Here is a 57,671-nt window from a genome sequence, read left to right as displayed (position 1 = left end):
ACACTGTAGCGCAAGTCGCCACTGATCTGCGACTGCGTTTATTGCGCGCCTTGCTTGATACGCGCTGGGCCTATTTCACGAGTCAGCCTGTCGGAGTGCTCGCCAACGCATTCGCAGCAGAAGCCACCCGTGCCTCGCAAGCTTATTTAGCGGGCGTCACGATGATCTCTCAGTTAATTATCGTGATTGCCTATGCCATCATCGCCGCAATGACTTCTTCGCCGGCAACGGGCGTGGCGATTCTACTTGGCATCGTCACTGTTTCAATTCTCAGCCATCTCGTTCACATTACACGGGCTGCAGGTGCACTGCAAACGACGCTGCAAAAAGATGCCATTACCCGCCTCATCGACATCTTTCGCGGCATCAAGCTCGTCAAGGTTATGGGACGCGAGCCGATTGTCACGCCGATACTTGTGAATGAGACCGAGCAGCTTAACACCGCCTTACGCCGCCAGGTCATCACTAAAGAAGCAGTCGCCGCGCTCCAGGACATGGCGCTCATGTCCTACGTCGCCATTAGTGTATATGTATGCATCGTTGTGCTTGGCCTCGACCTTTCCTTAGTATTCATGCTCGCGCTGGTCTTTATTCGCATGCTAACCAGCCTCAACAAAGCGCAGCGACAGTACCAGGATATGGCCGAGAAGGAAAGCGCATACTGGTCGCTGCTCTCGACCGTCGAGAAGGCCGAGGCCGAGCGTGAAATGATCACTGGCGATACCATACCACACCTCACACGCGGCATAACGCTACGCGATGTAGTGTTCGCTCACGACACGCACAGGGTGCTTGATGGGGTATCTGTCGACATTCCAGCCAGCAAATTCACTGTCCTTGTTGGGCCATCCGGCGCCGGCAAGACCACTATTATCGATTTGCTGGCTCGTCTGGTGAGCCCACAGTCAGGTGATATCTATGTGGATGACGTGCCGCTTGGTGAGCTAGATGCGACCACATGGCGGCGCATGATCGGTTATGTTCCGCAGGAGACGATACTGTTTAATGAGAGTATCGCGCTAAACGTCTCGCTCGGTGATCCAGCAATCGGTCGCGCAGACATCGAGGACGCGCTGCGACGCTGTGGTGCGTGGCCATTCATCGCAAACTTGCCACAAGGCATGGACAGCAATGCCGGCGAGCTTGGTGCCAAACTCTCGGGAGGGGAACGCCAGCGCATTGCGATTGCGCGCGCCCTTGTGCGTCGTCCGCTGCTCCTCATCCTGGACGAACCCACTTCAATGCTGGATACTGCCAGCGAGGAAGCGGTATGGCAGATGGTAGCAGGACTGCGCGGTCAGGTTACCATCCTTGCCGTCTCACATCAGCAAACGCCACTTTTTCTGGCAGACCAAACTTACCGGCTTGAGTCGGGTCATGCGGTGCTGCTTGGCCCAGAGGAAACGCCCCGTGCGGCGACTTGAGCCGCGAGTACACGCAAATAGGCATCAACCCCGGCATCAATACGAAAATCCTCAGCCCGACGAAGGAGCTTGGCACGTGCGGGCGGTGCCGCGAGCAGCTTAAGGATGGCTGCGGCGAGTGCCCGGTCGTCGTGCACCGGTACCAGGGGACCGATGATGCCGCCCTCCAGTATCTCATGCGGACCACTCGGACAGTCGGTCGACACGACTGGACAGCCACACGCTAGCGCCTCGATTAACACACCCGGTAATCCCTCCCACGCAGAAGACAACACGAGCACAGCTGCCTTCGACATCCAGGCAAACGGATTGTCCACATGGCCCAAAAGCGCGGCATCAGTATCGAGTCGGAGCTCATGCATGAGCTTCTCGAGCTTGTGGCGTTGGCGCCCTTCACCCAGAATCACCAAGTGCGCCGCACGCACGGCGCGCACGCGTGCAAAAGCACGAATCAGGGTTGGATAGTCTTTCTGAACGGTCAGGCGACCCACAGCAATGATCAACGGAACAGAGCGGTCGGTGACCCAAACATGGTTGACAGGTTGCGCGGCACGGTGTGCAATGTAAGGACCAACCACGGGATTATAGATCGTGCTGACGCGATGGTCTGGCAAACCGGCGAGGCGCTGTACCTCGCGCGCCACCCCTTGGGAGACGGCAATAATGTGATCTGCCCACGGATAAATAACGCCGAGTGTCCAGCGCAGTAAGCGGTGGATCGCTTGCTCAAACGGTGGCCACCAGCGGATATTACCAGAAGGGTAATTACTCGCACGCAGAACGAGGGGAATATTCATCTTGGAGCAACGGCGCGCAAATGTAGCCACCAAATTGACGTGACTCGCACCTGAAAGCAACACCTCAGGGTGCTCGTCTCGGAGATAGCGCGCCAACGCCGGTATGGCGCAGGCAGTAAACAGCCCACGCAGATTGATGCGCCGGTTGAGTCTCTCGAAGAAATGGCGCCAGCCCTGCTTGAGCACAACGACTCGCACGCGGGGATGTAGCGCGATGCCAGCGTTATCGTCAGCAATGACCACGAGATCGACAGCATGCCCTCTCGCAGCGAAACCATTGGCGAGCGTAAGGGCGCGCTGCTGGGCACCGCCACCGCGCAGGCTGTAGATAAATAGCGCGATGCGCATATCAATTCTCCTCTCTGAGCGCACACACGCCGCGGAGCACCGCAAGGTAGCGTTCTATGGCGATGTCGAAGCTGAACTCTGTCGCGCGTGCGATTGAATGCTCACGCGGTGATGGTGCTGATAAGGTGGCCAGGATCGCATCGGCTAGTGCTGCATCATTTCCGACCGGGACCAGATAGCCGAATTTGCCGTCGGCGAGAATTTCGCGCGGACCGCTTGGGCAGTCCGTGCTCACTACCGTGCAACCGCAGGCAAGTGCCTCAAGCAATACATTGCTGAAACCCTCCCAGGCAGACGCCAGCACAAAAACCGAAGCACGCGCCATCCACGCGAAAGGGTTCTCAACAAAGCCGGGCAGGTACACGTCATTTTCGATACCAAGCTCCCTGATGAGATGTTCAATGCGCGCACGCTCTTCGCCTTCGCCCAAGATGACCAGATGCATCTTGCGCTTGGTATGCACGCGTGCAAAGGCCCGCATGAGCGTGGGATAATCCTTCTGCAATTTGAGTTTTCCGACCGCGAGCACGACAGGGGGCGCACCGGTGCTCAGCCAAGGATGCTGGATCGTTTCGCACGACAGGCGGGCCACAAGATCGAGGTCGATGGGATTGTAAATCTGGAATACGCGCTCCCGGGGAATGCCGGTGACTGTCATAAGGTCTTCAGCCACGCCACGTGAAATAGCGATGACTGCTTGTGCGCGGTTATAGGCACGCGCAATCAGCCAGCGCAGTAGCTTCGCAATCAATCCCCCCCATTTTGCCGTCGCCTTTGTGAGATTAAGATTGGCGGTGATCACGATCGGGATGCGCATCTGCGACCACGCTCTTCCCCATAAAGCAGCCAGGTTGGCAGGAATCGAAGTGGACAGCACAACGTGAGGGCGTTCCACGGTAAGATAACGCGCCAAGGCAAATAGGCTGCTCATCACCCACAGCCCTTTGAAGCTGCGGATGATCGGCAAATCAATCGCATAAGACTCGAGTACGAATAATCTCGCACCGGCTGGTACTGCGGCACGAAAGGGGCCTTCATCACGCACCACGACCACGTCGACCGCGCAGCCGCGTTCCACGAAACCTCGTGCAAGTAGCAGACTACGCCGTTGGGCACCGCCGCCGCTTAAACCGGACAAGAACACCGCGATGCGCAGTCGATGCTGCTCGATTGGGTAATTATGTCTCATATCAGCAAAGCGTTGTATCGTATAGCAATACTTACTCGGCGCTTGCTTAGCGAGCGATATGACCAAAAAGCGCAGAGGCCGAAGTGACGGCCAGGCAATGCTTGCTGATCAAACCTGATAGTGTTCACGGTACCAGGCCACAAAACGCGGCAAACCCTGCTCAATTGTTGTGGTAGAACGCCAGTCGAAATCACGCTGTAGCGGCGTGGTGTCAGCGTAAGTAGTCAGCACGTCACCCGGTTGCATCGGCAGCAGATTCAACCTCGGAGTACGGTCCAGCGCTTGAGCCAACACCTCAATAAAGCGCAAGAGTAACTCAGGCTGATGGTTACCAATATTGTAGAGGGCATGAGGCACGCCCTCCACCGCAGGCGGGGGATGATCCAGCACGGCCAGCATACCGCTAATGATGTCATCAATGTAGGTGAAATCGCGCTGCAGCTGGCCGTGATTGTAAACATCAATCGGCTCCCCCGCTAAAATTGCACGGGTAAACTTAAAGGCTGCCATGTCAGGTCGACCCCAAGGACCATATCCTGTGAAAATGCGCAAACCCGTCGCGGCAACACCAAACTGGCGCGCGTAAACCTGCGCCATCAATTCGTTGGCGCGCTTGGAAACCGCATACAGACTCACGGGCGTGTCTACTCGATCTTCCACCGAGAAAGGTACCTTGCTGTTGGCACCATACACACTGGAGCTGGAGGCATAGACCAGATGGGTGAATCTCCCTTCGTGCTGCAGATGACGTGCTGCTTCCAGTACGTTGAGAAAACCACTCAGGTTGGCATCGATAAAAGCCTGCGGCTGCGTAATGGAATAGCGTACGCCCACTTGTGCTGCCAGATGCACGATACGGGTGGGGTGCAACCGCGCGACTAAGGCAGCAAACTTTGTTTGATGCGTAATATCCATGCGCTCAAACGTAAAAGCGGAATGAGTCTGTAACTGCGCCAGCCGCGCCTCTTTAAGTACAGGATCGTAGTAGTCATTGAGGTTATCCACGCCCACGACCTGCTCCCCACGCGCGAGCAGCGCCTGAGTCAGATGCATGCCAATAAATCCGGCCACCCCGGTAACGATGGTGAGAACATTCCTGGCGTTGCAGCTAGTTGCTGTGTCCACGTCCCACACCGAAATATTGCAGCCCATTAGCGCGTACGAAAGTAGGATCATAAAGATTACGACCGTCAAACAGGGCTTTATGGATGAGCGTAGCGGCCAGCCATTCAAAGTCAGGACTACGAAATTCCAGCCATTCGGTGACGACAGCGAGCACGTCAGCACCCTCACACGCTTCACGCGCTGAAGCGGTAAACGTTATTCCTTGGGTTGTTTTAAATATCTGACGCGCGTTGTTGATCGCCGCGGGATCGTAGGCATACACGTGCGCGCCGAAGTGAGTGAGCAAATCGACCAGCATAATACTGGGCGCTTCACGCATGTCGTCGGTATTAGCTTTGAAGGCCAGGCCCCACAGCGCAATGGTCTTACCCTGTACGTTTCCTCCAAAAAAAGCTTTGATCTTTTCAAATAAAATGCCACGTTGCCGTTCGTTGACTTGGATAGAGGAACGCAGCAACAGAGCCGGCTCCCCGATGCTATCAGCAAGACGCACAAGTGCGCGCAAATCTTTGGGAAAGCACGAGCCGCCAAAGCCCATACCAGCATACAAAAAGTGCGGCCCAATACGGGGATCCGCACCGATGCCGTGGCGCACTTCTTCGATATCCACGCCCAGCCGGTCTGCCATGTCGGCCATCTCGTTCATGAAGGAAATACGTAGCGCCAACATCGCATTGGCTGCATATTTAGTAAATTCAGCCGAGCGCACATCCATTATAAACAGCCGATCACGATTGCGGTTAAAAGGAAGATAAAGCGCACGCAATATATCGGCTGCAGCCGCATCGTTTACGCCGACAATGATACGATCTGGCCGCATGAAATCGTCGACGGCGGCGCCTTCTTTAAGAAACTCAGGGTTGGAGGCGGTACGCACCTGGACGTTAGCATCACGCTGCTGAAGTTCCTTTTGCAAGGCAGCCAGCACCTGATCATTAGTGCCGACGGGCACGGTGGATTTGATGACCACCAGCGTATCGCGCACAATTTGTTGACCCAAGGCATGCGCACAGGACAGGACCCGCGACAAATCGGCCGAGCCATCTTCGCTCGAAGGTGTCCCCACGGCAATAAAGATAAGTGAGGCATGAGCGACTGCATCCTGATAGCTCGTTGAAAATTTCAGACGACCCGCTGTGCTGTTACGAGAGACGATGACATCAAGACCTGGCTCGCTAAGCGGAATTTCGCCGTGATTAAGACGCTCGATTTTTTTCGGATCAGTATCAATACACACGACATCGTTTCCCACATCGGCGAAACACGCGCTCGTGACCAGTCCAACATAACCAGCACCAATGACGGTAACTCTCATGCGTTTTCCTTTTTAAGAGTTTACTTCCGAAGTGGCCGCTCGGTATGAAACCCGACTCATTCCATTGCGAAATCAAAAATGACATGAAGGCGAGCCGCAGACACTATCAATCATACGGCAAGAGGAGGCCGACAAACTCAGTTTTGATTGGGCAATGGAAGCAACCATGTGTCCAGCTCAGTATAAGGAAAATATACGCAAAGCTGGCTGACTCGTCAAACTTCCTGTTGATTGATCAGCCCAGCCTACTCCTCCTCAAACATGACCGAAGCTACTTCATGACAGTGCACGCTGACGGTTATTTCTCCGTTTCGCCCAATCTCGAGAGGGCTGATTGTTTGCTCTGCCATATTTACTCGCGCAGATTTGCCGAATTTACGCCATGGCGTGATGGTAACTTCAATCTCTTCGTCACCAACATTATAGCCACGCACAAGCCAGCCGCGACCGTCATCTGTCTCTTTCACAGCACTTATTAAAAAAGAAGGGTGATCGACAGTCACAAAGGAGCCTGTGCCAGGAAGCATACCGCGGTGTAGATGGGTCGAAACAACGCGTAAGGGTACATCAAAACTCCATGCCTGCTGAAAATTACTCTGATTCAAGATGATCGAATAATCAAACGCCCATTCACCCTGCATTTGCGCTTTCGGTGTTTCCAGAAAAGGACCTGCGTGCCCAGTACGGGTAGAAAAATCATCACGTGAGAGCCAACCGACGCAGCGCACAAGAGTAAGGGCAATTTCATGGCGCGAGGTTACTTCCACTTCCGATAAGCCGCGGTTGGCGATGACTATGTCAGCAGCTGAAGTAAACGCGCGCTGGGGTGCTTCGGGGCGTGGCTCCTCTACCCATGTTGCCTCATGCAAAGGAACACCCGTTTTTCGTTTGACGATTTCAAAATGACCATCAAATTGGGCAAACTCAACTTCTGTCAAGAAGGGAAAATGTACCCGCAGGCGGTGATCTTTGGCGGTATTATTGACGCGTGTGTGAATATCCACACGCGGGACGCCGTTGATCAATGTAATAGTAGTAGTAATGGGAAGGGTTACCCTTTCACTTGACCGTGATTTCCTGTCTGTGTTTAAACTGGCAGGAATATTCATTTCAAGCGAAACAGTGATAACCTGCTGGACAGCACCACGCACGATGTTTACCCCACATAAGGCGGGGAGGTACTGTGTGCTGTCGACTGAGGGTGGGGAGAAATTATATTCGTCGCCACAGTCACCGCTATCTACAAAACGATTCAAACCGCGATATTTCTTTGCTGTAGTCTTGTCAGTAATCGTCAACGTTCGGTCACTTAATTCTAATTCAACCACGAAGAGGGTATTTTCAATCACATAAGGTGGACGGCATTTGCGATTGGACAGGCGTGCTATGAGTTTTTGCACGAATGGCAGAGATGCCAGTGGCGTGAGTGAACGCATGACGGGTGACACCTCGATTTCAGGCGAGTTGTTTTCCTTGGCGCAAAGATAGAAAGTCTTCCATCCCAAAGCAGGCACATCATTTACTACAAAGGTAATATCAGTCGATTGCGGCGAACGAGCATGGATGTGAAAGATTTCTATGCTGGCATCATGAATGAACTCCCGAAGTGCCATCACGCCCTTATTCCATACCTCCACTTCAGGAGGCTTATTCTCGGCAAAAATGGCTTCGATATGCATGGTGACACCCTCACGCTCGAAGTGAACCGCCTGTACGGCCAGGTTACTGATGCGCCCTTCATGTACCAGCCCAAGCAGACTGCCAAGCTTTTCACGTGATACATGAACATTGATCAAATCGGTTACCTTTTCACTGGCAGACTGATGCGGCACGTGATTACCTGCTTCATCCACGATCTCAAAATCGAAAATGTTCGGTAGCAACACCATGCTCGCACTTACCACGTCGGTACGGGGAAAAGAAAGCGGATTAAAGGCAATGATGACTGACAGCTTAGGGCCAAGTGATGAGGTCTCCTGCTCGGTGTTGATTACGGATGCTAGCGCGTCGATATTTTGTTTGGTGATCTCTTCACCAATTTGTTCTACCTGGGCAAAGCGTGTTTTCATCTCTTCGTGCACTTGGTCAATGGAGCAGCCGCAAATTGAATCGTGCGGGTGGCACTCCATCAGCAGTTGCCATGCTTGACGAACAATAGGTGCTGGTTTGTTAACTAACTTCATGAGTGAAGCAAACACACTCCATGGCTCGGCCCATTTCTCCAGTAAATTCTCGCAGATGTGATTGCGCTGTTTGATCCACATGCGCGTAGATAACACGCCCGGCAATAAAGGTGAGCGTTTACAGGAACGCAATTCACCGGTAACCACAGGAAGTTGTAATTTCTGCTCTGCGATTTCTGTCTGCATTTCTTTGAGATAGGCTGGCAAGGTCGAATGGATGGCGCAGTATGCTTTGAGATGCTCATTCGCAACTTGAATGGCTTTGCTTGTTCCGGCCGGTGGTTCCATATGATCCGTACCATACATCACCAGCAAATGAGACAAAGCAGAATGTGGCGCAAGTGAATCTGCGGTTTGTTTGATTTGTTCAGTGAATTGCGCGGGATTATCCACATCAAGACCAGCACCATTGCTGTAAGAGTCGCGTAGATACATCATCAGTACACGCGAGCCATCCGGGGCTTGCCACCAGAACTCGGCAGGCTGATCATCCAATCCCCGCCAAACACAGGCATTGTCAATGCCAAATCCACGCAGAATCTGAGGCATTTGCCCGATATGACCAAAGGAATCGGGCAGATAACCGATCCTCATTTTCTGACCAAACTTGCGCGCCTCCCGTTCACCTGCCAGCAAATTGCGAATATGCGCTTCCGGGCTAACGAGAAACATATCGGGCAGGATGTGCCAGGGACCAATCAAAATACGCCCTTTGCGAATGTTCTCCTTGAGAGTTGCTTCTGCTTCTGGCCGCATGAGCAGGTAGTCATCCAGCACGATGGTCTGACCATCCAGCATAAAGTGTTTGTAATTGTCATCCTTAGCGAGCAGGTCGAGCAAGCCGTCCATAAGATGAACGAGCCTGAGACGGAACTGCTGAAAAGTGCGATACCATTCTCGGTCCCAGTGAACATGGGAGATGACATGAATCGTTTTCATTACAACCTCCACTTTCTTCGGCCAAACTTTGTGCTTCTTCTATGATGGCGGGAGAAATAGTTATCGGCAAGCAATTTTTCCATGAACTCGACCAGACACTCAATGCGGTCGATTTGGATACAAATCAGATGATGAGCCTGCTTATACGCTTGCTAAATCAAAACCGACTTTGCCGCAGCTTCACCTTGCCGTATGATTGATACTGTCTGCGGCTCGCCTTCGCGTCATGTTTGATTGGGAAATGGAATTAGCAAGTTGTTGAAAAACTATCTGCTTGGCTGCTGTGGTGTTAAAAATAGGCTCAACGTGCTCATTTATCAGGGATAAGTTCTGCTTCGCCTGTTTTTACCTATTACCAACTGCCTCGAATACGTTTTTCAATAACCTGCTAAAAGATCCTGAACCATAGTAGTCTGGCAGAATTTATCTAGGATGCCTCTCTTGATCCCTATCAAATTAAAGTCCGCTTGAGTACTCATATAGGCTAATATTTTAATATGGTAATCAGCTCAAAAAACGTCATCACAAGGAGTCATAATGAGAGATAGAAGACAGCTGGAAAAAATTATCGCATTTGTGCTAGCAGGAGGAGAAGGTAAGCGTTTAAATCCATTATCTGCAGAGCGTTGTAAACCTGCTGTTCCCTTTGGTGCACGATATCGAATTGTAGATTTTGTTTTAAGCAACCTGATCAATTCTGGAATAAATTCTGTATACCTATTAGTGCAGTATAAATCACAAGAGCTCATTGAACACATTCGAAAAGCTTGGGTCATATCGCCCTTACTGCCCAGCCAGTTTGTCACAGTGGTGCCCCCAGAAATGCACAAGGAAACCCTGCAATTTAAAGGTACCGCGGACGCTGTGTATCAGGGCCTCAGGCTCATCGAATTACATCAACCCGATATTGTCGCTGTGTTTGGCGCTGATCACATCTATCGGATGGATATCAACCAAATGGTGTGGTTCCATCGAGAGCATCAGGCTGATGTGACAGTTGCAGCGTTACCGATCCCTATAGAACAGGCATCGAGCTTTGGTGTTATTGGCACTGACACGGAGGGAAGAATTTGCGAGTTTCAAGAAAAACCCTCGGCACCTAAACCTATGCCCTCTGACCCCGGCCGAGCCTATGCTTCCATGGGAAACTATCTATTCAATACCGAAGTGTTGATAGAAGCGTTACGCGAAGCCCACCGGCTTGGCGAAACCGATTTCGGACGCCATGTGTTGCCACGCTTAATGGCCAGTCAGCGCTTATATGCTTATGACTTTTCCACCAATGTAATACCCGGTATCAAGTCTTACGAGGAAGTGGGCTATTGGCGTGATGTGGGAACGATCGATGCTTATTTGGGCGCACATAAGGATGTATTGGGAGAGACTCCCCGTTTCGACGCATTTAATCCACAATGGCCTATCTTCTCCAGTAACTATCAGGGCCCGGTGGCAAAAATCCTGGGCGGTGAAATTAAGAATAGCTTGTTTGGTGCAGCCTGCGTCATCCACAAAAACACGCGTATCCAAAATTGTATCGTGCGCCGTGAAACCGTAATAGAAGAAGGTGCCGAACTGGAGGATTGCATCATTATGGATTATGTGCGAATAGGACGTAATGCCCGCCTGCGGCACGTCATTATCGACCGCCATAACACCATCGAACCCAACACACAACTTGGCTATGATCGGGAAGCGGATAACAAGAAGTATGTGGTTTCACCCGGCGGCATCGTGGTATTACCCATGGGCAAGATCAATTTCTTCGCGCGCGACTCACGCGGTAAGGGACCGGGCTATGCCGAATGACTTCTATGCGTTCTTATGCAGATACAGAAGGAGGATGATTATCGATATGGTTAACAATATCTCCAACACTGCGAAAATTTTTGACTTCGTCACCGTCAAAAGAAACGCCAAATTCCTCTTCTGCATCAAATAGCAGCTGAACGGTATCCATGGAATCAAGTCCCAGCTCCCCAAATTGTGAAGCAGTCGTTATTTGGGAAACATCCACATTTTCAACCTTTGATGCGATAAATTGTATTACTTTCTGTTCAGTATCTGTTTTATCCATATTTGAAATTACCCTGTGTTTTAAACCGTTGTAAAGATAATGCTGACGTTGTTGCCGCCAAAACCGAATGCATTACACATACCGGTTTGGACTCTCTGTTGGATGGCCTGATTTGGTGTATACCTGAGATCACACTCGGGATCAACCTCAGCAAGATTGATAGTTGGGTGAATTGTACCGGTATACAATGTCATCACGGTAGCAATGCTACCAATTGCAGCTGATGCACCGATCGTATGACCAATGAGCGATTTAGTAGCACTGATGGCAATCTCTTGCGCACGTTCCCCAAAAAGCTCTTTGATGGCTTTGGTTTCAACAATGTCACCCAGTGGTGTAGACGTCGCATGAGCGTTGATGTAGTCCACTCTCTCTAGTGGTATACCGGCATCCCGAATAGCGGCTTTCATGGCGGATACCTGTCCTTCCACTTCGGGTGCGACGATATGCATTGCATCGCAGGTGCAGCCATAGCCCGCCAAGTAAGCGTATATTTTAGCGCCACGCTTCACGGCTTCTTCTTCTTTCTCCAGGATGAGTATACCCGCACCTTCTCCAATCACAAACCCATCGCGGTCTTTGGCGAAAGGTCTGGAAGCCTGTTCCGGATCATTATTATAATGAGTAGATAACGCAAACAAGGCTTCAAAACCCGACATGGTGAGCGGCAAGACACAGGCTTCCGCCCCCCCTGCAATAACCGCATCTGCTTTTCCGGTGCGCAAAAGATCCAGCCCCATACCGATTGCATTTCCGCCCGAAGAACAAGCCGTACTCGAGGTCAGATTAACGCCTTTCAATCCGTATCTGGCAGCGATCCAGGCGGCAGCAGAATTTGCCATGATACGGGGTACAGTAAAGGGAGGTATGGATTTATTCTGCAACTTGCGTGCAGCAGAAGATTCAAAGGTGGCAAAACCACCCATCCCGGACCCCAAGCTCACAGCCCGACGCTCTGGCGCATAACCATCAAGGTGACCAGCATCTTCCAACGCCAAGCTAGCGGCCAATAACGCTAGTTGAGTAAATCGGTCTGTTTGTTCCACCTGCTTGGCTGACAAAAAAGAGGTAGGGTCAAATCCGATGACTTCGCCTGCTATCTGGGAACGCTGTCTGGATGCATCAAAACTTTGAATACGACGAATTCCACTCATGCCCTTAATGGCTGCCTTCCAGAAGTGATCAACGCCCATTCCGATCGGCGAAACCACTCCCATCCCTGTCACTACGATACGCATAAAGACTCGACCTAGGTTTAAATGGTAAAAAAGAAGACCTATAGTAGGGGCACAAACATCACTAGATTACCCTTTAATGGTTATGATTCTATCCTGAGCCCATCTTGATTGCCAGCTTTTGGCGGTTTTAAGACATGTGCTAACTTTTAAGATGGTATGCTTCTCTCAAATCTTGATGCAGCACCTTTGCGAGAGGCGTCCCTTTTACCGCAGGAGCAGGTTGCTATAGCCGAAAGGGCACTCATCTTTTTTCTAGGCTAGCGTATATAAAAACTCCAGTCTTGTAGGTAATGGATCATTCAAATTTACCCTTTTTCCTAGTGCACATAATAGTACCTGACCAGATTCAACCTGCTATCCAGCTCAACACATAGTGGCTGGGCGGTTGCGATGGATAGTTTCATCACTTGCTTTTGCGACAGGTTGGCGAGTTGCATCATTAAGCCACGCAACAGGTTCTTGTGTGACACGATCAGTACACGCTTTCCTTGGCCAATCTCTGGCAAAATGGTTTGTTGCCAGAAAGGCTTGGCACGTTCCACTGTTTGCTTTAAACTTTCTGCCAAAGGCAGGAGGGATTTATCAATGCCTGCATAGCTGACTTGATTACCTGGAAAACGTGGATCTCCCAGATTGAGGGAGGGGGGTGTAGCTGCAAAGCAAATCTGAGTACTCAATATCGGCCAGATTCCAAATTGCCTGATCGCTTCCCACGGCCGCAGCCCTTCCAATGCACCATAATGGCGTTCGTTCAATCGCCAGTCTCGCCGAACGGGTATTTCTTCCAAGCCCATGGTCGACAACACGATCTTGAGGGTATCGGTTGCACGCTTCAGCTCTGAAGTAAAGCAGAGATCAAAAGTATAACCAGCTTCCTGAAGCAAATGCCCTGCTCGCCTGGCTTCCTCTTCTCCTGCCAGGTTCAGCGTCACGTCACTCCAGCCGGTAAAATGCCTGTCATGATTCCAGATACTTTTACCGTGCCGCAGCAGGACGAGCTTGGTTATTTCCGGTTTTTCACTCACGGCACTAGTTCCATGATACTTTCTCTCCTATCGAGATGAGGCAGCCGCTTCTTTCCAGATGCGCGTCAATGCATCCCATAATCCTTTGCGCACAGTCTGCAGATAAAGGGTGTTGTCACTCAATCCATGCACAAGACGATGCTGCGCCTTGCTTAAATTATGATAAGGCAGACTCATAAAAAGATGATGGGTTGCATGATAACGCAGCCCTACTGGAGCCCACAGCCCTGTGAGGAAATTCCCCGGAATATTGATGGAATCAAGATACTGCTCGGCCAACTCCAAGGTATGAGTGCCAGGATTACGATAAGCATGCGCAGCCAATGTACGCAAGGAATTGAGGATAAAAACCAATACGGCTATGACATACCACAGTACCAGCACCTGGTAAAGAAGGATATTGAGGGCCACACCGGTAACCACTGCCAGTGCAAATATAAAGGTGGCAAATTCCTGCAGGCGCCAATTATGATCATTACGCACCGCATTGGCTGCTCGTTTGTAATTGGGGTTAATCGTCAGGGAAGAAGCCCGTTCCCAGACCAGCCTGCGCAAGGGTGGGATCAGATAGGATAAGGATGTCAACAGTAAGAAACGTGCCACCAGCAACAACGGCAGAATAAATGACAGCAATACATAACGCACCATTTCACCTGGCCGTTGAATGGCGAAGGGGAGATATTCCCCATCCTTGCTGGTACCGTACACATCCCGTTTATGATGATCGTTATGCACGCCATCATAAGTAAATGAAGGAATCATCAATGGAATGCCGCAGATCAGGTTCCATACCAAACGAAATACTTTAAATGTGCCTTTTTTGAGATGGGCCAGTTCATGAATAAAGATCGCCGACCGATAAAAAGCCAATACTGCCACACCACAAGCAAGAATCTGCCACACGGAGAGAAATGAGCTATGCAGTGCCGTTATAAACGCAGCCCAGCCGAGCGTGATGTGTACCAGAAAATCCAGCCAGTAAATCCATGGATTGGGTGTCATCAAATCACGCACAAGGGCATGTGCTTCGCGCAATGGAAAATCAGGCGGTGTATTTCGATCAGACATATTATCTTCTTTATTCCCAACAAGCAGTAATGTGTTTCATGATGAGTTGATTGGTGACGCTTTCGGTGGGATTGATTTGACTGAAATTAGGGACACCCGGCCAGCCTGCATCCATAAATTCTTGTCCGTTAAATTGCTGTGAATGTGCATAACGTGGGATCACGTGGAAATGAACATCAGGATCCACCATCATCAGCATCAAGTAGTTCAGTTTGTCGTAATTGAACGCTTTCTTCAGACCAGGCTCAATTTGCCCGATCACTTGGTGTAATTCGATGAAGCTCGCCGGGCTTAATTCAGAAAATGCCTGGGCTGGCTCATGTGCAACAAGAACCAGCGCTCCCAGGGTAAGCTGGGCAGGACGCAGTAGCACGCTCCAATGGGTATACTGACGGATGACCGTAGCCGGCGCACCAAATTTTTGCATGGTGCCATTAAAAGTGGTTATGATCATAAGCTAAATAGAAGAAGGTAATATTTTATCGCCTACTACGCTTTCCACTGGGTTTGCTTTCTTAAGCGCGTCGCCCTGTATCGCAAACAAAGTTTCTGTTCTGCGCAAATCATCTATGAAATCAATTTCACCCCAATGGCATCCATGTACAGAACAGGAATTCACCAAATGCTGCTGAGCCAACTTATCAATAATGCTGAGATACCAGGATTTAAGCCTGGCTGGATCGCGCAATGCGTGCTCAACCGCAGCACGGAAAAGCTGAACGCCTTGTTTGCGGAAATAAATCAAACCGATTGATTCTGCGTTTGTTTGCTCCGCAGTGAGTTCTTTACTGACATGTCTAACCCATCCTTCAGTATCCAGCTCCACTTTCATGTCATCTTCATCAAATGTTTGCTTGAAGTCTACACAAAGCGTGATAGGTGCTATTTCAGCGTGTAGCACACATGATAATAAATCGGCATCAAAAAGTGTATCGCCATTCAGCAATAGGAAATCATCTGTCATCTCATCGCGCGCAATCCAGCAACTGGCAAGATTATCCGCCACCTCAAAAAAAGGGTTAAAGCGCGTTCTGACTTGTGGATAATCAGCGTAACGCTCTGCGAGTAATGCCTCCACCTTTCCTACCTGAAACCCGACAATCACGGTAATATTTTCGATGCCTGCTCTCAGTAAAGCATCGATTTGCCATGCGATCACAGGTTTGCCAAAAACGGGTAACAAGCACTTAGGCGTATTTTCAGTGAGAGGGAGTAACCGCCGCCCCTGGCCTGCACTTAAAACAATTGCTTTCGCAGGGATTCGGCTTTTTTTGTTAGTCATAACATCATTTGATGCATTATTAATCTTGTTACAATTATAATTTGTCGTGTCGGGATATGAATATGGGTAAGTTATTTTACTGGAAAAAATCAAATTTTCCTTAATTTGATAACTATATTGAAGGTAATCATTGCAGTAGCATTCCATTCAATCTCTTCAGCTCGCTCGCAATTTTGCCCACGATCTGCAAGAAATCATTGACTTCGGTCATAGTATTACCATAACCGAAGCTTACTCTTACTGCGCAACGCGCCAGCATAGGGTCAACGCCCATTGCTTCCAGCACATGACTCTGCCCAGGTGTCACACTGGAGCAGGCAGCACCACTGGCAGCTGCAAAACCCGCTTTATCCAGCCGAACAACCAACGTATCTCCTTCAATCTCCGGCAGCGCAAAATAACAGGTATTAGGTAAGCGTGGCGCGCCCAATCCAAAAATAGTCGCACCCATTGCAAGCAAGCCTTGTTCTAGATATTCACGCAATTCGGTTAAGCGAGTGGACATCTCGTTTATGCGCGAACAGGCCAGTTCGCAGGCCACACCGAAACCGACGATAGCGGGCACATTCTCCGTACCTGAACGCAACCCATTTTCGTGCCCTCCACCATAAATCAGTGGCTTGAGCAGTAGCCGCTTATCGATAATTAATGCTGCCGCGCCCTTGGGCCCATAAATCTTGTGTGCTGAAATAGTCATCGCATGCACTTTTAATTCATTGAAATCTAACGGAATTTTGCCGAATGCCTGAACTGCGTCGGTATGCATCCGGGCCCCTTGGGCGCGGGCCATGTCCGCGATCTGAGCGACCTCCTGAATCACACCGGTTTCATTGTTTGCTAACATCACTGATACCATAGCAGGTCGGTCGGTCAAGGCATTACGGGCCTCTTCCAATTGCACCCGCCCCAATTCATCCACCCCCAGTTGGCGCAACTGCCAGCGCTCGCTTGCTTTTCGTGCTAATTCCTGGGCTGGCCGCCTGATGCACGGGTGCTCGATCGCGCTGATGACTAAGCGCGAGGGCTTTAAATAATCCGCGACCCCTCTGATAAAAAGGTTGTTTGCTTCTGATCCGCCGCTGGTAAAGATGATCTGTGATGGCTGCACTCCGACGGCCTGCGCGACCTGCTCGCGTGCTTGGCTGATCGCATGACGCGCTGCCATACCTAATGCATGACGGCTGGAGGCATTGCCATATTCCTGCCGAAAATAAGGCAACATGGCTTCTAATACGCTTTCATCTACTGCGGTAGTAGCGTTATGATCAAAATAAGTCTGAGTCATTTGTTCTCAATTTTTTCCAATAGGATTGGCACTGAGTAAGTCAGTACTATTATTTTCATAAAATGGTTACTGGATATCGAGTATTTCCAGCGCTTTGGGAAGCGCTTCCAGTGCTTCTGAATGCTTTCCTTTGCTATGTAAGGTTTCACCTTCGGCTCGCAACTTCCGGACCTCAGTTTCTTGCGTTTCAGTGATCGCCGGTTTATTTGCCAAAGCCTCATCAATTTTTCTCATATCGATCGTATAACGATATGCGTATGCTCCGCTACTAAAAACAAGCAGGTATAGCATAACGATAAAATGACGCAATTTCATCTGAATCTCCTTATTTCCTTGGTTAATTGAACTTGACTCATTCCATTTCTAAATCCTAAATCAAAAATGGCGCGAAGGCGAACCGCAGACTGTATCAATCATAGACAAGGTGAAACTAACAAAGTCAGTTTTGATTTAGAAATGGAATAAGTCCACTTCAATGGACCAAAGCTCATCTAGCAACCCCCCCATAAGCAGAGAAATTATTCAAAAGTATATTTGCAGCTTCTATTTAAATTGATATCCCATCTGACAATATCTATTAATGACTGTTCGCGGTAAGCATATTAAACCAATAAGCTGCGCGAACGTCAGCCTTGGCCCGATTCAAGCCAAACAATATGTCGATGTTAATAATATTCCATTCCAAATCAAAGATGACACGAAGGCGCACCGCTAGTAGTATCAAGAATACAATAAGGTGAAGCCGACAGAGTCAGATTTGATTGAGAAATGGTATTACTGGGACAAGCTACTAGCCGCCTCCAATCTGGTACTGATAAAATCATCCAGCGCCATGGCCCATTCTTTGCGGCTAAAAATAAAACCTTCGTTGTGCCCGCCCTCCAACGTCAGGAATAGCTTTGGTTCGGCTGCCACTTGAAAGAGCGCCTGGCCGTGCCAAAAAGGCACGATTTCATCTTGGCGGCTATGCGCGATCACTACCGGACAAATGACAGACTGCAAATAATCGATCGTATTGTATTGGAATCGGGAGAGAAGGCGCACTGGCAGGAATGGATACAATTCTGATGCCAGGTCAGGTACCGAAATAAATACCGACGCCAACACTAATGCGCCGGGTTTTTGCTTGGCAGCAAGCCATGCTGCGACAGCACCGCCAAGTGATTCACCGAATAGCACGATACGAGAAGGTGGGATAGCTTTTATTTCGGTCAAATACTGCCATGCTGCTGATGCGTCTTGATATGTGCCAGTTTCTGACGGTGAACCGCTGCTTCTGCCATAACCTCGGTAATCGAAAATGAAGGTGTTATACCCCAATCGATAAAACGTCAATAAATAATCCCTTCGATGGGAAATATTGCCAGCATTGCCATGAAAGAAAAGAATGGTTCCTTTAGCAGCGGAAGGGGCCGGTACAAACCATCCATGTAGGGTTTCCTTATCAGCCGTGGCAATCGTCACCGGCTCATAGGCAAGGCCTTCCCGCTCGGGTGTAAAGGTAATGTTGCGTTGCGGGAAATAGATAAGATACGATTGGGCAAAAAATACCAATAACAACAAAGTCGCATAAGCGGCTGCCATGAAAATAACCAGTTTAAGTAACATGCGCATAAGACTAAGTTAACGTACCACTTTATAGAAGAAAAGTTAAGCATGAATCAATCAATCATGCCGTGATAATCAACGCTTACCGTTATAATAGCGTATTAACAATTTTCAGGACTGCCGATGAACTTAGATCGTGTCGATTCAGGTCATGACCTTCCCAATGATTTCAATGTGATCGTTGAAATACCCATGAATTCTGATCCCATCAAATATGAAATGGACAAGAAAACAGGTGCCCTGTTTGTAGATCGCTTTATGTCTACCTCCATGCATTACCCGTGTAATTATGGTTATATCCCGCATACCTTATCCGGGGACGAAGATCCAGTAGATGTGCTGGTTATTTCGCCGGTACCCTTGATTACTGGTGTAGTTGTTCGCTGTCGACCGCTTGGCGCATTAAAAATGACCGATGAGGCCGGTGAAGATATCAAGTTAGTGGCCGTGCCGATTGACAAATTATGCAACCTTTACACGCAAATTAAATCAGTGGACGATCTGTCTGAATTCATGCGTGCGCAGATTGCACATTTCTTTGCGCATTACAAAGATTTAGAAAAGGGAAAATGGGTCAAGATTGAAGGTTGGGGCGGTATTGAAGATGCCAAAGCAGAGATCATAGAGGGCGTCAAACGGTATACCTCAGCAAAAGATAAGCCTAAATTCTAATTCCTTATAGGTAGTGTGCGCTACACAACCACCCCTGCAGCATAACCCGAAGACCAGGCCCACTGGAAATTAAAGCCGCCTAAATGGCCTGTCACATCGATAACCTCTCCGATAAAAAACAGACCGGGATGCTTTTTGACCTCCATTGTCTGCGATGAGAGTTCTTGCGTATCGATACCGCCTACCGTGACTTCTGCTGTGCGGTAGCCTTCAGTGCCAGTGGGATGGATGTGCCAGTCATTGACTGCACGCGCAAGCACTGCCAGCTTACTATCAGGTAGTGAGCCCAATATGCCATTGCACGTCTGCTCATCACAGATGCTTTGTGCCAGGCGTTTGGGAAGAATCTCAGAAAGGGCATTACTAACGTGCATTTTTGAGTTGCTGTGCTTCTTTTCTTTCAGAAACCTGAAAACATCTATCCCAGGCGCCAGATTAATCCTGATTGGCTCTCCCTCTTGCCAATAAGACGAGATTTGCAAGATGGATGGGCCGCTTAAGCCGCGGTGGGTAAATAACAGTCCCTCAGCAAAGACCTGCTTTTGGTAGCAGATTTTCGCCTCGACTGAAACACCGCTTAATGCTTTGCACCGCTCCAATAACGCACCGTCAAACGTCAAGGGGACCAGGCCGGCTCTGGGTTTGATGACATTCAAACCAAACTTCCTGGCGATTTCATAACCGAAATTGCTTGCCCCGATTTTCGGTATAGAAAGGCCACCCGTTGCAATCACAAGCGAAGTGCAAATTTGATCACCTTTATTGGTCTTGACACGATAACCACCTGGAACAGCCTCAATATCAAACACACATGTTTGTGTCTCCAGCTTGACGCCTGCCTGACGCGCTTCCGTGAGTAGCATATTAATGATCTGCTTGGACGAATCATCACAAAATAGCTGCCCCAGCTTTTTCTCATGAAAAGCAATGTTATGCTTGCGCACTAGAGAAATAAAATCTTGAACTGTATATTGCTTGAGTGCTGATTTGCAAAAATGTGGGTTTTGCGAAAGATAACATTGGTGCTGCGCATGGAGATTAGTAAAATTGCAGCGCCCGCCACCTGAAATGCGTATTTTCTCCGCAATTTTTGCCATATGGTCGATCAACCATACGTGCCGTCCGCGCTTCCCGGCTTGTATCGCACACATCAACCCGGCTGCACCCGCACCGATGATGATCACATCGTAGCCTCGAAACATGTTTTAAATTACTGACAAGAATAACATTTTTATTTTTGCAAGCTGAAACAGCATGCCATGAATTCATAAGTGTACAGTAGTGAGCCTAATGGCAAACCTTGATCAGCCAAACTGAAGCACTATTACGAAGACTGTGCTCTGGTCAGTACGCACGTTTGCAAATGCTGCCAAGCGATACCCCCTACATGCTTATTGCCTTTCAAAGTCGCCATCGTACGGTTATCACCCATATTCTTAATCATCAAAACAAATGCATAAGCAGGTTCCACCTCGGCACTATCTTGATGATAGGAGCGGATTCCTGGGTTCGGGGCAACATATTCAAACACTGCATCGGGATTGGTAGGGGAATTACGCGCAAAGATACCCGGCAGGAATCTTGTGTCATAGGCATAAATTGCGGATGCGTCGATATCCTGATAGAGTCGGTTGCTGAATTGCAACATACGAATTGACCATCTGCTATCCGCTTGCAACCTAGCCACAACGCAGCGTGCCAGATCAACATGATTTCCAGCTATCGGTTCTTCATAAATCCATGGCTGCTCTTTCGGTCCTCTGATACTTGTGCATGCAGCTAGGATCAGGGCCAAAATTATGATCATTTTTTTCGTCATAGCATTCTCCCGCCAAAATTGTGGAAAATCTTATCAAATTAGAGCTTATCTGAGCTCATCTCCAGATCATCTCCAGATTAGCTAAACGTTATTTCGTGCTTTATCGTAGAGCTATGGATATCAATGTTTTGATGATTCACCATACTCAATCAACCTTCGCCAGCTGCCTGCACGCTGTCATGGCAGCAGCCACATCACATCATGGCACTTTATGATAGGTAATACGAAGAGCAGCGACATTTTGATTTGATCTCCCATTGGGCGGCAGAGCGTCAATCAATAAAAAGCAAATCAAGTTGCCAATTACCGATATTGCCCTATTATGTCCAGACAAAGCAAATATTCTCATTGAGAAAAGTAGGAGATGGTCTGATTTGCTGTGATCCGTAGATTAAAACAAAGAATTTATACCGTGCATTCAGTCAGCGAAGCTCGCGAGGCATCGTCACGCTTTGTTCCATAGCGATGCTCAAGAATAAAAAAAGTTTAGCAATAATACATGAGCATACCTTTTTATCTCACAATACCAGGAACATCAAAAGCTACCATGAGATCGATTATTTAACTATCACGTCAGATATACAGCAATATATTAATTACAATCCCAGATGAAGCGCTTCCAGAAAGTAACAGTAACATAGATAGTTAATATGTTATAAGTATGTTCTTGCCAATAAGGCTGGAATGGAAATTTCAGCATCAGCAGATTGCTCTACCAAATTTCTTGCCATTCCTTGCCAACTTATCTTCGCTTACGTCGTCGGATCAACCCATTATCTTCTGCTTTTCGCAATGCCTCATATCTGCAATGCACATCCATAAAGGAAAGAATTCGTTGGAACTCAGTACGAATGGTGGCAGGAGAGCGACATAAGTGAGCCGCGAGTACTTTGGTATTGGTTGTTTTCATTTCAACACATGCTTCTAACAATGTGTATAGTGCTGGCGTAAGCCGTTTACCTTGACTCCGAGTAAGTCGTTTGGCTTGACTCTGATCTATGTCAACTATATTTACACTCATAAGTAGTCCTTTTCAAAAAAATTGCATAGGCCACTCTTAAGAGCGGGAATTCCTGATGGCTCATACAAAGATTAGAACACCCTTAAGAATCATAAAAAACAAAGCAGATAACAAATCTGGAAAGATACTTCTCATTATTATTATCTATTTTAGTCAGAGTTGTTTTATTTCAGTTCACGCTTTGTCTGACTCAATCTTAAATTTATAAAACGCTTAATTTGAATTTAATATGATTTCCTTTAATATCAGCAATAAATATGCCGATTTAAACGGAATTAATATATATTATTGTTTTCAAATTAATTTAATTTGATTGATGATTATTAATTAATCAATGAAACCCCGCCGCCAGATAATTCTGTAAAAAATTTCGACAGAAAAAAAGAATTCTTTTACAAAATTATCGAAATGACACGAGCCAGCCTGGATTTTTAATATCAGATAACTTGATTTACCTGACGCAATAACGCAACAGGTTGATCATATGGCTTTTTTTCATGTTTCTGCTATTCAGACACAAAATTGTATGCGTATGCATTATTGCTTGCCTATTGGTTGCGTTTTATTATCATTTCGTAATAAAGCGCAAGTAGCTTGAGCCGTGGTCTCTTCTCTGCTTTTGAGAGGATTTATTTTGTCGATTTTTTTTACAGTTTGCTGGAACAAGTATGTTTGAAGTTAGCAATGGCTAAGTGTTACAAAGCGTTATTCCATTTCCAAATCAAACATGACGCAAAGGCGAGCCGCCGACAGTATCACTCATACGGCAACGTAAAGCTGGCAATGTCAGTTTTGATTTAGAAATAGAATTACTTATGCACCAAGTGCTATTAATTTAGCAGTTACAGCTTTATTTAACTGCTAAATATTAATACTGCTTTAAGAGGTCTCATGAAAACTATTAATCATTTACTTTTGGTGAGTATCTTTAGCTTGGCTTCAGTGGCACAGGCTGACTCTGCTCCTTATTGCTGGTTGTTGAATACCGCAATGCCAGGGCATGGTGACACGCAGTTGCAACTTTTTGACTTTAATGAGCAAGCGAATCAGGAAGCGAATCACAGAAAAAAAAACAAGAATCGTTTAGTCTCAGGAACAGCCAGTTTCGATATCCTTACCACCCCACCATTTCAACACCATACGCGGCTGGTAACCGGTTCAAGCACGACAGTAAGTGATAAGATCGAGATTTCGCTTCATGCCTCAGAAGCAGAAAATGTTCCAGATTCTGCACAAAAAAGACTATGGTCGGGCACTTATCATCTCATCCTGGATGCAAATACTTTGAATGGCATCTTCCTTCTGCGCGCCAGTGAGGATGACCCTCAGCAAACATTCAATGGAGAAGCTACTTTTACTCAATGCGAGTAACTGTTAGATTCGTCTATTGTTAAAATAATAGAGTGCATTGATTAAACCTCATTGTCAGGCATTTTCAACTGTTGGCACAACAATGATTACTGGAGAGTGACTATTTTCGCCTACACTCATTGCTAGTAGCCAGGTTAAGTAAAAATATTTATCAGCAAATACGATTAAGCTGCTTTGGCTGCGATGTACGCCAGCGGCAACTATCACTATACCCCCACAAAAACCATGTAGTCATTTCATTTCCAAATCAAAAATGATGCAAAGGCGAGTCGCGACAGTATCAATCATACGCAAGGTGAAGCCAACAAAGTCTGTTTTGATTTAGAAATGAAATAACGTGATTATTCAAGCTGGGAAAAGTATTAATACAGCTGTCACTTTGGCTGACAAAGCAGTCTCGATCCTTAGACTCACTAACGCTAATGTGGTAAAAACATCCGATCTGCATCTTTTTGCAGCGTCCTGAATAAACATGGCTCTTCTTCAACATACAGCAATTATTCACAACCTTATCCACGGAAATTGTGGATAAACGTTATAACCAGGCTAATCCAGTAACGGAAACTTGTTATGAGCAACAGCGATGAGAATGGTTCTATTTAGCGTATCATTTCCATTATTGAAGAAGCTTTTATTAAAAGAGATTACATGATAGGGTTTAATTTACTCGCGCAAATTTTAAATAATGCCAATGATTTATTTGCTTAAAAGATTTATTCTCTGATTTCTGCTTCAGCTAATTTAACCACAAACTAAATTGTAATAATTAAAAATGAAACTACCGCTGGTATTTTTCGCACTTTCAGTTAGTATCCTAGTGGGTTGTGCAACGCATCAAGAAAAACTACGGGCACAATATGAGGCTGATCTCTGTAGTTCTAAGCATCCGCAGCCAAATACCGTAATTAGCTATCTTGATAATCGTGGTGAAGTCGTGCAAGGCGATGTCGTTGACAAGACTGGGTTCAACGACAAGGGATTTGCCACGGTGCTGGCTGTACCTCTATATGATGTTTTAAGCCCTCCCCGGGAAGGATGGGGAAGCTGCTGCCAATGGGTGCTTGACTATTTTCCTAACTATTATTGTGGCCACCAGTATTGTAGAGCAAACCAGGGATACAGCTTGATTGGAGTGCATGGATTAGCGCGCGCACCAGATAGAGAGCAAGCAGAGCACATGGCACTAGAAAATTGTAAAACTGCTATACAACAGTTCGCTAACCAAATGGGCACAAGCCCATCGCAGTCAGAACTACGATGTAAAATCCTGAAATTCGAGTGGTGTGACTAATGGTAGTAGGGCCGCATATAAGAACATGCACATGACAACATAATCTCCATATCTTATAAAACTTACTATATTATTTTTTTCATGCATGAATTGAATAAAAGGGTGTAGCACCGCTTTCTCAAGATCAGGTAATGAGGACGCTGATTCCTAATTATCCTAAAATTGCAATTGATCGCTTAATTGGAGAGTTAAGCCCATGACATATAGAGGCCTCTTTGGAAATTTCTCATTCAGCCGAATATTAAGCCACCACGCCGGTATAATATGGGCCGCTCCAGGCGCGAAAGCGTTGTTGCAGGGAGCGCCCCTGCGACCTTATTGCACCCAGCCTTGTTACCTGAGTCACCTCATGCTTCACCCCGCGCAGCCGCAGTGTTTATTCCATTTCTAAATCGAAAATCACGCGAAGGCGAGCTGCAGACAGTTTCAACCATACGACAAGGTGAAGCCGACAAAAATCAGTTTTGATTTAGAAATGGAATTAAGTTAATTTGTCTGTTTTCTTGCTGTTATAAGGAGTAAACATGCCGTCTTTTGATATCGTATCCGAAGTAGATAAAACCGAAGTCAAGAACGCAGCCGAACAAACCAACAAAGAAGTCACTACACGCTTTGACTTCAAAGGGTCAGACGCGCGCGTGGAACAGGCCGAAATGGAACTTACCATGTATGCTGACAATGAATTCCAGCTGGGCCAGGTGCAAGACATTCTCACTTCCAAGTTGAGCAAACGTGGCGTAGATATCCGCTCCCTTGATATCAAGGACAAGATCGAGAAGGTCAGTGGCAACAAAGTGAAGCGTTCCTGCACTGTGAAAGTAGGAGTGGAAACTGAACTGGCGAAAAAGATCGTCAAGCTGATCAAAGAAAGCAAGCTAAAGGTACAAGCAAGCATCCAGGGCGAATCCGTGCGTGTTACGGGCAAGAATCGTGATGACTTGCAGGACTGTATTGCATTTGTTAAAAAATCTGTTACAGACTTTCCACTGCAATATCAGAATTTTAGGGATTAGCTACGTATGGCAGAGTAAGCGCAGTGATCATTGCTGAAGTAATGAACGGTTGCACAAGCGATGCAATGATTAAAAGCGACTTTTTGTCAGGCATACACCTCGTACCTCAAAATTAGGCATCAATACCTTCCCTATTGGGCGAAGACTGAGTGAAGGATGATGAAAACCTAATTTTGAAGCGATAGGGATACTTTAAATTTTAAAAACACCGCGTAGTGGTGCCACTTTTCCAGTCGAACGAAAATTAAGGTAATCGGAGAGTACCAGACTATGGTCGAAAGCCAAAAGCTGGGGCAAATTATCTACACTGAATATCTGACAATTTTTGGCATCGTCGTCTGCCACTGGGGCACCACAAGCCTCGGCCACATAAACTGCTGTTACAGTATGTCCACGACTGTCCCGGCTTGGATCAGAATAAAGACCGAGTAAAGCGATCAACTTTATATCTAAGCTAACTTCCTCTCGCGCTTCTCGCACCGCTGCTTGCTCCATCATTTCACCGACATCGACAAACCCTCCAGGAATGGCCCAGCCATAGGGAAGATGAGCGCGCTCGATCAAGACAATGGGACGATTGGGATAATGGATAAGTTCGATAATGATATCGCTGGCAAGCGATGGAGTAACCGGCCGGGGCATATGATTCTCCGAATAAATCGGACAATCTAACATTTATTATTCAGAATGAAAATGCGGGAAGAGCAGGAGCATGTTGCGTATTGATGCGCTAGTGAAGCAGTACATCATTCCACTTCTCAATCAAACATGACGCAAAGGCGAACCGCAGACAGTATCCATCATACGGCAAGGTGAAGCCGACAGAATCAGTTTTGATTTAGAAATGGAATAATCGATCATTATCGATTGCTATCGTGAGACACGTTTAATTTCGGATAAGACAAGGCAACCAACAATGCCTCTGATTATTCCACCTCCTAACTCTCCATTTCGATAATCTTTCATCATTGTCTACCACGATGGCTAGAGCAAGGATTGTATTTTATCGTGAATTTGTGCAGCCGAGCGTGCATAAGCGCTATTCTTCAAATGAAGCTCGTTTGCCCAGTCACTTGCAGGATTGAGAATAGGGCGCAGATCAATATGGTGGAAGTTGGCGTGAACATGCGTCATCTCTCGCAGCATCTCGTTGTATTTATCAATAAGCTCAAACACGAGATTTTGCTGTTCAGTAGCCTCGAAGATCCCTTTTCTTGCAAGTGCCGGCCGCAACCACGGCCCTGCAAAGGTGAAAAACAGGAAATCAACACTTTCTCCCGTTGGAAACGTGTGGCCATAACCATGGGCCACTATCTGCGTGGCTGGTGATACGGCAGCCACCCGCTTGATAAGCTCTGTGAAGTATTGACGAAATACGATGTTAATCATGTTTTCGACGAAATCTTTCCGTAAGGCAGATAAACCGCTATTCTTGTGGTTCAGATACGACTCGAACTCGTCACCGGCCACATCGTTGCCCCCTCCCGAGAACAGAAACACTTTCGGTTGCACTTCTTTTATCCGGCGCAGTACGGTCTCAATCTGCGGAGCAACCCGCTGGAAGTGTTTGTTGATTCCGGTGCCGAAAATCATGTTTTCCAAGGTATCGCCAGCCTTAGCATAATTCTCGATATCGTAATCATAATGGTTCTTAAGACAGTCGATAAGGTCAGTGCCCGGCAAGTAATCGAACCATGAGTCTCCCTCAGCGATGACCCTGCCAGGCTTCTTGGCAGCTGTTTTTACCAGAAAACCTATTGCTTTTTCCCTCGGCTGGATCTCTTTTAACTTAGCTGCTCCTTTGAATTTGGCGACTTCCTCACTTGTCCAGCTATCCATCTGCTCGAAGTTCTCATTTATCATAACAATCTCCTTTCCGATAGTGCCAGTTCATGATACTTCTCATGCATTGCACGCTGATTGAAAGAATATTACAAAAGGATTCTAACGCCATATTATTCTTTTTATGCATAAATACAATAAAAACAGGCAGCGTTCCCTTTTTCATTTAGTGGCCTCTGCACCACCCTTAAAATTTTGCTATGGCAGAGGAAAATTTCAGATGACAGCTTTGCCCGATTTTTCTGCTAAAAAGTGAATTTTTCCCCTGCTATAAAGGAGCGTTTCTCTGAAGTATCTGCACACATTTAACGCCATTTCTAAATCAAAAATGGCGCGAAGACGAGCCGCAGACAGTATCAATCATACGGTAAGGTGATGCCGACAATGTGATTTTTGGTTTAAAAATGGAATAACCTTCCTCAATGGAACGAAGTAGCGCACTGGCAGCGCTTGCGTCCGCTCCAATATTGAAGCCGATAATATCGAGTAGTAATCACACGGTATGACAAACTAAAGAGAAATGACGAAAACATGATGCCGTGCCTGATAGAAATTAGATAGGCGGATTATCTCTATGAAATGTCAACAAGACCCTACGTGTTTGTACGTATTGAATTACTCACTATATTGGATAAGCTATTGAAGCAGTGGAATGATGAAATTAAATCCTTCAAAAGGATAAAAATCATTAACTTAATTATTGGAGGTCATAGAAATGAATAAATCAAATAAATTAACTCTGTTACTCAGCGCTTCTTTATTAGTTTTAACTTCTGTTAGTTGTTCTGCTAGCGACAGAGCGGAGAGGGAAGCTGATCGATTAGAAGACAGAGCAGACCAAATTCGCAAGGAAGACAAAGAAATGCGTAAAGCAACTGAAAAAGCTGGTGAGGCAGAAGCTGATAGAAAGGAAGAGCAAGCAAAACAAATCAGAAAATCAGCAGAAGATACGGCTGATAGATTAGAAGATGAGGCAGATACAGTCAGAGATGCGACTGATAAATAATATTACGTTGTATTTATTTGTTTTGGGTCTTAGGAAGTTAAGTACTTATTAAAGCATGCTAACTTCCTAAGAGGCATAGTAAAAATAAATATTCTTTCCATTCTCGAATTAGCAAAGCCAAATTCAGGCAACTTATTCGGTGTTTTTCTCTGGATTTCACTGCTATCAGCACCGTCCAATTGACGGGCAGCTCGGTCAGATCAGTTAACAGCATTTCCCTCAATTTATGACGAATTCATTTTTCGCCATCCACTTTGTACTCCTAAGTTTTATTGAGTTCGAGATCTACGGGCGCAAGCGGAGTTGAAGCAGGGCCATGTAATACTTCACCATTCGTATCAAAGCGTGAGCCATGGCAAGGGCAATCCCATGAACGTTCTGCGGAATTGAAGTGAACAACGCATCCTAAATGGGTACACGCAGCCGATACCGCATGCAATTCACCTCGGTCATCCCTATAAACGGCCCATTTGTGGAGGCCATCCTGAACAATGGCCCCTTGCCCTGCCAGGATCTCTTGAACAGAGGCTACCTGGCCTCCTTTTAACCAGTCGGTATACTGAGCCTGCGTATTAGCTTGTTCAGTAACAAAGTCGGAAATGCCATGAATGGCTTTACGTGCTGGATTGTACAGGGAAGTCCATGGGTTATCCCTTCCCATAATCAAATCGGTGATAATCATTCCACCGAGCGTGCCATGTGTCATGCCATTACCGGAATCCCCTGTGATCACATATACGTTGTTGTCATCCATCGGATTGTGTCCGAGAAACGCTAAGCCATCCGCGGATTCCATGATTTCGCCTGACCATCGATATTCAACCGATTGAGCCATTGGAAAGCGTTCACGCACCCACTGTTCGATTTCGTCATAACGATGCTCAGGATGATCATCTTGTCCGACTTTATGATCCCTCCCGCCCACAATCAGTATTTCAGAGTCGTTTTCAGAATCTGGTGTCTCGAGGCGCACATAGTAATAGGGATCACCGGTATCCCACATTAGAATGCGCGGCACACTTTTCTTAGGAACACGTACGCCGATTACATAGGTTCTGTACGCGGCTTGTTTGGTGTGTATGACTAATTTATTGTTGAAGGGAGTATTCGTGGCGACGACGACAGATTTGGCTTTAATTTTTCCACCATCCGTACTCACTATCTGCATTGATTTGTCGCCTTCTATCTTTAGTGCACGAGTACCGCAATGAACGATACCGGCATTACGCACAAGAGCCTCTGTTAATCCCTTCAAATATCTAAGCGGATGGAACTGGGCCTGGTCAGAATATTGTATACAAGGGCCGGTAGTGAAACTTATTCCAGGAACTTGCTCCAGTTTCTGAACAGCGACGCCCGCTTTGCGTGCGGCATTGAATTCCTTTTCGATATTTTTAAAATCTTTCTCAGAGTAGGCATATAAATAGCCATCCAAGCGCTCGAATGAACAATCAATTCGTTCTTTTTTGATAATGGATTCAACTAAATCGATTGCTTTAGAAAAGCTATTGGCTACTAAGGCAGCATGCTCGGCTCCAAAATGGTCTTCGATATTGTGATACCACTCATCTGGAGGAAAAAAATGTGCTGTAGTACGCCCGGTTTCACCACTACCAATGCAATGGGCATCTATTAGTATTACTTTTTGATTTTGTTCGGTTAGAAGATAGGCTGTGGTAAGACCAGCAATACCGGCACCTATCACGCATACATCCGTTTCAACATCGCTCTCAAGAGGAGGAAAAGCAGGAAGGGTGGTGGTAGCTTGCCAGATGGAAACGGAAGAGTCATTTCTAATATTTTGCATGTCTTCTCCTTTATAAGTAGCCGGAAATGTTAGTGCACAATGAAATAAATGGCTGTGCTCACACTAATTTAGCTCATAATAGCCAGGGAATCTGTGTGGTACAGCACATAATCAGGAAATCGCCAAAATCCAGCTTGAAGAATTTCTTGCTGCTACTGGTGCGGGATTTTTTAAGTAAAAGTATACGAGGATTGATTGAAAATCACTGCTTAACCAGAGTTTAAAGTTTCTCTATTAAAGAAGAAAATAATCCAAAGCCAAAAAAGTAATAAAAACAACGATGGATAAAAATAGTTTATGAAGTCACAATCAAGTATTTGAAAAAATAGCTAGGCTAGCGTAGATGGGGGCGAACGCCACTCGCTAATCGTTGAGCTCCAGGCCGCTCTCGGGCGAGCAAGCAAGATTGTAGATTAATCGAGTTATAGTAGCTTTCTCAGGCTCTTAATATAAGTGAGAAGAGGGCTTTTGTTTTTGCAAAATTTTAATCATTTAGGTGTATTTCGGCTGTTATTCTCACCACGATAACTTTTCCCAAAGTGTGTTGACATAACGAGGACTCTGTGATGATCAAAATACTTGAGCGGCAAACATTCTTGATTGCACTAACATTTGTTACGGGTCTTTTTTTATTTCTGCTTAAACCGTTTTTTGCACCTATTTTATGGGCTTGCATTATTGCAATCCTGTTTCATCCAGTGCAGATTTGGTTGAAAAAAAAATTGGGTAAACGACCTAATTTGATCGCTTTAATTACACTAACGGCTTGTATATTTTTAGTCGTTATCCCTTTTTTGTTGTTGTTGACATCTTTTTTTCAGCAGGGTAGTGCCCTTTACCAACGTATTGAAAATGGTGAGATTCAGCTAGCGCAATATTTCGATCAGATTCGGCAAGCGTTTCCGGTAATCCAGCAATTTCTTGAACGGATGGACATCGATATCGCTTCATTGCATGAAAATGCGACCGAAGTAGTGGTGGGAATTGGTAGTTTTCTAACGCAAAATGCGGTAGCGTTAGGTATCGGTACTTTTAACTTTTTTACTAAGCTTGCATTAATGTTGTACATTGCGTTTTTTCTATTGCGCGATGGTCGGCAGTTGATTGAAAAGCTCATTCATGTCATACCAATGGGTGACGAGCGCGAGCGGTTGCTTTTCCAAAATATTGCCGGGGTTGCTAGAGCTACAGTTAAAGGAAATTTACTGGTTGCTATACTTCAAGGAACGCTAGGTGGTCTTATTTTCTGGATTTTAGGCATTCCGTCTCCGTTGTTGTGGGGTGTGATTATGGCAATTTTCTCGATGATTCCGGTGATTGGTGCAGGCCTGGTATGGGTGCCAGCTGCAATCTATTTGTATACAATCACACAGTGGGTCGAGGCGACAGTGTTAATTGCGTATGGTGTATTTATCATTGGGCTGGCAGATAACGTTTTGCGGCCGATTTTGGTTGGTCGGGATACCAAATTACCTGATTGGATGGTTTTATTGTCGACGCTGGGCGGGCTTACGCTAATGGGAATCAATGGATTCGTCGTTGGTCCGCTTATTGCTGTTTTGTTCGTCGCATTTTGGCAAATTTTCGGCGAGGATTTTAATGTCGGCAAATATGCTCATCAAGATAGCAATTCGGAAATTGAAACAAACGCTGAGGATTCAATAAAAAGCAAACCAGGAAAACAGCTATAAGGAATAGTGGAGTGCTGTATATTTTTTACAGGTTGTAAATTAACCCTCCTCCACAAAACCTGTGGATAATGGCTGATAAAAATTAGAGTATTGTTTTAGTTGGAATTATAAAGCGACATCCAAGTCATAGATGTCTGGTAGAGTAAAGAACCAGCAAAATTTTATTCAGTTATTGAAATCCATTGTTGTTCATTGCATATTTGTACTGCATAACGTTGTAAAGCGCGTATTATGGAATAAAATTCATTAGCTGCAGCACCATCAAAGTTAGCAATAATTTCGTACTCTAAGACAGAAAGATCAGCTTTAGCAAAATGAACGGATAAGTCTATTAAAGAAACTCCAAAACTTTCCTTCAATATTCCTTGATGAATCCCTTCTGTCAAAATTGCAGGTATCTCAACAGTACTCATTTCAAGATGCTTAACATCAAGTCCGAATGTAGTGGTAGCGACAAAACCTAATGAAAAATTTCGTGGAGTAGCATATAAGAAATCCTCAATAGTGTATGTGATGGGCATGGTTCCATCAGGTAATGATAAAACGATATTCTCAAGTGTAATGTTTTTCACCTTTCCATAAATATCTCCATAAAGCATCACATAATCTCCTACTTTACAGGGAAACCAAGGCTCATCTTTGGAAACAGGACGTGAAACATATTTAGCTAATTCTGATAATGTCAACCTCAGCTTTAGCCCGGGGAGTAATGGATTGGTTAGATTAGTATAATAATGCAAGCTTCCTATTTGCATAGTGATCCCATTATAAGAAATGCACTCGCCTTCTCGAGCAGAACCTGTATTAAGCAATAGCCTCAATTCTTCAAAAAAAGCAGGAATTGAGTTTTTTAATACCCAAGCAATGCTGATCAGAATTACAATCATTATACCGGTCATCACTGCATCATCTCGTGCTTCCAGAACATAAAAAAACGCAGTTAATGCTAATATTACCGTCAGAAAATAATAGAGAACCAAAATAAGCCTCTGAAAATAATTCCTTTTTTTATCTCTACCATTTAACAACAAACCAAAAAGTTTTAAGATCAATAACATCATAAAATAGACGCTAATAAATGCGGTTAGCGCTAAAAACAAGGTCGCTCCACGACCTTCAGAAAATTCCTGTAGGTAATTAAGAAATGAACGTTCTTGTTCGGTCTTAAACTGAATCATTTCATCGCGCTGCAACTGAGCAACCTCGAATAAATGCTTGCCTTCATCGAGTTGGTCTTGCCATTTCTGGTTAATTCGTTCAAATTCAGCTAATGCTTCCGTTTGCAAGTTTTCCTGATTGATTTTTGAGAGATGTTTTAGCACCTCATTTATTTTCTCAATTTGTTGTTGGTAGAAATTAATCCTGAAATGAAGATTATCAAGCTTCCTTTTGTTTTCAGTAAGTTCATGTAACTCTCTCAAAAAGGGCTGTATAATTTCGATTAAATCCTGCTGCCAATCAAAATCCTTCTTAGCAGCAGTCTCATCGGTACCTAGATCTATCCCAGCGGTGAGAATCATTTCAAACGAATCTTCCTGATCGGCTATTGTTTGTTCGAGAGTGTCTATCTTAGATTGAATCTTTTCTTTTTCCTGATCAGTGCGTGCCTTTGCTAATAGTTTTAATTGTTTGTCAAGTTCTTTTTTCTGCGTGCTGATTTTTTTAATAATGTCATTTAATATGGTGGCGGTTGGATCATTATGTGATTGCTGGTTAGTGATATTTCTTTGAGTATTATCCTTGGCTTGTATATCTGAAGAAAAAGCATTCACCATACCGCACATAAGAAAACAGCAAACCAGACGTTTATGATTGTTCATCACGTTTAATAAATGCTTTAAAGATTATCAGTCCAAGTAAGTTAAGCACTTTTCAAAGTTTGATTTCTTACACAGCTGAAATCCAAAAATAAGTACTCCATTCTTTCTCGAATTAAATAAACGAAATTTAGGCAACTTATCAGTTATTTTGCTTTGGGTTTTACCGCTACTGAAGCCATTTATTGCCTTAGACATTGAGTTGAGATAGTTATTCAGGAATTTACAGCGGCTGAGAACACTTATGATTTTTAGATTACGTCGCAAGCAACAAAAGATTTAAATCTACTTGTCGTACAGAGATGAATTTAAATTTGAATTAGAGTAAAGCTACAGAACAGACGCGACCTGCGACGGAAACTCACCTCCCTTAAACCGCAAACTATTTTACTTCGTAAAATTTTGAGCTTCTGTAAGATTTTCTGCTACGTCAATGAAGAGAAAAAGATTTCTTTCTTTCATCCATCTTAACCGTTGCATCCAGCACAACAGGTTCTCTAACTACTCCAGTTGCGGAACATAGTAAAGATATTTTCAATTGCTCAAGCGCTAATTAAAAATTTCATTAAATCTAATGATAGCACCAGAGTTCTTATTCCATTTCCAAATCAAAAATGACGCGAAGGCGAGCCGCAGACAGTATAAATAATACGGCAAGGTGAAGCCGGCAAAGTCAGTTTTGATTTGGAAATGGAATTATATCTTAGGGCCAGGCCGCGAATAAAAAAGAATAGAAATACTAAAGCTAGAATACAAACTCTTTATTCTAGGTCTGTCCCTTAAATAGGGTACTCGACAACGGGTATCACCCACAAATTCAATGGTAGAGCCCGATACCGTTTCTCCTTGAATGGATAGTTGATTGATTACTGCTGAGATTGATCTACTTTTCGGCCTCACTCTGCATAACCCTGCCATAAATTTCTTCGTTATTACCAGCTAATTAATCGTGCTTCCCTTCGTTCGCTAAAAATACCCGAAACAGGCCCTGCGTGTTAAAGCACAGAGCCTGTTGTGTAATATCCATTACTTTGACTATATAACTTTCCATGCAATTTACCGAGCGCTATATTCGTCCCATCAGCATCAGAATGACCAAGATCAGCAACACTAACCCGAGAATGCCGCTGGGGGCGTAACCCCACCCCCTGCTGTAGGGCCATGTTGGAATTACACCTAGCAGGATCAGAATCAGAATGATCAGTAGTATTGTTCCTAATGTCATTTTATTTCTCCTTCCAAATGGTTAGTCGTAACAACGCAATTTCCGAGAGAATTATTGCAATGCTCTGATGCCGCTCTCCTCGGCGCGCTGACACCAGTCTTCCAGCTACTTTACAAGCTGTTCCTTGGATGCAGTAGAGCGGCTCCACAGAACGGTCAGTCCCTGTCGCATCGAGTAAATGATCCTTAGCACTTCACTGGAATAGAGCGCCTGCTCCAAGGCTGCCCGCCTTCCTGCGGCGACTCACCCGCATCCCTTTGTAGCCAATGTAACGGTGTTCCTAGCTTCCATACGGTAAAGTTTGGCATCCTTGAACAGAACTATTCCGATGCCATAGATGTCAGGACTGCGTGAATCTTCAGAGGTGTGGCACTTGGGGTGGTACTTGCAGTGAATAAGCACTCATTACTTGATGACCATCCCGATAGTGAGCCACAACCAGAAGCGGAAGCAGTGATTAGCTATGGATGCAGTTCCAGCGCTCAATGCACCTGATGCCGATGTAGAAAAATTGTCACCGGAACGATGGTCATGTGCGTTAAACCCAACGTAACCAGTACATACTCTCTCCAAGGAAGTTCAAACAGTCCAAGCTGCATAAATAGCGCCTATGTTAAAATGAAATTTGTACCCGTCACTATCCTGTCTGCTTCATCTCCTGTTTGGTTTTCTCTGTTCTATTTTTCTATAACGGTTGTCCGCGTTAAACAAACCAAACAGCCCACACCGGATGTTCAAATACAAAGCATCTACTCTTATGCGATAAAAAAAGTACACCTAATCCCCTGTCGTTTCTGTGCGTTAGCGCACACATATGAGTTTTGGGTTAACGTAGCGCCTTTTTGCTATTAACAACAATATGATGAGTCAACAAAAAACGGCAGAAACGTATCCGAGCAACCAGAGTGATGGAGCGTGGCAATAGTTAAAACCACATCTATCAGTATCAGCTGTAGGAAGCCACGAGAGTTGCATATGCGTCAGGTAGTCAATGCCTTTTTGTAAGGTCAGAAAACACGTTGTCAGTAGAGCGACAATTGCCTCGTGAATTGCCGGTCTGGCGCTCGGTTTATTATTACTCGGTTTACTATCATTTACGCCGCGGATCCCGTGATGGGACATAGAACGTCTTCGGCTCTACTCGTCGTCACTTTCATTGTATATTAGCGCACATACCAGATACCCGATTCCTGTAATACTTCTCATATCGATTTCAGTAGCTACTGACACGGGAAATAAGAGCCCCTTCCGGCCCTGTTTGGATTAACTAGCGAAGGAAATGGGTTTTCCGCAGGCTCAGTCCAATCAGAACTGGAAAATTACCATTTTTAGGCCTATCCAGCGAATGTCCTGAATTACTGTCCTGCTTTTACATGAGACCATTATGCCACCACTCACCTACCACTCAATTTCAACAAGGCTGGCAGTACTTTTATCAAGTCTGATATTTGTGACCGCTTGCAGTATCCCGGAAAAAGTTTGCTTTCGAACAGCGCACTCAGGCAGCGAGCCGACACTGGCCAGCGACATCGAATATGACATTGAGCTCGGCGAATCGCCTTGGCCAAGGGAAGAAGCCGCAACGCTGGCTATCACGGAAAACATCGAGCAAGCGATCAAATCGCGTTATATGGATAACCTTCCTGCGCTCCGCCACGTTCACACCAAAGCGCATGGTTGCGTGCTGGCAGACTTCCAGATTAATAAAGCACTTCGGGACGAACACCTGCACGGCGTCTTCCCACCCCGTGCCCGTTACCGAAGTTCGCTAGTCTCTGCTCACAGCAGTGCTTGGGTGGTCTGGTCAGCCCGTCCTGAGAAACCATTCACACATGAGTAGATGGCGAAGAATCTGAAAACGATAATTAGCCTTGAAAATGAATCAGCTTTACTTTAGAAAAAACATTACATTGAGTCCTATGTTAGCTAGCGTACAGAAGCGTAGTCATGCCAGCATTACAATATCGTTAACCTCATGTAAGTTAATGAGGCGGCCGGTAGCACGCGAACCGCCCTGGTACTTTTTGTGGAGAATTAACTTATTATTGAGGAATTCATCATGAATAAGGACCAAGAAGGGTGAAGCAAAAGATACTGCCGGCAAAAATTAATGTAATAACGCACTACCGATAAGTTCAACTCAGCAGTTTTGTGGAAGACCAAACTCAGATTGACCGGGCTATTGAAGTTCCACAGAAAATCAAGGATGTGAAAAACATCCCCGATGAAATGAGCATCAAGCAGTAGAAATTCAATTCAAACCTAAAAAGGAGCTGCAAAATGAACTGGAATCAAATCGAAGGTAATTGGAAACAATTCAAAGGTAAAATCAAGGAACAATGGGGCGACCTCACGGACGATCATCTCGACACGATTGCCGGGAAGCGCGATCAGCTGGTTGGCCGTATTCAGGAATCATATGGAATCAGTAAGGAAGAAGCAGAAAAGCAAGTTGGCGAATGGGAAAGAAACCTTAAAGATTAAATAGTGCCCCTCTCCTGTGTAAAACAGAGCAGTATGTTGCGAAAGCAGCATACTGTGCAACCATTTTTTATGGTTTTTCATTTCCAAATCAAAAATGTCGCAAAGGCGAGCCGTAGACAGTATCAATAATACGGCAAGGTGAAGCCGACAAAATCAGTTTTGATTTACAAATGGAATTAACCAAGCGAAGTACGCGTATAAAGCAAGTCATAAACAAATTCTGTTTTATTGGTCGATAGCAGTTGGCTTTGCGTCTGCAATAAAATTTTCCGCGAGACTTTCTGAGGGATAGTAATGTAACGTGAGTTCGACATAAAAATCATCATACTACGGCTGAAGGATATAAGAAAATCTAATACTAAGAGAGGGTTTCTTCTCTCGGAAGGGATAAGCCACTAGCCCAGCTATCAATTAACAAAGAAGTTAAATGGGCTGCGATGGCAGGATTGCTCAATTTGCGGGATATTTTCAATTAATCGTTGACAGTCTCGATAATTGAGAAGAGAAGAGAAGGGTAGAGGCCAGGCCGCAAATCAGAAATTCCTGTTCTTGCGAACAATAGCTCCAATGCGAATTAAGAGCTAACTCATAAATAATTCCAGAAAAATAAAGCCGCAGCCAGCTGAAATGGTAGAGAGCGATCACTTCTTCGTTGCTAAAACTTAAATCCGCGTAATGGCTCATTCTTTGACTATAAGCCCAAAGATTTTGCTGATAATGCTTGCAAACATAGAGATAAATGGTTATTAATCGGTTTTGCCAGTTCATTGGTTACTTTGATTGATTGAGGTTGGGTGATATCTTCCTCAATAGTTTAACGTTATTGATGAACTGGCTTCTATTTCAGCTCTTAATTCGCATAAAAAGATTGTTTTCTCTCTTTTCTACATCAAAAAATGCAGCCGGTTTTAATTTCCCGTATTATTAGCTAATACCTGAGTAATTTCCCGACAGCCCATGGTTCCTGATCCGACCCCAGCAGCTACTGAGGCGCCTAACATTGCATCCGCATCAGTTCCTGATACACTCTCGGCGCTTCAGGTGAACCCCCAAATCGGCCTCACGCATGGTGAGGCAGACACTCGTCTGAAGGAATATGGTTACAACGAAATAGCCGAGCAGAAAGCAAATATGTTTTTCCAATTCCTCAAAAGATTTTGGGGAGTGTCAGCGTGGATGCTGGAGTTGATCATGATGCTGTCGGTTATTCTTCGGAAATATTCAGATCTGGCTGTGGTGGGTGTGCTTTTGGTAGTTAATGCCGTGTTGAGTTTCATGCAGGAACGTCGAGCTGCTGGCGTAGTCGATGCGTTAAAGCTACGTTTACAAGTCACAGCACGGGTGCTGCGCGAGGCAAACTGGCAAATCATTCCGGCACGACAACTGGTTCCTGGTGACATTATCCGCTTGCGTCCAGGTGATATCGTTCCAGCGGACATCAAGCTTTTGACAGGTATCTTGAGTGTTGATCAGTCGGTGCTTACCGGTGAGTCGATAGCTGTAAAAAAATCACAAGGGGAGGTGCTGCCATCTGGCTCAATCATTCGCTGGGGCGAAGGTAATGGGGTAGTGGTATTGACAGGGCAGCAGACCTGTTTTGGACAGATGACGGAGCTCGTGCAGAAGGCGCATCCCAAACTTCACATCGAAGCAGTGGTGGCCAGGGTAGTGCGCTGGCTTTTTGTGATTGTTGGCATCCTGCTTGGTATGATCACAGTATTATCGCTGATCCAGGGTGTATCGCTTCTTGAGATCGTTCCACTCATGCTGGTTCTGTTGATGAGTGCCGTACCTGTTGCCCTCCCTGTGATGTTCACAGTCAGCATGACCGTCGGGGCGAAGGAATTAGCGAAACGCGGGGTACTGGTCACACGCATTAGCGCAGCAGAAGATGCCGCAACGATGGATGTGCTGTGTGTGGACAAAACAGGCACGATTACCATGAACCAATTAGCCGTTACTGGCGTGATCCCGCTAGAGCGCGCCAACGAAGACGACGTGCTGTTTGCTGGCGCCCTCGCGTCGCAGGAGGCTAATCAGGATCCGATCGATTTAGCATTCCTCACAGCAGCGAAGCAACGGCAGATTTTCACTGATCCTTCCGCAGTTACCATCGTTTCTTTCACGCCATTCGATGCAGCAAACCGACGAACGGAAGCGGTAATCGAACAGAATGGACAACGGCTGCGGGTAATGAAAGGGGCGGTAGGAACCGTTGCCGCCCTCTGCAGCCTTCCTCCTCAGGCTATTGATGCGTTGGAAGCGCGGATTAATGAATCGGCGCTGAAGGGGTTCCGGACACTGGCGGTCGCTCGCGGCCCCGTGATGAGCAAGCCCGAATTGATCGGACTGGTCACCCTATACGACCCGCCTCGACCGGATGCCAAGCAGCTTATCGCTGAATTGCACGATCTTGGCGTTTCTGTGAAGATGCTTACGGGCGATGCCTTGGCAGTAGCAAATGAGATCGCGCAAGGGGTCGGGTTACTTCATATTCGCCCCGTGGCAGATTTGAAAACCGCAGGGGTTCAGGGTGGAAAGAATATGGTTGATCTGCTGGCAGGAGCCGATGGTTTTGCAGAAATTTACCCCGAAGATAAATATGTCGTGGTGCAACACTTGCAGGCCGCAGGGCATGTGACCGGCATGACAGGTGATGGCGTTAACGATGCGCCGGCCCTACGCCAAGCCGAAGTGGGCATCGCCGTCAGCAGCGCGACTGATGTGGCCAAAAGTGCAGCCAGCGTTGTCCTGACCAAACCGGGGCTGACGAACATCGTAGCGTTAGTCGAGCAGGGCCGGACTATCTATCAACGCATTCTGACCTGGATCATCAATAAGATCAGCCGCACTATTCTCAAGGCGGGATTTGTCGCCATAGCATTTGTGGTGACAGATAAATTTGTAGTTTCATCCTTTGCTATGCTGCTACTGGTTTTTATGACGGATTTCGCGAAGATCTCCCTCGCCACAGATAACGTCCAACCTTCCAGAAAACCGGAAACATGGCACATTGGTAGCTTTATCATAGTATCGGTAGTGCTGGGTGTAGCAATGGTGATAGAGACGCTTTTGGCCTTATACCTCGGCTGGTCATACTTTGGTTTGGCGACCGATGACAATGTACTTTACACGTTTAGCTTCCTAACGCTGCTTTACTTCGCCGCATTCTCCATCGTGTCCGTGAGGGAGCGGCGATGGTTCTGGACGACCTTGCCCAGCAAGACGCTTGTCGCAGCGCTTGTTGCGCAAGTCGTTATAGGCACTGGACTGACACTCGTCGGTCTCCTGGATTTTGCACCGCTTCCCTGGTGGCAGACGATTACTTTATTTGCTTATGCGCTGTTCTCGTGTCTCGTCATAAATGATGCAGTGAAGGTTACGCTGATCAGGAGGTACATTCCTGCTGCTGTGGTCGCAAGTGGGCAAACATAAAGCAGACAAATGAACTGGTTAATTTAAAGATTACCCATAGCTTTCCTGTGCCATTGCAATGTACTGCTCACTCGGCATTCGCAATAAGTATTACAAGAACCTATTAATTTTTATCGTAATATGCAACAGCCATTTGTTCAACGTGAGTTCAATATAAGAATTATCACACTATGGCTGAGTACATTTCTTTTCTTACCTATTATTAGCAAAGCAATACCACTACCAATAATACAAATGATAATGCACCTGGCTAAGATCTGCCATGTTAAGAGTTCGTCTATTCTTATTGCCTAATACTGTCTGGAAAAATGCAAAATTTCTCTATAATGTAGATTTATATGTTTGGTAATAAATAAAACACAAGCAAAACTGCACCAATTATGATGCTGAGTGTCACCAGGGCTGAAAGCCATTTTGAGGGAAAGTAAGAATTATCATTTAATTGCCTTTCAATATTACGATAGCGAATGAACGCCAGCATTGTTATGAGAGCGCCCAAAGCTACCATTGTTACGCCAATGATAGCTGAATCACTTTTCCCTTGTGGTGTATTAGTTTCGCCAAGCGCATTTGCGATCTGATGGATAAAGAGAGCAAATTTTACAATCACGAACCCAAAACCCATGAGTGCAATACTGGTGCGTACCCATGCAAGAAAGGTACGCTCATTGGCAAGATGGTCGGCTGCACCTGCTGACTTTCTGTCTTTTATTTCCATTGGTCCTTTTTGCTAAACTAAGAAACTGTTGCGCAGTAGAGTAAAAGAGTGTAAGAAATTCTGGCGCTTCGCAAGGTGAACTTGTACGGTATTAATTCATTACAGAAGAAAAACAATGGAGATTCTGAAACGGTACAAATAAAATCAATAAGCGAGCAAGAGTACTATGTATATCCACCCATTCGGATATTGGTATGCTAAGCATTTTAATTTTTGATTTTACATTTTTTTCAAGCTAAGTTTGCCATCTGTTTGGAAAAAGCTTAATAAGGTTCAGGGTCTATGAAAAATAAACCGCCTTGTTAATAACAACCGAATGGAGTGGAGAAGGGTTTGATCGCCAACTGAACGGGAAATCATCCGAAATTGGCAAACCGAGCTAAGATCGGCTGACAATTTCAGATAACTCTTTAATAAAGAAAAGTAAATCCATAATGCTGAGGTTCTGGCGTGATCAACTCGGTTAAGGTGAATATCAACATACTTTAGGGCTGATATATAGCAAAACCAGCTAGAAATGATTCAAGGAGTATGCTCATTATTTCATCTGAGCATAAATGGGCATACGCCAAAGTGCTGTGTAAACAATACCGGCAAACCGTTGATATGCTCTTCAAATTCTATACATTCTGAATCATTCTTAACTGATTACGCTATAACATTAGCATTTAGTGAAAAAACGCCTTTGACTACTTAAAGCAGCATCGAGCGGTGACAATACGCTATCACAACCACAAGAATAATTATGAAAGCATGGCTGCCATGGCTTGGGGGATCTCTATGGTTACTATGTGGATTATCAACAGCCTCGCGGCTTTTTATAGAAGACTATTAAAAATCTGGCGAGCAGTATAATTTGATGAAGATCTCCGCAACGAACGCTGCAGAGATCCGGCTATATTTGTTTTGCATAAGTTAAGCTTGCTGAACAGAAGAAGCTAATTTCTTAGCGCCATATCTGGCGCCAAAAATGATTGCAATTAAAGCTACAATATAGCTTAAAAACATTAACCAGAGAATTCCAGCTGCATATCCTCTGGCTTCATCAGCTTTTCTCTGGATGTCTTTACCAATTTTTTCTGCTTTGGTTTTTACTGAACCGACCAGTTCGTCGATTTCTTTTTCATCTAAATCAGTATTACTTGCCATAATCTCCTTCGCCTCCTGCTCATCACCTCGTATGAGTGCAGTCGCGATTAAACCTAAAGCTTGTGGATCAATTTGTTCGGCAGCTTTCTCTAATTTTTTTTCATCTTGAGAGGCTCCTTTCTTAATCCCTTGTTTTATTGAGGCGATTAAAGGCTGTAAAGAAGAAGGTAATTGTGATATTGCTCCTTCTTTACCGGATGAAACTGCTTTCGTTATATTCGTGCCAGCTGTAGCTGTGGTTTTTATTGCCCCGGCTGCAGAACTCAACAAACTGTTAACGCCCATGGAGGCCAATACAACGGCAATAACAATGGTAATTGACCACACCACTACGCCATGCAAGGTAGCTGCACGCTGATCAATATTACCCGAAAGCTTACCAGCCAGGATGCCGCCTAAAAGATACACTACCCAGGCAGTCAAAATATACCATCCGTATAATGCAATACTAACGGTTAGTGTTTCAGATTTGGTATCGATATGCTTGATTTCTGGAACCTCGACAATACTGAAGCCAATCGCCGCGCTGAGAGTGAATATTAACCAGCTTAAGGCATAAATAAAAACCAGGCTCGCAAAAACAGCGCCCCAATTAATGGTCCACCAATCTGTGTGTGAAGATAGCACTACGTTTCTTTGTGTATGAGTACTCATAGTAATTTCCTTTTAGGCTTAGTAGTGAATGAAGAGTAATGCCAAGATTAGCCAACACATCATTATTTGTATTGACACAAAAAATAACGAGCAGATGAATCTGCTCGTCGTTGTTATTGCTGGTTAGCGATTTTTATGGCTTTGGCTGCCTGCTTTAGCATGCTGCTCAGATGTCCCGCCACGGGTAGAGGAAGATGAATCATCATCTTCCTCAGAGCGGCCTTTGCCACTTGACTGTCCACCTTTGCGACCTGCCTCACGCGCCTCTTCCGAGCTAAACTCATGGGCTGTACCTTTTTCATGAGCAGCATGCCCTCCTTTCCTGCCCGCTTCACGCGCCTCTTCAGAAGTAAACTCATGAGCCGTACCCTTCTCGTGAGCTGCACGGCCCGCCTCGCGTGCTTCTTCTGAATTGAACTCATGCGCAGTGCCCTTCTCGTGAGCTGCACGGCCGCCCTTGCTCGCAATTTCACGCTGTTTTTCTTCGTCCATAGAAGCAAAACCACGCTGGCTGGTGCCCTTGTTGTCCTCATCCTTTCCTTTATTCGAAGGCATAATTGCTCTCCTATTTATTAATTTCAAAAAACACCTATGATGTGTTTGGATTCTTTATCTCCGGTTTGATAAAACCAGGAACATCTTTAGCGTACGCTTCGTAGCGAGCTTTCTCTGTGCGCAAGCGTACATACGCCTAAAATTAAAGCTTGAATGCAGGACGAGTTATTCTCAAGGAAACAAAAAAGGACGGATTGCCACGACGATAGCGAGTGTTCCAATTTTTGATAGGAGTATTCTCCTGGGACCAGTATGCGCATGGTGGTGAATATATGCTATACCAAATGCGGGTTGCCCCCGCGTGACTTACCCGAGGAGGTTGTACATCTTCGGGTCAGGTGCGAATAAAGAAAAAAATAGAAGAATGAAAGCTAGAATGCAAATTCTTTAGACTAGGCCTGTCCATTAAGTACCTCTTAATCAAGGTGTCAGCCTTGCATTATCAAATACAAAAAAATATTGCATTGCAAGATTTGACATCTTTGTATGCAATGAGGTCAACCAAGCCGGTATTCGAGCTTTTCAGGCTTTCGGCTCATACGGTCACCTCTCATTGGAACGGGATTATTCACCTTGTTGAATCCCGTCTGACCAATGGCATTCTTGAGAGCATCAATAACAAGATTCAGGTTACCGGAATATTAACAACTTTATCAATATGATTTATTTTTATGTGGAAAGCTTCAGTTTACTTACTCATGGTATTTCACATAGAACCTTTATTTTTCTTGTTCACTTGAGTTAAGGAAGCATTATTATTTTTCAGATCTTGATAGAATTCACCTTGAATTCGTTCAACATAATCAATTAAGTTGCTCTTTGACAAACCATGTTCCTTAAGGGGGGATTCAATCGGACAGCCGATAATATTAATTAAGTGACCGAAGGCACAAGCATCCAATGTAGTAGGTTGATCCCCTAGAAAATACCGCTTACTCCCAAGGCTTGCTGATAACGCATCAATATCTAGTTTACCTAATGTAAAAATTTCTTCTGCTTGATGCCTGCCAGTACCATGACCATAAATTTGTCGTTTGATTTTTGGACGCCATCTATTTGCAACAATATCCCGAATAATGGGAGGTAGCCCACCAAAAATTGCTTTCTTGTTAATTTTCCAATTTTCATCTGTATATTGCCAACGCGAATAAAGCAAAACCCAAAACAAATGTTCATCAAGCAAACGTTGCATTGCAATGGATCCTGCCAATTCCGCCGCACTTCGTCCTTCGTCCAAATCTTTATAAATTGATTTAAGGTAATTAATGATAAAACGAGAATCGCCTATTGCTTCATTGTTATCCTGAATGTAGGGCAATTTACCTTTGGGAGCACTAAAAGGTAGTGCCGGTTTGATTTCATATTCAATACCAGCCATACGCAGATACGTTTCGATTTTGCAGCAAAATGGGCTTAAGTTTGGTATTCCCCAGGTGCGTTCAAATTGATAAAGTTTTATCATGCGATTGATCCTTGCCACAATTGTTATTAATATTACGAGTTACTTGCATAATGCAAGTTAATATAACTTATAAGCTTGCTAACTACAAGCTATAAAGCTTTCCTTTTATTTTTCAGGAAAACTAATTTATGAATGATGAAATGGATAAATCAATTTTTGAGCGGTCATATTGCCCAATTACGTGCTCACTCGATCTTCTGGGTGATAAATGGACTTTGCTGATTATTCGTGATCTGCTATTAGGTAAAAAACGCTATCAAGAATTTCTGGAATCTCCAGAACGTATTGCTACTAATATATTGTCAGACAGACTAAAGAAAATAGAAACTGCCGGGCTTGCCATTCAACAAGCATATCAACAGAAACCAATTCGATATGAATATGTTCTGACAAAAAAAGGAAGGGATCTTAAACCTGTACTTCAAGCTTTAGTTAAATGGGGTAAAACATATTACCCTGGTACTAAAGTTTTTGAAGCTATTGATCGATGAGTAGCAGGATAAGTAAGAATCAAGCTGAGCAGATTTAATTAATAGTGGACTTTCCCGGTATTCAGGAAATTTGCCTGATTTTCTAGGAAATAAAAAGGTGTCAAGTTTTGCGATGCAATATCTTATGCAGATTTCCTATTGTGGCTACAACCGCGTACTTTAACATTCCACTCCAGTTGGATGCTCCGCCGCTTATTATTTATGCATGGGCTAATTAGCCTTTAATTCTTTCACAAAGACGATGAATTCGAGATCATTTCGAAGCGGAATACCGAAGCGTTCGTTCCCATATGGGAACGGATGACGTTCGTCGGTTCGACGATATCCACGGCGCTCGTACCAAGCGATTAGCTCGTTTCGAATTGAGATGACGTGCATTTGCATAATGGTACAGGCGAGCTGGTGTGATGCAAATCGCTCAGCTTCCATAATGAGGCGTTTCCCGAGGCCCTGCGCCTGCAACTTCGGTTTCACGACAAACATACCGAAATAGCAGACATTGGCATCGCGTTTTTCTAGATGGACGCAGCCAATGATTTCCTCATTGCGCTCGGCGAGGAGAATGCATTGATTATCAGCGGACAAGATTTCCTCAATCTCGGATGTGTCTGTGCGCTGGCCATCAATAAAGTCTGCTTCAGTCGTCCAGCCGTGACGGCTGCTATCCCCGCGGTAAGCAGAGTTTACCAGCACGGCGATGCGCGCGGCATCGTGCAATGACCCCTTACGCAAATGCATGCAAAATATTCATGCGATGCTTATACCATTGATGCGCTCGGTGGATCGTCAAGGCGCCGCACATGTTCCGTCGCGTGCTCAATCGAGATCCTGGAACTTGCATAACATCTTTCATCAGATCCATTGGACATTTCCTTAAAACCTGGCATTTAAATTTCGTTTTTCTTATATACTTCTAATAATAATACACACCGGATAACCATTGCTCATTCTTAAGATAAAAGAGTTATCTATTACCTTATTCAAGAAATTCAGGAGGTAGAATTATTAATTTGCAGCCAGCAATCATTCATGACGACCCCTGATTATCAAACCTGTATGCTACCACTCTTGAAATATATAAAAGACGGAAAAGAGTATTTAGTGCGTAAGGCTATTGATTCGCTTGCAAATCAATTTTACCTAATACCTGCTGAGCGAACAAAATTACTACCGAGCGGCCAGCAAGCGATATTTCACAATAGAGTTGGCTGGACAAAATCTTATCTTAACGTGAGTTCGACATAAGAATCATCACATCACGATTGGAAGAGTTGGTGTAATATCTTAGGGTCAGAGCTTACATTTGACATCCCTGTTTTTTTCGCCTGCTTCACCGCCCGACTCACGGTAGCATAACTGACACCAAAATACTCTCTTACTTGAGCGAGCGTATAGTGTCCGCTTAAAAACGCCTGAGCCAACTTTCGTCACGGCTTTTATAGCGATCAGCAAAGTAGCTTAATGGTTTGACAGGGGCTTGTTTTTGCTTTCTGGGTATGTCTTTGAGTGATTGTTCAAGGCCGAGTTTACGCTGCATATCATTGACAAAGTCATCATCCAAATAAATCTGGTTCTTCAATCATTGCCAGGGGAGGGTTGCTCTTTACCGGCCTTAACAAAATCCCGATAGTGTTGCTGCGCGATGCGCTTTGACTTTGTTTTGTCAAATCCAGCGAGGATCCCTTCAGTCATTAAACAGGCAGCGTTTTTTCATATCCAGCCGTTGCGCGATAACTGCTCCAGCGCCACGCTTTGGCGCTTCGCACCCTCTGTGCCCGTACCGGGCTCAACGCGATGTAACGCGCCAGTTCCAGCAGATAGGTATCTTTCTGCACTAATATGGCTTTGAAACGACCTTGAAATACGTGGCCATCGCGCTGATGCTGCCGATTGAAATATTGCGTATACGTGCCGTTGAGATACTACATTCCTTTGGACAAGGTTGGACAATTGGTTTCAATCAATAAATGATAGTGATTGTCCATGAGACAATAGGCATGATAATGCCAGTCATAACGATGGCCGTGTTCTGGAGCAACAGCAAAACTGTTGATGATCAATATCATCATGATAGATATCTTTCCGTGCGTTACCGCGTGCTGTTACATGTTACATGACACAGTGCCCCGGCAAACTTAATGCGTAGCAATCTTACTATCTGCGCATCTTATGTAGATTTAAACTTGTTGAAAATTAAAGCATTAGGGTTGTGATATTAATTGTAAGGCCTGACCCTAAGAATTTTGCCAACTGTACTGAAATTGTACCGAGAAATATTCAATATGAATAATAAGGAATGAGGGGGCGGCGAGTGCCAGTCGTTAACCGAACCGAATTGTATTGAGCTTCACATCGAAATAAACTTCTTAGTGTTAATAGCATTTTCCACTTTTATAGTTTTGGTCATTTCTTTGCCGCTAAATATCGTATAACCTTACTTCCCTCCACTGATGGTAATTGGAGGAGGCTTTCGTACATTTTTATTGTGATTTCGCATACTTTAATTTTATCGGTTTTATTTATGACTGGTTCTGGTATTAAAACGAGGTCTTGTCCATATTTATTTAATTCTGTGTAGATAACGGGCTCAAGAATACTAGATACTTCCTCCACACTCGGGATATCTTGAGATGACACAAATGAAGTTCTAACAATATTACTCAAGGCTGCAAGACTAATTTCTCTAGTAGTATCAGAGATATATTTGGTTGAGTTTAATGTTTGCCCCATCTGTGGAAAGAGAAATGGGTAACATAAATCTTCTCCATTCTGCATTAATTCTGTCAGTTCACGTACTTTGACTTCTGCGTACTTTATCGCTGCTTCGTCAGACGCATTTGGCAAATGTTTTTGAACAAATGTTGGAATCATGTTATGGAGGGCTGCCATAGCCTCCTCTTTGCTCTGACCTTCTTTTATTGCTTGATAGAACTCATTTTTTATTCTGTTATAGCTTTCTGTGTCGTACCATTTTATTAATTTAAGCGCAGAATGGCCTAGAAGCTTCTCATCAGAAGTAGTTGCTGTGGAGGATTCGGCGCTAATGATTGGAAGAATGAATGCCTGTGATGCTCCGAAAGATAAGATCATCGTTACTATGAAGATAATATAATAAAGATGATTGTTATTCTTACTGTTGCGATAAGCTATACTGGCAACACCTGCCGCAACAATGCCACAGCAACTCACAATGACAGCATTTAACCAGATCATTTATTCTCCTTTTTTTCATTTTAGATAAGATTTATCTATTAACTATCAAATGAAAATTTTGAATATAAGTGCGCTATACTTAGGATAAGTATTTTTTTCTATAATTCAACAAAAAAATGTAGGAAAAATTATGAGTGTCGTAAAATAACGACAGCGCTCTGATCAATAGTTTAATAGAAACTATTTTGTAACATCCTCCCCCAGAACGACTTTCAGCATTACCTGCTGCCTATAAAAATTTGCCCTAATTTTTAGTGCTTCAATTTCCTCATTACTCTACTTGGCCTATTCTTCATTCGGTGCCGAAATTTTCTTTAAGAAAATATAGAGTTTTAAACTATTTCAATGTCAATTGAATTAGCTTAAAAAAGCTTTTATACCAATATAGAGATGAGTCCGCCCAGTAAGCTAAAGCCAGCAGAGCCTTTCAGCCTTATTCACTTCAGAATTATCAGTAAGGTGCCTCAACAATCGCTTTAAGAATTGCAGGATGAGATAATGCTCAACCAAACATGAGAGAAGTATGTTGACTGCCTCACCTTTGTTTAAAACATGTAAATCTAATCGAGCCTAATTTTGCTACTGCATTATTTAAGGCACAAAAAAGGTAGTCACATCAATGATATGCTACTTAACACTGAATCCTGACTACCCTTTTTAGAGTTTCTATTCGTTCTTTTTAGATAGAATTCAATTAGAGTCTATAAAATAATTGAATAGCTTATCTAGATTAATCCTCGTGTTTATGACCTTTAGCTCTATCGTTCAGAAGTGGTGAAGATTTTAACTCCCAGTTCATAGAGTTCCCACGTTGTTCAAGAACAGCTGAGTAAATCTCATTCTGATATTCAACACAAGGCACAGATAGTATGCCATTCTCAAATGTGGCAATACATTGGCCTACAGTTAAGATTTGGTCTTTTAAGCAACTTGAAACATCTACAAACTTAACATCGGTTGCAGAAATTTGATTATTAAAAGTAGTAACAACTGCTGTACCGTTATTAACCAGGATATCTGTTGCAATTGTGCCTTGCTCTAGCCCAAGTACATTTAAACCTGCATCAGCAAGGCAAGAATTCGGACTGCCATCAGTGAAATTTTTTACGAGTATTTGAGAGCCTGCTACAGAATTATCAACAATAAATACAGAATTATTTACCACAGCTACACTTTCTGCAAACGTTGATTGTGATTGTATACCTAAGGCTATTAGTGATATTCCACATAAGATTGGAAGTATATTTTTTTTCATTAAACTCTCCGATATGTAACGCAAACATTTGAGATTTTTGATAGCAATAAAAATTATTATCTCCAGACTCCCCTTTGTCTGAAAATAATCAGTCTATATCGGCAATAGAGCTGATAACTTTAGGATTTATTTGGCATAAATTAAGAACAGCTGTTGCTTTCAATGAGCTATGAGTCTGTACAAACAGCCAAATATCTTAGGGTCATACCTTATTACATTTGACATTCCCGCTTTCTTTTTTTCCGCCTGCTTCACAGCCCGACTCATGACAGCATAACTCATGCCAAAATACTCACCTACTTGAGTGAGCGTATAGTGTCCGCTTAAATACGCCTGAGCCATATTTTCATTACGATTTTTTATAGCGATCAACAAAATCGCTCAATGGTTTGACGGGGGCTTGCTTTTGCTTTCTGGGGATATCTTTGAGTGATTGTTCAGGATTAAGCTTGCGTTGCATATTATTGACAAAGTCATCATCACCCCAATTAATCTGGTTCTTCAACCATTGCCAGGGGGGAGGGATGTTGTTTGCCGGCTTTAACAAAATCTCGATAGTGTTGCTGCGCGACACGCTTTGTTTTGTCAAATCCAGCGAAGATCCATTCAGGCATTAAACAGGCTCATTTTCTTCATATCCAGCCGTTGTGCGGTAACTGCTCCAGCGCCACGCTTTGGCACTTCCACCATCTGTGCCCGCACCGGATTCAACGCAATGTAACGCGCCAATTCCAGCAAATAGACATCTTTCTGCACCAGGATGGCTTTGAAACGACCTTGAAACACATGGCTAACAGGCTGATGCTGCCGATTGAAATATTGTGTGTAAGTGCCGTGACATACTTCATTCCTTTGGACAAGGTGGGAGAATTGGTTTCAATCAATAAATGGTAGTGATTGTCCATGAGACAATAGCATGACAATACCTGTCATAACGATTGACCGTGTTCTGTAGCAACAGCAAAAACTGTTGCGATCAATATCATCATGATAGATATCTTCCCGTGCGTTGCCGCGTACTGTTACATGATACAGTGCCCCTGTAAACTCAATGCGTAAAGGTCTTGCCATTTGCGCATTCTATGTAGCTTTAAACTTGTTGAAGACTAAAATATTAGGGTAGTGATGTCAATTGTAAGGCCTGACCCCAAATGGTTAGTGTCAGATGGAAAGCGAGGCTGGTTTACTGTCCACTGGATCGGATTGTTCGATCGGGCGCCTAACAAGAAGTGGCCCCTTGGGAATAAAATTTTTCTTATATGCTTTGTCAGTTGTGTAACCAATGAATGCCCCACTAGGATAGCGCTCATCTTGCTTAAGTTGACGTAACTGTTGGATTTCCCAGAATATAGCCCAATGGCCGCTATTATCCGACGAGTACTTGCCAGTTGATGGAGGACGAAAGCGCATTCCTTCCGGGTGAGTTCCATTCTTACTCTCCACATGACGAATATATTTGCCGTACCATGAAACCTCCAAACGTTCGGCATTTGGGTCTCCTGAGGCATATATAAAGACATCTACATCGAATAGCGCATCATTACAATCGCGCTTTGCCTTCATATCTAAATCTCGGAACACTTCCCATGCACAGCTACCGAAGGCAACTTTTCCTTGTTTTTCGCAAACTTCTACGCCCTCAATAAGGTGTTCAAGCGGTACAGGGGCTAATAAAGAAACTTTGGACATAATGCGCTCCGAAGGTCAAGTGGCCTAATAAGTAATTATATAGATTCTATATATTTTCCATGCTTTTAGCATTAATGGCAATAAAGTTGTTATGCTTGGCAGGTTTGCTAATCTTTTACGTCTAATCCTCTATTTATTTCTGTATCAACAAATCTGAGACAGTTGAATTTCATATTTTATCGCCTTGCTTTACGTCATTCCCAGGGTGTAACTTGCTGAGCTTCCCGCAGACTCCACAGCCCCGCCCTATTTTGTTTGGCTTGTCTTTCTAAAGCATAAAGATTTTGATCGCTGACGTATTTCCGATATACCTGATTCCTCAGGGTCAGACCTTACATTTGGTCTTCCCGCTTTCTCTTTCCGCCTGCTTCACAGCCCGACTCGCGGTAGCATAACTCATGCCAAAATACTCACCTACTTGAGTGAGCGTATAGTGTCCGCTTAAATACGCCTGAGCCATATCTTCATTACGATTTTTATAGCGATCAACAAAATAGCTCAATGGTTTTACGGGGGCTGCTTTTGCTTTCTGGGGATATCTTTGAGTGATTATTCAGGTTTAAGCTTGCGTTGCATATTATTGACAAAGTCATCATCACCCCAATAAATCTGGTTCTTCATTCAGCGCAACGTAACTCGCCAATTCCAGCAGAAAGGCATCTTTCTGCACCAGGATGGCTTTGAAACGACCTTGAATTACGTGGACAACACGCTGTGATGCTGCCGATTGAAATATTGCGTGTAAGTGCCGTTGAGGTACTTCATTCCCTTAGAGAGGGTGAGGCAATTGGTTTCAATAAAAAATGGTAGTGATTGTCCATTAGACAATAGGCATAACAATACCAGTCATAACGATTGACCGTGTTCTATAGCAATACAAAAACTGTTGACGATCAATGTCATCGTGATAGATATTTTCCCGTGCGTTGCCGCGTGCTGTCACATGATACAGCGCTCCAGCAAATTCAACGTATAAAGGTCTTGCCATCTGTGCATTCTATATAACTTTAAATTTGCTGAAGGTTAAAATATTAGGGTAGTGATGTCAATTGTAAGGCCTGACCCCAAGTTTGCGGGTTCTGCACAGAAGAATGCTTGCTGGTGCCCAGCATGGTGTGCCATCTGATGAAAGCGTTGCTTATAAGGATGCCTTATCAGTTCCGCATAGCTTGCGACCAAAACATGAACCACCACCCAAGAACAATGAGCCGCTGCCTAGAATGATATTCGACATGGTGCGTTATAAACACCCTATAGGTTGGCAAATTGAGAATTGGCGCTTTATTAATGATGAATCAGAAGAAACGGTTAGGTATTTCAAAGTTGATGGCACCAACAGGCAACTAATTAAGCTTTGAGCGATTATTCGTGCTTTATGGTACTTGTATTACCAGAGCATAGGATAATTGCTTGCAACGCGATTTTACAAGCTTATTCTGGTGTGGGTTGCGCTGAAACTATTAACAAAGAACAGAAATTCAGGGAAAGTACAGAATATATAATAACCGCGGGTGTTAATTGGATCTTGTTCTGGCTAATTTGCCAAAGCCGAAATTATGGTTTTGCTTGATTCATCTGATGCTGGTGGAAAATTCTCTACCAGCGTTTTACTCCTAGTGTGCAGCAAAAAGTTTTGCTGATTTTTTCAAACTCTTGTATAGGTCAGGGTACTGCGCTTTTAGCATTGCAGCCACCATCAGATCATCTCGCTTAATTTTGGTTAAATCAATCCGATCAATATGGACTAAACGTACCAATTCTCTGACAGCTTTCGGTATTTCTCGCCCGCTTCCGTAATGTGAACCGCCACTTTGGGTTACACCCACCTTATTCCAGAATTCTATTTGGTTAAGACCAAGTTTTTGCCGAATTTCCCTTGGGTTTGGTATTTTCTTAAAAACCTTCATTATGTCTCCTCTCTAATGTCATAAAATTTATAAGAAAATAGACTGATTATATGAAAATAGACTAAAAGATTTAGTTTTGCTCCTATTTGAGAAACCATCATAATTGCAGTAGTTCTTTACGACTCAGCTTGTACGGCTAGTTAATCGGCTCTTTCTTGTTCAGGAAAAGTACAGAAAATATAATAATATGATATGGTTAGTTAATTTATATTCAAATAAGGAAGCCAGATTAAATTGATGCAGCATAAACAAAAAGCTAAACAAACAACAAAACCTGATGCGAATGAATACCCACGGAAAGCGCTTGAATGTAGGGCAGGTAATAATGCTGATCAGACGGGGCGTAATTATGCCGATCTAATTACCTCACCTGAGGTTGCAGCTTATCGCGTTATCAATGCATGTGAAGATCAACAAGTAGCTAGCAAAATTGATGTTCCTGGCTTAGTAGCTACGCTACGCAATCAAGCAGAAACAACAAACAAGAATGATCTATCACAGGCTGAAGCGATGTTAATGAATCAGGCCGTAGCCTTGCAGAGTATTTTCGTTCGATTGACTGAAAAAGCTTTAAATCAAGAATCCTTATCGAGTTTTGACACAATGATGAAACTAGCCCTTAAAGCACAATCACAATGCCGTACCACGATAGAAGCCTTGTCAACCATCAAAAATCCGCCAGTAGTGTTTGCCAAGCAAGCCAACATTACCCATGGACATCAGCAAATAAACAATGGCACTGCAACAGCCCTGCACGCGCGAGAAAATCAAATTCAGCAAAACGAACTATTAAAGGATAATCATGAGACAGTGGACAGTAGAGCAGCGTCAGCAACAAGCCTTGCTCATTCGTCAATGGAAACCTTGGGAGAAATCAACCGGAGCAAAAACAGTTAATGGTAAGGTACGATCTAGTCAAAATGCATTAAAACATGGTATGAATACTAGCAGCATAAGGGAACTAAAGGCAGCGATGCAAGAGCATAGAGAAATACTGAAACACTTCCAATGAAGCTCTACAATTCTTCCTAAAAACTTCCTACTGCATAACATCAAGCTTTTCCCGATATAAAAGTAGTTATCCTGTATTTAGGATGCAATATTCATGACTTTTCGAAAGATACAAAAATATATGGAGACCTTACTGAACCCGCAACAATTCAACGGGTTTTCTTATTGGCTCTATAGATTCTTCAAATTCTGTTTTAACCAAAAATAGCAAACACATCCAAGTCAACTTTCAATAAAGTTCCCCAGTAAAATTTAGCTTGGGGAAAACATATCCGCTTTACAAGTCCTGATTAGAAGCTGCCGACGTGCACCACACACTGAGTGGTAAAAAGAGAGCTATTTGGAGCTATTGATCAAAGATTCACTCAAGCACACCCTCACTAACTCTCCTAATTTTACGATGTTTGGATTTATGCAAATTAGGAAAACTAGCAAGATTCAGATAGCCGTGATGTGGATACCGATCTAGTTACAAAGCTATTTGATGAAGATGGATTTCGCGAGGTCAGTGAAAGTTTTATGATTAAAGCCATTAAGCATAAAATTCCAACCTAGATTTATACATTTGTAATAAATTATGATTAATCCCGGTGGTTTCCACCACCGGGCGGATACGACTCGAATCTTTAGATTCAGCTTATTGTAGCAACGGCTCTCACCCCGGATGAGCTACAACCGCTATATTATCAAGGAGAATAATATGTCAGACAAGTATCACGATCAAAATAATTACATACCTCTTACTTTCGGACTGGATATCGGTATGGCCTCAGTAGGCTGGGCAGTATTGGCGCCTAACCGAATCGTTAATTTGGGAGTTCGTGCATTCGATAAGGCAGAAACAGCCAAGGAAGGTGAATCGCTCAATAAAGTGCGAAGAGATGCTCGTTTGATGCGCCGCCGCTTACAGCGTCGGGCATGGCGGCTAACGAAGCTGGCGAGATTATTGAGGCAGGAAGGACTGATTTCTAATGCAAAATTATTCAAAAACCAACACCCCTTTTCTCACTCACTCTGGCAGCTTCGTGTTAAAGGATTGGATTGTTTACTCAATGAGGAAGAATGGGCGCGCGTCATTTACCATCTCTGCAAACATCGTGGTTTTTACTGGATTAGTCGTGCAGAGGAAAAAGCGGTAGAAAGTGACAGCAATAGCGAAGGAGGGAAAGTCAAAAAAGGCCTTACGAAAACGCAGCAATTGATGCAAGAGAGAGGTTATCGTACTGCTGCTGAAATGGTAATGGCAGAGTTTCCTGAAGCTCAGCGTAACAAGCAGGGCGACTACAGCAGAGCGTTATCTCGTTCCCTGCTTGCTGAAGAACTAAAAATGCTCTTTGAATGCCAACACAAATTGGGTAATCCTTATACCAACGAAGAATTTGAAACGAAGATATTGGGAAGTAGCGGTAAAAAAAGTGGATTATTCTGGGAGCAAAGACCTGCACTAGCTGGAGATGCCTTGTTAAAAATGCTGGGGCGCTGTACTTTTGAGAGAGAAGAATATCGTGCACCCAAGGCAAGCTTTACTGCTGAACGTCACGTCTGGCTGACTCGTTTGAACAATTTACGCATCGTAATAAATGGTATTAATCGTCCGTTGAATTCAGATGAGCGAATTGCTGTTCTACACTTGCCTTACCAACAATCCAGTAACTTCACCTTCAAGCAGTTGCGTGCTGCATTGGTAAAAAATGGTTTGACAGAATCATTTTATTTTGCAGGTCTTGCCTACCCTAATGAGAAACAGAAAGATGAAGAAAAAACAAAAAATCCAGAAGATGAAAAACTGATCAAATTTCCAGCTTGGCATTCATTGAAGAGAAAACTAAAAGAAAAGGGATTGGAAGGAGAATGGCAACAAATTTCAGTGGCCGCTTTGGAGGGGAAACCACAGTTGCTCGATCAAATTGCCGTTGTACTTAGCGTGTACAAGGAAGATCACGATCTTACTAAAGAACTGCAAAAGCTTGAGCTTCCTAATAAAACCCGAATGATTGAGGCACTCGGAGAGATCAGCTTTAAAGAGTTTCACGCTTTATCCCTCAAGGCGCTGTATAAGATCGTACCTTTTATGGAAGTGATGTGTCAACATTTTTCTGGACACAATGTTAAGCAGCTTTGTGCTGCAATTCGTAGTCTAGCGGCGATAAATATCCATTGGCTGAATGCAGTC

At 44.5% G+C, this 57,671-nt stretch carries 56 protein-coding genes and 2 pseudogenes (1 of these 58 running past the window's edge); 19 read left to right on the top strand and 39 right to left on the bottom strand.

Translation table 11 applies throughout. From position 1 onward, the window contains the following. On the top strand, window positions 1–1,424 hold the 3' portion of the coding sequence (locus BM283_RS09785) for an ATP-binding cassette domain-containing protein (RefSeq protein WP_090692522.1). It extends 292 nt beyond the left edge of the window; only the last 1,424 of its 1,716 coding nucleotides appear in the window; its start codon lies off the left edge, out of view; its stop codon occupies window positions 1,422–1,424. Here BM283_RS09785 and BM283_RS09780 read toward each other — a convergent pair. The 5 genes from BM283_RS09780 to BM283_RS09760 form a co-directional block, all read right to left on the bottom strand. Next, the gene (locus BM283_RS09780; protein WP_090692520.1) at window positions 1,376–2,569 is read right to left on the bottom strand and encodes a glycosyltransferase; all 1,194 of its coding nucleotides are present in this window, start codon (window positions 2,567–2,569) and stop codon (window positions 1,376–1,378) included. The two genes, BM283_RS09785 and BM283_RS09780, sit on opposite strands and share 49 nt — an antisense overlap. A gap of 1 nt (window position 2,570) precedes the next feature. After that, window positions 2,571–3,758, bottom strand: coding sequence for a glycosyltransferase (locus BM283_RS09775; protein WP_090692532.1), 1,188 nt, complete (start codon window positions 3,756–3,758; stop codon window positions 2,571–2,573). 108 nt (window positions 3,759–3,866) lie between these two features. Next, complete coding sequence (locus BM283_RS09770) at window positions 3,867–4,883, bottom strand: NAD-dependent epimerase/dehydratase family protein (RefSeq protein ID WP_302848285.1); 1,017 nt, start codon at window positions 4,881–4,883, stop codon at window positions 3,867–3,869. Beyond that, complete coding sequence (locus tag BM283_RS09765) at window positions 4,867–6,198, bottom strand: UDP-glucose dehydrogenase family protein (protein WP_090692514.1); 1,332 nt, start codon at window positions 6,196–6,198, stop codon at window positions 4,867–4,869. Before BM283_RS09765 ends, BM283_RS09770 begins: the two co-directional genes overlap by 17 nt. Before the next feature lie 245 nt (window positions 6,199–6,443). After that, window positions 6,444–9,320, bottom strand: coding sequence for an alpha-mannosidase (locus BM283_RS09760; protein ID WP_090692512.1), 2,877 nt, complete (start codon window positions 9,318–9,320; stop codon window positions 6,444–6,446). A 537-nt stretch (window positions 9,321–9,857) separates the two neighbouring features. Here BM283_RS09760 and BM283_RS09755 point away from each other — a divergent pair. After that, complete coding sequence (locus BM283_RS09755) at window positions 9,858–11,126, top strand: glucose-1-phosphate adenylyltransferase (protein ID WP_090692509.1); 1,269 nt, start codon at window positions 9,858–9,860, stop codon at window positions 11,124–11,126. Window positions 11,127–11,139: 13 nt separating this feature from the next. On the opposite strand, the gene BM283_RS09750 is transcribed toward BM283_RS09755, so the two are convergent. The 9 genes from BM283_RS09750 to BM283_RS09710 form a co-directional block, all read right to left on the bottom strand. Then, window positions 11,140–11,394 (bottom strand): acyl carrier protein, encoded by a 255-nt coding sequence (locus tag BM283_RS09750; RefSeq protein WP_090692507.1) that lies wholly within the window; start codon window positions 11,392–11,394, stop codon window positions 11,140–11,142. Between the two features lie 20 nt (window positions 11,395–11,414). After that, a complete protein-coding gene (gene fabF / locus BM283_RS09745; RefSeq protein ID WP_090692505.1) occupies window positions 11,415–12,632 on the bottom strand; it encodes a beta-ketoacyl-ACP synthase II in 1,218 nt (405 codons plus the stop codon). A gap of 317 nt (window positions 12,633–12,949) precedes the next feature. Further along, window positions 12,950–13,657 (bottom strand): 2,3-bisphosphoglycerate-dependent phosphoglycerate mutase, encoded by a 708-nt coding sequence (locus BM283_RS09740; RefSeq protein ID WP_090692503.1) that lies wholly within the window; start codon window positions 13,655–13,657, stop codon window positions 12,950–12,952. Window positions 13,658–13,684: 27 nt separating this feature from the next. Continuing rightward, window positions 13,685–14,725 (bottom strand): fatty acid desaturase family protein, encoded by a 1,041-nt coding sequence (locus tag BM283_RS09735; protein WP_090692501.1) that lies wholly within the window; start codon window positions 14,723–14,725, stop codon window positions 13,685–13,687. Between the two features lie 10 nt (window positions 14,726–14,735). Next, complete coding sequence (locus BM283_RS09730) at window positions 14,736–15,179, bottom strand: HIT family protein (RefSeq protein ID WP_090692499.1); 444 nt, start codon at window positions 15,177–15,179, stop codon at window positions 14,736–14,738. A 3-nt stretch (window positions 15,180–15,182) separates the two neighbouring features. Further along, complete coding sequence (locus tag BM283_RS09725) at window positions 15,183–16,007, bottom strand: phosphocholine cytidylyltransferase family protein (protein WP_090692529.1); 825 nt, start codon at window positions 16,005–16,007, stop codon at window positions 15,183–15,185. Window positions 16,008–16,134: 127 nt separating this feature from the next. Further along, window positions 16,135–17,292, bottom strand: a complete 1,158-nt coding sequence (locus tag BM283_RS09720; RefSeq protein WP_090692497.1) for a cysteine desulfurase family protein — start codon at window positions 17,290–17,292, stop codon at window positions 16,135–16,137. A 66-nt stretch (window positions 17,293–17,358) separates the two neighbouring features. Next, window positions 17,359–17,607, bottom strand: a complete 249-nt coding sequence (locus BM283_RS09715; protein ID WP_090692494.1) for a hypothetical protein — start codon at window positions 17,605–17,607, stop codon at window positions 17,359–17,361. A gap of 459 nt (window positions 17,608–18,066) precedes the next feature. Next, window positions 18,067–18,876: an alpha/beta hydrolase gene (locus tag BM283_RS09710; RefSeq protein WP_254776311.1), complete on the bottom strand. Its 810-nt coding sequence runs from the start codon at window positions 18,874–18,876 to the stop codon at window positions 18,067–18,069. A gap of 147 nt (window positions 18,877–19,023) precedes the next feature. Between BM283_RS09710 and ppa the strand changes: the two genes are divergently transcribed. Next, on the top strand, window positions 19,024–19,572 hold the full coding sequence (gene ppa, locus BM283_RS09705) for an inorganic diphosphatase (RefSeq protein WP_090692490.1): 549 nt from the start codon (window positions 19,024–19,026) through the stop codon (window positions 19,570–19,572). A gap of 20 nt (window positions 19,573–19,592) precedes the next feature. On the opposite strand, the gene BM283_RS09700 is transcribed toward ppa, so the two are convergent. From BM283_RS09700 to BM283_RS19980, 3 genes are all read right to left on the bottom strand, one after another. Further along, window positions 19,593–20,774: a BaiN/RdsA family NAD(P)/FAD-dependent oxidoreductase gene (locus tag BM283_RS09700; RefSeq protein WP_090692488.1), complete on the bottom strand. Its 1,182-nt coding sequence runs from the start codon at window positions 20,772–20,774 to the stop codon at window positions 19,593–19,595. Window positions 20,775–20,896: 122 nt separating this feature from the next. Further along, window positions 20,897–21,391 (bottom strand): hypothetical protein, encoded by a 495-nt coding sequence (locus BM283_RS09695; RefSeq protein ID WP_090692485.1) that lies wholly within the window; start codon window positions 21,389–21,391, stop codon window positions 20,897–20,899. Window positions 21,392–22,133: 742 nt separating this feature from the next. Beyond that, complete coding sequence (locus tag BM283_RS19980; protein WP_090692483.1) at window positions 22,134–22,412, bottom strand: helix-turn-helix domain-containing protein; 279 nt, start codon at window positions 22,410–22,412, stop codon at window positions 22,134–22,136. 891 nt (window positions 22,413–23,303) lie between these two features. On the opposite strand from BM283_RS19980, the gene BM283_RS09685 reads away from it, so the two are divergent. The 4 genes from BM283_RS09685 to BM283_RS09670 all read left to right on the top strand — a co-directional run bounded on the left by BM283_RS09685 (window position 23,304) and on the right by BM283_RS09670 (window position 26,087). Further along, window positions 23,304–23,783: a hypothetical protein gene (locus BM283_RS09685; RefSeq protein WP_090692481.1), complete on the top strand. Its 480-nt coding sequence runs from the start codon at window positions 23,304–23,306 to the stop codon at window positions 23,781–23,783. Between the two features lie 772 nt (window positions 23,784–24,555). Continuing rightward, window positions 24,556–25,074, top strand: coding sequence for a hypothetical protein (locus BM283_RS09680; protein ID WP_090692478.1), 519 nt, complete (start codon window positions 24,556–24,558; stop codon window positions 25,072–25,074). Window positions 25,075–25,338: 264 nt separating this feature from the next. Beyond that, entirely contained in the window at window positions 25,339–25,542 is a 204-nt protein-coding gene (locus BM283_RS09675; RefSeq protein WP_090692477.1) for a hypothetical protein, read from the top strand. 56 nt (window positions 25,543–25,598) lie between these two features. Continuing rightward, complete coding sequence (locus tag BM283_RS09670; protein WP_090692474.1) at window positions 25,599–26,087, top strand: YajQ family cyclic di-GMP-binding protein; 489 nt, start codon at window positions 25,599–25,601, stop codon at window positions 26,085–26,087. 192 nt (window positions 26,088–26,279) lie between these two features. Here BM283_RS09670 and BM283_RS09665 read toward each other — a convergent pair whose 3' ends face one another. Beyond that, complete coding sequence (locus BM283_RS09665) at window positions 26,280–26,729, bottom strand: NUDIX domain-containing protein (protein WP_090692471.1); 450 nt, start codon at window positions 26,727–26,729, stop codon at window positions 26,280–26,282. 342 nt (window positions 26,730–27,071) lie between these two features. Then, window positions 27,072–27,950 (bottom strand): SGNH/GDSL hydrolase family protein, encoded by an 879-nt coding sequence (locus BM283_RS09660; protein ID WP_090692470.1) that lies wholly within the window; start codon window positions 27,948–27,950, stop codon window positions 27,072–27,074. 694 nt (window positions 27,951–28,644) lie between these two features. Between BM283_RS09660 and BM283_RS09655 the strand changes: the two genes are divergently transcribed. Together BM283_RS09655 and BM283_RS19975 are read left to right on the top strand one after the other, a co-directional pair. Next, window positions 28,645–28,935, top strand: coding sequence for a hypothetical protein (locus BM283_RS09655; protein WP_090692467.1), 291 nt, complete (start codon window positions 28,645–28,647; stop codon window positions 28,933–28,935). A gap of 107 nt (window positions 28,936–29,042) precedes the next feature. Next, a pseudogene (locus BM283_RS19975) lies at window positions 29,043–29,162 on the top strand (IS1595 family transposase); the annotation flags it as partial. A 35-nt stretch (window positions 29,163–29,197) separates the two neighbouring features. Here BM283_RS19975 and BM283_RS09650 read toward each other — a convergent pair. Next, window positions 29,198–30,742: an FAD-dependent oxidoreductase gene (locus BM283_RS09650; protein ID WP_090692465.1), complete on the bottom strand. Its 1,545-nt coding sequence runs from the start codon at window positions 30,740–30,742 to the stop codon at window positions 29,198–29,200. A gap of 566 nt (window positions 30,743–31,308) precedes the next feature. Here BM283_RS09650 and BM283_RS09645 point away from each other — a divergent pair. Further along, entirely contained in the window at window positions 31,309–32,433 is a 1,125-nt protein-coding gene (locus tag BM283_RS09645; protein ID WP_090692464.1) for an AI-2E family transporter, read from the top strand. 161 nt (window positions 32,434–32,594) lie between these two features. Here the strand turns inward: BM283_RS09645 and BM283_RS09640 are convergent, their stop codons facing one another. After that, window positions 32,595–34,253, bottom strand: a complete 1,659-nt coding sequence (locus BM283_RS09640; RefSeq protein ID WP_217646494.1) for a coiled-coil domain-containing protein — start codon at window positions 34,251–34,253, stop codon at window positions 32,595–32,597. Window positions 34,254–35,316: 1,063 nt separating this feature from the next. Then, window positions 35,317–35,475 (bottom strand): DUF3309 family protein, encoded by a 159-nt coding sequence (locus BM283_RS09635; protein ID WP_046849817.1) that lies wholly within the window; start codon window positions 35,473–35,475, stop codon window positions 35,317–35,319. Between the two features lie 1,384 nt (window positions 35,476–36,859). Here BM283_RS09635 and BM283_RS18825 point away from each other — a divergent pair. The 3 genes from BM283_RS18825 (at window position 36,860) to BM283_RS09610 (ending at window position 41,394) form a co-directional block, all read left to right on the top strand. Continuing rightward, entirely contained in the window at window positions 36,860–37,315 is a 456-nt protein-coding gene (locus BM283_RS18825) for a hypothetical protein (RefSeq protein ID WP_175492090.1), read from the top strand. Between the two features lie 440 nt (window positions 37,316–37,755). Further along, window positions 37,756–37,959 (top strand): CsbD family protein, encoded by a 204-nt coding sequence (locus tag BM283_RS09620; RefSeq protein WP_090692459.1) that lies wholly within the window; start codon window positions 37,756–37,758, stop codon window positions 37,957–37,959. A 957-nt stretch (window positions 37,960–38,916) separates the two neighbouring features. Then, complete coding sequence (locus BM283_RS09610) at window positions 38,917–41,394, top strand: plasma-membrane proton-efflux P-type ATPase (protein WP_090692454.1); 2,478 nt, start codon at window positions 38,917–38,919, stop codon at window positions 41,392–41,394. Between the two features lie 334 nt (window positions 41,395–41,728). Here the strand turns inward: BM283_RS09610 and BM283_RS09605 are convergent, their stop codons facing one another. The 3 genes from BM283_RS09605 to BM283_RS09595 form a co-directional block, all read right to left on the bottom strand. Further along, the gene (locus tag BM283_RS09605) at window positions 41,729–42,112 is read right to left on the bottom strand and encodes a YidH family protein (RefSeq protein ID WP_090692453.1); all 384 of its coding nucleotides are present in this window, start codon (window positions 42,110–42,112) and stop codon (window positions 41,729–41,731) included. Window positions 42,113–43,027: 915 nt separating this feature from the next. Continuing rightward, window positions 43,028–43,684 carry a hypothetical protein gene (locus BM283_RS09600; protein ID WP_139225238.1) on the bottom strand — a complete coding sequence of 219 codons (657 nt, stop codon included), beginning with the start codon at window positions 43,682–43,684 and terminating at the stop codon, window positions 43,028–43,030. 354 nt (window positions 43,685–44,038) lie between these two features. Further along, a complete protein-coding gene (locus BM283_RS09595; protein WP_090692449.1) occupies window positions 44,039–44,470 on the bottom strand; it encodes a KGG domain-containing protein in 432 nt (143 codons plus the stop codon). A 487-nt stretch (window positions 44,471–44,957) separates the two neighbouring features. On the opposite strand from BM283_RS09595, the pseudogene BM283_RS09590 reads away from it, so the two are divergent. After that, window positions 44,958–45,184: pseudogene (locus BM283_RS09590) on the top strand (transposase); the annotation flags it as partial. Here the strand turns inward: BM283_RS09590 and BM283_RS09585 are convergent. After that, a complete protein-coding gene (locus BM283_RS09585) occupies window positions 45,177–45,932 on the bottom strand; it encodes a glutathione S-transferase family protein (RefSeq protein WP_090692444.1) in 756 nt (251 codons plus the stop codon). The pseudogene BM283_RS09590 and the gene BM283_RS09585 sit on opposite strands and share 8 nt — an antisense overlap. A 128-nt stretch (window positions 45,933–46,060) precedes the next feature. Here BM283_RS09585 and BM283_RS09580 point away from each other — a divergent pair, with 128 nt between their 5' ends. Then, window positions 46,061–46,423, top strand: coding sequence for a winged helix-turn-helix transcriptional regulator (locus BM283_RS09580; RefSeq protein ID WP_090692441.1), 363 nt, complete (start codon window positions 46,061–46,063; stop codon window positions 46,421–46,423). A 210-nt stretch (window positions 46,424–46,633) separates the two neighbouring features. Here BM283_RS09580 and BM283_RS09575 read toward each other — a convergent pair whose 3' ends face one another. Continuing rightward, window positions 46,634–47,161 carry a GNAT family N-acetyltransferase gene (locus tag BM283_RS09575; protein WP_090692439.1) on the bottom strand — a complete coding sequence of 176 codons (528 nt, stop codon included), beginning with the start codon at window positions 47,159–47,161 and terminating at the stop codon, window positions 46,634–46,636. A gap of 291 nt (window positions 47,162–47,452) precedes the next feature. Between BM283_RS09575 and BM283_RS09570 the strand changes: the two genes are divergently transcribed. Further along, a complete protein-coding gene (locus tag BM283_RS09570; RefSeq protein WP_090692436.1) occupies window positions 47,453–47,668 on the top strand; it encodes a winged helix-turn-helix domain-containing protein in 216 nt (71 codons plus the stop codon). Window positions 47,669–47,825: 157 nt separating this feature from the next. On the opposite strand, the gene BM283_RS19435 is transcribed toward BM283_RS09570, so the two are convergent. The 11 genes from BM283_RS19435 to BM283_RS19960 all read right to left on the bottom strand — a co-directional run bounded on the left by BM283_RS19435 (window position 47,826) and on the right by BM283_RS19960 (window position 53,568). Next, window positions 47,826–48,002, bottom strand: a complete 177-nt coding sequence (locus BM283_RS19435; protein ID WP_217646493.1) for a hypothetical protein — start codon at window positions 48,000–48,002, stop codon at window positions 47,826–47,828. A 112-nt stretch (window positions 48,003–48,114) separates the two neighbouring features. Continuing rightward, entirely contained in the window at window positions 48,115–48,258 is a 144-nt protein-coding gene (locus tag BM283_RS19430; RefSeq protein ID WP_217646492.1) for a hypothetical protein, read from the bottom strand. A gap of 87 nt (window positions 48,259–48,345) precedes the next feature. Then, window positions 48,346–48,492, bottom strand: coding sequence for a hypothetical protein (locus BM283_RS19425; RefSeq protein ID WP_217646491.1), 147 nt, complete (start codon window positions 48,490–48,492; stop codon window positions 48,346–48,348). Between the two features lie 334 nt (window positions 48,493–48,826). After that, entirely contained in the window at window positions 48,827–49,636 is an 810-nt protein-coding gene (locus tag BM283_RS09560; protein ID WP_090692433.1) for a hypothetical protein, read from the bottom strand. Window positions 49,637–50,366: 730 nt separating this feature from the next. After that, window positions 50,367–50,891, bottom strand: a complete 525-nt coding sequence (locus tag BM283_RS09555; RefSeq protein WP_090692431.1) for a hypothetical protein — start codon at window positions 50,889–50,891, stop codon at window positions 50,367–50,369. 349 nt (window positions 50,892–51,240) lie between these two features. After that, window positions 51,241–51,480: a hypothetical protein gene (locus BM283_RS18815; protein WP_175492089.1), complete on the bottom strand. Its 240-nt coding sequence runs from the start codon at window positions 51,478–51,480 to the stop codon at window positions 51,241–51,243. 17 nt (window positions 51,481–51,497) lie between these two features. After that, window positions 51,498–51,677, bottom strand: a complete 180-nt coding sequence (locus BM283_RS18810; RefSeq protein ID WP_175492088.1) for a hypothetical protein — start codon at window positions 51,675–51,677, stop codon at window positions 51,498–51,500. A 90-nt stretch (window positions 51,678–51,767) separates the two neighbouring features. After that, window positions 51,768–51,962: a hypothetical protein gene (locus tag BM283_RS18805; protein WP_175492087.1), complete on the bottom strand. Its 195-nt coding sequence runs from the start codon at window positions 51,960–51,962 to the stop codon at window positions 51,768–51,770. Between the two features lie 90 nt (window positions 51,963–52,052). Continuing rightward, the gene (locus BM283_RS09545; protein ID WP_090692430.1) at window positions 52,053–52,580 is read right to left on the bottom strand and encodes a hypothetical protein; all 528 of its coding nucleotides are present in this window, start codon (window positions 52,578–52,580) and stop codon (window positions 52,053–52,055) included. A gap of 325 nt (window positions 52,581–52,905) precedes the next feature. Further along, window positions 52,906–53,082, bottom strand: a complete 177-nt coding sequence (locus BM283_RS19965) for a hypothetical protein (RefSeq protein WP_254776309.1) — start codon at window positions 53,080–53,082, stop codon at window positions 52,906–52,908. 318 nt (window positions 53,083–53,400) lie between these two features. Beyond that, window positions 53,401–53,568, bottom strand: a complete 168-nt coding sequence (locus tag BM283_RS19960) for a hypothetical protein (protein WP_254776308.1) — start codon at window positions 53,566–53,568, stop codon at window positions 53,401–53,403. Window positions 53,569–53,671: 103 nt separating this feature from the next. On the opposite strand from BM283_RS19960, the gene BM283_RS09535 reads away from it, so the two are divergent. After that, a complete protein-coding gene (locus BM283_RS09535) occupies window positions 53,672–53,938 on the top strand; it encodes a hypothetical protein (RefSeq protein WP_090692427.1) in 267 nt (88 codons plus the stop codon). 255 nt (window positions 53,939–54,193) lie between these two features. On the opposite strand, the gene BM283_RS09530 is transcribed toward BM283_RS09535, so the two are convergent. Beyond that, window positions 54,194–54,487, bottom strand: coding sequence for a helix-turn-helix domain-containing protein (locus BM283_RS09530; protein WP_090692425.1), 294 nt, complete (start codon window positions 54,485–54,487; stop codon window positions 54,194–54,196). Window positions 54,488–54,724: 237 nt separating this feature from the next. Here BM283_RS09530 and BM283_RS09525 point away from each other — a divergent pair, with 237 nt between their 5' ends. Further along, window positions 54,725–55,384: a hypothetical protein gene (locus BM283_RS09525; RefSeq protein ID WP_090692423.1), complete on the top strand. Its 660-nt coding sequence runs from the start codon at window positions 54,725–54,727 to the stop codon at window positions 55,382–55,384. 814 nt (window positions 55,385–56,198) lie between these two features. Then, window positions 56,199–57,671: type II CRISPR RNA-guided endonuclease Cas9 (gene cas9 / locus BM283_RS09515; protein ID WP_139225237.1), on the top strand; the 1,473-nt coding region annotated here is incomplete at its 3' end.

The organism is Nitrosomonas sp. Nm34 (genome assembly GCF_900113925.1).
In the GTDB taxonomy this organism is placed as follows: domain Bacteria; phylum Pseudomonadota; class Gammaproteobacteria; order Burkholderiales; family Nitrosomonadaceae; genus Nitrosomonas.
This window is presented reverse-complemented; position numbering and strand designations above follow the sequence as displayed.

Coding starts and splice junctions, on each gene's coding strand:
- BM283_RS09530 (WP_090692425.1), bottom strand. CDS start 54,487: ATGAAGGTTTTTAAGAAAATACCAAACCCAAGGGAAATTCGGCAAAAA.
- BM283_RS09585 (WP_090692444.1), bottom strand. CDS start 45,932: ATGATAAAACTTTATCAATTTGAACGCACCTGGGGAATACCAAACTTA.
- BM283_RS19980 (WP_090692483.1), bottom strand. CDS start 22,412: ATGAGTGTAAATATAGTTGACATAGATCAGAGTCAAGCCAAACGACTT.
- BM283_RS09730 (WP_090692499.1), bottom strand. CDS start 15,179: ATGATCATAACCACTTTTAATGGCACCATGCAAAAATTTGGTGCGCCG.
- BM283_RS09560 (WP_090692433.1), bottom strand. CDS start 49,636: ATGATCTGGTTAAATGCTGTCATTGTGAGTTGCTGTGGCATTGTTGCG.
- BM283_RS09610 (WP_090692454.1), top strand. CDS start 38,917: ATGGTTCCTGATCCGACCCCAGCAGCTACTGAGGCGCCTAACATTGCA.
- fabF (WP_090692505.1), bottom strand. CDS start 12,632: ATGCGTATCGTAGTGACAGGGATGGGAGTGGTTTCGCCGATCGGAATG.
- BM283_RS09725 (WP_090692529.1), bottom strand. CDS start 16,007: ATGACTAACAAAAAAAGCCGAATCCCTGCGAAAGCAATTGTTTTAAGT.
- BM283_RS09755 (WP_090692509.1), top strand. CDS start 9,858: ATGAGAGATAGAAGACAGCTGGAAAAAATTATCGCATTTGTGCTAGCA.
- BM283_RS09660 (WP_090692470.1), bottom strand. CDS start 27,950: ATGATAAATGAGAACTTCGAGCAGATGGATAGCTGGACAAGTGAGGAA.
- BM283_RS09765 (WP_090692514.1), bottom strand. CDS start 6,198: ATGAGAGTTACCGTCATTGGTGCTGGTTATGTTGGACTGGTCACGAGC.
- BM283_RS09735 (WP_090692501.1), bottom strand. CDS start 14,725: ATGTCTGATCGAAATACACCGCCTGATTTTCCATTGCGCGAAGCACAT.
- BM283_RS09595 (WP_090692449.1), bottom strand. CDS start 44,470: ATGCCTTCGAATAAAGGAAAGGATGAGGACAACAAGGGCACCAGCCAG.
- BM283_RS09675 (WP_090692477.1), top strand. CDS start 25,339: ATGGGCCGCTCCAGGCGCGAAAGCGTTGTTGCAGGGAGCGCCCCTGCG.
- BM283_RS09555 (WP_090692431.1), bottom strand. CDS start 50,891: ATGAAAAAAAATATACTTCCAATCTTATGTGGAATATCACTAATAGCC.
- BM283_RS09535 (WP_090692427.1), top strand. CDS start 53,672: ATGCTTGCTGGTGCCCAGCATGGTGTGCCATCTGATGAAAGCGTTGCT.
- BM283_RS09645 (WP_090692464.1), top strand. CDS start 31,309: ATGATCAAAATACTTGAGCGGCAAACATTCTTGATTGCACTAACATTT.
- BM283_RS09650 (WP_090692465.1), bottom strand. CDS start 30,742: ATGCAAAATATTAGAAATGACTCTTCCGTTTCCATCTGGCAAGCTACC.
- BM283_RS09695 (WP_090692485.1), bottom strand. CDS start 21,391: ATGACGAAAAAAATGATCATAATTTTGGCCCTGATCCTAGCTGCATGC.
- BM283_RS09620 (WP_090692459.1), top strand. CDS start 37,756: ATGAACTGGAATCAAATCGAAGGTAATTGGAAACAATTCAAAGGTAAA.
- BM283_RS09605 (WP_090692453.1), bottom strand. CDS start 42,112: ATGGAAATAAAAGACAGAAAGTCAGCAGGTGCAGCCGACCATCTTGCC.
- BM283_RS19960 (WP_254776308.1), bottom strand. CDS start 53,568: ATGGCAAGACCTTTATACGTTGAATTTGCTGGAGCGCTGTATCATGTG.
- BM283_RS09640 (WP_217646494.1), bottom strand. CDS start 34,253: ATGAACAATCATAAACGTCTGGTTTGCTGTTTTCTTATGTGCGGTATG.
- BM283_RS19425 (WP_217646491.1), bottom strand. CDS start 48,492: ATGATGATATTGATCATCAACAGTTTTGCTGTTGCTCCAGAACACGGC.
- BM283_RS09525 (WP_090692423.1), top strand. CDS start 54,725: ATGCAGCATAAACAAAAAGCTAAACAAACAACAAAACCTGATGCGAAT.
- BM283_RS09635 (WP_046849817.1), bottom strand. CDS start 35,475: ATGACATTAGGAACAATACTACTGATCATTCTGATTCTGATCCTGCTA.
- BM283_RS18805 (WP_175492087.1), bottom strand. CDS start 51,962: ATGGCAAGACCTTTACGCATTGAGTTTACAGGGGCACTGTATCATGTA.
- BM283_RS09715 (WP_090692494.1), bottom strand. CDS start 17,607: ATGAAATTGCGTCATTTTATCGTTATGCTATACCTGCTTGTTTTTAGT.
- BM283_RS09685 (WP_090692481.1), top strand. CDS start 23,304: ATGAAAACTATTAATCATTTACTTTTGGTGAGTATCTTTAGCTTGGCT.
- BM283_RS09710 (WP_254776311.1), bottom strand. CDS start 18,876: ATGGCAGCCGCTTATGCGACTTTGTTGTTATTGGTATTTTTTGCCCAA.
- BM283_RS18825 (WP_175492090.1), top strand. CDS start 36,860: ATGCCACCACTCACCTACCACTCAATTTCAACAAGGCTGGCAGTACTT.
- BM283_RS09720 (WP_090692497.1), bottom strand. CDS start 17,292: ATGACTCAGACTTATTTTGATCATAACGCTACTACCGCAGTAGATGAA.
- ppa (WP_090692490.1), top strand. CDS start 19,024: ATGAACTTAGATCGTGTCGATTCAGGTCATGACCTTCCCAATGATTTC.
- BM283_RS09775 (WP_090692532.1), bottom strand. CDS start 3,758: ATGAGACATAATTACCCAATCGAGCAGCATCGACTGCGCATCGCGGTG.
- BM283_RS09570 (WP_090692436.1), top strand. CDS start 47,453: ATGACGACCCCTGATTATCAAACCTGTATGCTACCACTCTTGAAATAT.
- BM283_RS09680 (WP_090692478.1), top strand. CDS start 24,556: ATGAAACTACCGCTGGTATTTTTCGCACTTTCAGTTAGTATCCTAGTG.
- BM283_RS09545 (WP_090692430.1), bottom strand. CDS start 52,580: ATGTCCAAAGTTTCTTTATTAGCCCCTGTACCGCTTGAACACCTTATT.
- BM283_RS09760 (WP_090692512.1), bottom strand. CDS start 9,320: ATGAAAACGATTCATGTCATCTCCCATGTTCACTGGGACCGAGAATGG.
- BM283_RS09580 (WP_090692441.1), top strand. CDS start 46,061: ATGAATGATGAAATGGATAAATCAATTTTTGAGCGGTCATATTGCCCA.
- BM283_RS09655 (WP_090692467.1), top strand. CDS start 28,645: ATGAATAAATCAAATAAATTAACTCTGTTACTCAGCGCTTCTTTATTA.
- BM283_RS09575 (WP_090692439.1), bottom strand. CDS start 47,161: ATGCATTTGCGTAAGGGGTCATTGCACGATGCCGCGCGCATCGCCGTG.
- BM283_RS09750 (WP_090692507.1), bottom strand. CDS start 11,394: ATGGATAAAACAGATACTGAACAGAAAGTAATACAATTTATCGCATCA.
- BM283_RS09780 (WP_090692520.1), bottom strand. CDS start 2,569: ATGCGCATCGCGCTATTTATCTACAGCCTGCGCGGTGGCGGTGCCCAG.
- BM283_RS09670 (WP_090692474.1), top strand. CDS start 25,599: ATGCCGTCTTTTGATATCGTATCCGAAGTAGATAAAACCGAAGTCAAG.
- BM283_RS09700 (WP_090692488.1), bottom strand. CDS start 20,774: ATGTTTCGAGGCTACGATGTGATCATCATCGGTGCGGGTGCAGCCGGG.
- BM283_RS09665 (WP_090692471.1), bottom strand. CDS start 26,729: ATGCCCCGGCCGGTTACTCCATCGCTTGCCAGCGATATCATTATCGAA.